At 63.9% G+C, this 54,851-nt stretch carries 48 protein-coding genes and 1 pseudogene (1 of these 49 running past the window's edge); 28 read left to right on the top strand and 21 right to left on the bottom strand.

Annotated features, from left to right (window positions below; all coding sequences use genetic code 11):
- The 3 genes from X728_RS140500 to X728_RS140490 all read left to right on the top strand — a co-directional run.
- Window positions 1-459, top strand: partial view of a pitrilysin family protein gene (locus tag X728_RS140500; RefSeq protein ID WP_031195979.1) — the final stretch only. The gene continues 897 nt to the left of window position 1, outside the view; only the last 459 of its 1,356 coding nucleotides appear in the window; its start codon lies beyond the left edge, outside the window; it ends in the stop codon at window positions 457-459.
- A 188-nt stretch (window positions 460-647) separates the two neighbouring features.
- On the top strand, window positions 648-2,024 hold the full coding sequence (locus X728_RS140495; protein WP_023832845.1) for a pitrilysin family protein: 1,377 nt from the start codon (window positions 648-650) through the stop codon (window positions 2,022-2,024).
- Entirely contained in the window at window positions 2,021-2,881 is an 861-nt protein-coding gene (locus tag X728_RS140490) for a patatin-like phospholipase family protein (RefSeq protein ID WP_023832846.1), read from the top strand. The genes X728_RS140495 and X728_RS140490 overlap by 4 nt, the downstream gene beginning before the upstream one ends.
- Window positions 2,882-3,188: 307 nt before the next feature.
- Here the strand turns inward: X728_RS140490 and X728_RS140485 are convergent, their stop codons facing one another.
- From X728_RS140485 to X728_RS140445, 9 genes are all read right to left on the bottom strand, one after another.
- Window positions 3,189-3,857 (bottom strand): 4'-phosphopantetheinyl transferase superfamily protein, encoded by a 669-nt coding sequence (locus tag X728_RS140485; RefSeq protein WP_023832847.1) that lies wholly within the window; start codon window positions 3,855-3,857, stop codon window positions 3,189-3,191.
- Complete coding sequence (locus tag X728_RS140480) at window positions 3,854-4,312, bottom strand: GNAT family N-acetyltransferase (protein ID WP_023832848.1); 459 nt, start codon at window positions 4,310-4,312, stop codon at window positions 3,854-3,856. Before X728_RS140480 ends, X728_RS140485 begins: the two co-directional genes overlap by 4 nt.
- On the bottom strand, window positions 4,312-8,400 hold the full coding sequence (locus tag X728_RS140475; protein WP_023832849.1) for a Pls/PosA family non-ribosomal peptide synthetase: 4,089 nt from the start codon (window positions 8,398-8,400) through the stop codon (window positions 4,312-4,314). The genes X728_RS140480 and X728_RS140475 overlap by 1 nt, the downstream gene beginning before the upstream one ends.
- 308 nt (window positions 8,401-8,708) lie before the next feature.
- Window positions 8,709-9,899, bottom strand: a complete 1,191-nt coding sequence (locus tag X728_RS140470; protein WP_155924034.1) for an arabinose transporter — start codon at window positions 9,897-9,899, stop codon at window positions 8,709-8,711.
- A gap of 20 nt (window positions 9,900-9,919) precedes the next feature.
- Complete coding sequence (locus X728_RS140465) at window positions 9,920-10,354, bottom strand: lipocalin-like domain-containing protein (RefSeq protein WP_245266214.1); 435 nt, start codon at window positions 10,352-10,354, stop codon at window positions 9,920-9,922.
- A gap of 57 nt (window positions 10,355-10,411) precedes the next feature.
- Complete coding sequence (locus X728_RS140460) at window positions 10,412-11,428, bottom strand: zinc-dependent alcohol dehydrogenase family protein (RefSeq protein WP_023682961.1); 1,017 nt, start codon at window positions 11,426-11,428, stop codon at window positions 10,412-10,414.
- Between the two features lie 24 nt (window positions 11,429-11,452).
- Window positions 11,453-11,848: a cupin domain-containing protein gene (locus X728_RS140455; RefSeq protein WP_023697679.1), complete on the bottom strand. Its 396-nt coding sequence runs from the start codon at window positions 11,846-11,848 to the stop codon at window positions 11,453-11,455.
- A gap of 19 nt (window positions 11,849-11,867) precedes the next feature.
- On the bottom strand, window positions 11,868-12,338 hold the full coding sequence (locus X728_RS140450) for a cyclophilin-like fold protein (protein ID WP_023697678.1): 471 nt from the start codon (window positions 12,336-12,338) through the stop codon (window positions 11,868-11,870).
- The gene (locus X728_RS140445) at window positions 12,335-13,525 is read right to left on the bottom strand and encodes an MFS transporter (RefSeq protein WP_031195983.1); all 1,191 of its coding nucleotides are present in this window, start codon (window positions 13,523-13,525) and stop codon (window positions 12,335-12,337) included. Before X728_RS140445 ends, X728_RS140450 begins: the two co-directional genes overlap by 4 nt.
- A 148-nt stretch (window positions 13,526-13,673) precedes the next feature.
- On the opposite strand from X728_RS140445, the gene X728_RS140440 reads away from it, so the two are divergent.
- Complete coding sequence (locus X728_RS140440) at window positions 13,674-14,567, top strand: LysR family transcriptional regulator (protein ID WP_023700616.1); 894 nt, start codon at window positions 13,674-13,676, stop codon at window positions 14,565-14,567.
- 234 nt (window positions 14,568-14,801) lie between these two features.
- Here X728_RS140440 and X728_RS140435 read toward each other — a convergent pair whose 3' ends face one another.
- Entirely contained in the window at window positions 14,802-16,727 is a 1,926-nt protein-coding gene (locus X728_RS140435) for an adenylate/guanylate cyclase domain-containing protein (RefSeq protein ID WP_023832851.1), read from the bottom strand.
- 412 nt (window positions 16,728-17,139) lie between these two features.
- Between X728_RS140435 and X728_RS140430 the strand changes: the two genes are divergently transcribed.
- The 5 genes from X728_RS140430 (at window position 17,140) to X728_RS140410 (ending at window position 23,461) form a co-directional block, all read left to right on the top strand.
- On the top strand, window positions 17,140-18,198 hold the full coding sequence (locus X728_RS140430; RefSeq protein WP_023832852.1) for a LacI family DNA-binding transcriptional regulator: 1,059 nt from the start codon (window positions 17,140-17,142) through the stop codon (window positions 18,196-18,198).
- A gap of 117 nt (window positions 18,199-18,315) precedes the next feature.
- Window positions 18,316-19,557: a sugar ABC transporter substrate-binding protein gene (locus X728_RS140425; protein ID WP_023724832.1), complete on the top strand. Its 1,242-nt coding sequence runs from the start codon at window positions 18,316-18,318 to the stop codon at window positions 19,555-19,557.
- Between the two features lie 121 nt (window positions 19,558-19,678).
- Window positions 19,679-20,599 (top strand): sugar ABC transporter permease, encoded by a 921-nt coding sequence (locus tag X728_RS140420; protein ID WP_023832853.1) that lies wholly within the window; start codon window positions 19,679-19,681, stop codon window positions 20,597-20,599.
- On the top strand, window positions 20,599-21,456 hold the full coding sequence (locus X728_RS140415; protein ID WP_023832854.1) for a carbohydrate ABC transporter permease: 858 nt from the start codon (window positions 20,599-20,601) through the stop codon (window positions 21,454-21,456). Before X728_RS140420 ends, X728_RS140415 begins: the two co-directional genes overlap by 1 nt.
- A 37-nt stretch (window positions 21,457-21,493) precedes the next feature.
- Complete coding sequence (locus tag X728_RS140410; RefSeq protein WP_023832855.1) at window positions 21,494-23,461, top strand: glycoside hydrolase family 127 protein; 1,968 nt, start codon at window positions 21,494-21,496, stop codon at window positions 23,459-23,461.
- A gap of 1 nt (window position 23,462) precedes the next feature.
- Here X728_RS140410 and X728_RS140405 read toward each other — a convergent pair whose 3' ends face one another.
- From X728_RS140405 to efp, 3 genes are all read right to left on the bottom strand, one after another.
- On the bottom strand, window positions 23,463-24,263 hold the full coding sequence (locus X728_RS140405; RefSeq protein WP_023671569.1) for an endonuclease/exonuclease/phosphatase family protein: 801 nt from the start codon (window positions 24,261-24,263) through the stop codon (window positions 23,463-23,465).
- Between the two features lie 81 nt (window positions 24,264-24,344).
- Window positions 24,345-25,805 (bottom strand): phospholipase D-like domain-containing protein, encoded by a 1,461-nt coding sequence (locus tag X728_RS140400; RefSeq protein WP_023832856.1) that lies wholly within the window; start codon window positions 25,803-25,805, stop codon window positions 24,345-24,347.
- A 71-nt stretch (window positions 25,806-25,876) separates the two neighbouring features.
- Window positions 25,877-26,446 carry an elongation factor P gene (efp, locus tag X728_RS140395; protein ID WP_023682947.1) on the bottom strand — a complete coding sequence of 190 codons (570 nt, stop codon included), beginning with the start codon at window positions 26,444-26,446 and terminating at the stop codon, window positions 25,877-25,879.
- A 129-nt stretch (window positions 26,447-26,575) separates the two neighbouring features.
- Between efp and epmA the strand changes: the two genes are divergently transcribed.
- The 8 genes from epmA to X728_RS140355 all read left to right on the top strand — a co-directional run bounded on the left by epmA (window position 26,576) and on the right by X728_RS140355 (window position 33,974).
- Window positions 26,576-27,622 (top strand): EF-P lysine aminoacylase EpmA, encoded by a 1,047-nt coding sequence (gene epmA / locus X728_RS140390; RefSeq protein WP_023832857.1) that lies wholly within the window; start codon window positions 26,576-26,578, stop codon window positions 27,620-27,622.
- A 198-nt stretch (window positions 27,623-27,820) separates the two neighbouring features.
- On the top strand, window positions 27,821-29,164 hold the full coding sequence (locus tag X728_RS140385; RefSeq protein ID WP_023709712.1) for a TldD/PmbA family protein: 1,344 nt from the start codon (window positions 27,821-27,823) through the stop codon (window positions 29,162-29,164).
- Window positions 29,151-29,957, top strand: coding sequence for a 3'(2'),5'-bisphosphate nucleotidase CysQ (locus tag X728_RS140380; RefSeq protein WP_023832858.1), 807 nt, complete (start codon window positions 29,151-29,153; stop codon window positions 29,955-29,957). The genes X728_RS140385 and X728_RS140380 overlap by 14 nt, the downstream gene beginning before the upstream one ends.
- 68 nt (window positions 29,958-30,025) lie before the next feature.
- Window positions 30,026-30,271, top strand: coding sequence for a DUF4170 domain-containing protein (locus X728_RS140375; RefSeq protein ID WP_023671575.1), 246 nt, complete (start codon window positions 30,026-30,028; stop codon window positions 30,269-30,271).
- Between the two features lie 5 nt (window positions 30,272-30,276).
- Entirely contained in the window at window positions 30,277-31,065 is a 789-nt protein-coding gene (locus X728_RS140370) for a lysophospholipid acyltransferase family protein (RefSeq protein WP_023671576.1), read from the top strand.
- Window positions 31,062-32,378 (top strand): lipid IV(A) 3-deoxy-D-manno-octulosonic acid transferase, encoded by a 1,317-nt coding sequence (gene waaA / locus X728_RS140365; RefSeq protein WP_023689593.1) that lies wholly within the window; start codon window positions 31,062-31,064, stop codon window positions 32,376-32,378. Before X728_RS140370 ends, waaA begins: the two co-directional genes overlap by 4 nt.
- Window positions 32,379-33,407, top strand: coding sequence for a tetraacyldisaccharide 4'-kinase (lpxK, locus tag X728_RS140360; RefSeq protein ID WP_023832859.1), 1,029 nt, complete (start codon window positions 32,379-32,381; stop codon window positions 33,405-33,407).
- Window positions 33,408-33,491: 84 nt separating this feature from the next.
- Window positions 33,492-33,974, top strand: coding sequence for a hypothetical protein (locus X728_RS140355; protein ID WP_155922435.1), 483 nt, complete (start codon window positions 33,492-33,494; stop codon window positions 33,972-33,974).
- A 60-nt stretch (window positions 33,975-34,034) separates the two neighbouring features.
- On the opposite strand, the gene X728_RS140350 is transcribed toward X728_RS140355, so the two are convergent.
- Window positions 34,035-34,268 carry a DUF2093 domain-containing protein gene (locus tag X728_RS140350; RefSeq protein ID WP_023694434.1) on the bottom strand — a complete coding sequence of 78 codons (234 nt, stop codon included), beginning with the start codon at window positions 34,266-34,268 and terminating at the stop codon, window positions 34,035-34,037.
- Window positions 34,269-34,380: 112 nt separating this feature from the next.
- Here X728_RS140350 and X728_RS140345 point away from each other — a divergent pair, with 112 nt between their 5' ends.
- Window positions 34,381-34,986: a hypothetical protein gene (locus tag X728_RS140345; protein WP_023832860.1), complete on the top strand. Its 606-nt coding sequence runs from the start codon at window positions 34,381-34,383 to the stop codon at window positions 34,984-34,986.
- A gap of 17 nt (window positions 34,987-35,003) precedes the next feature.
- On the opposite strand, the gene X728_RS140340 is transcribed toward X728_RS140345, so the two are convergent.
- A complete protein-coding gene (locus tag X728_RS140340) occupies window positions 35,004-35,930 on the bottom strand; it encodes a LysR family transcriptional regulator (protein ID WP_023724839.1) in 927 nt (308 codons plus the stop codon).
- Window positions 35,931-36,020: 90 nt separating this feature from the next.
- Between X728_RS140340 and X728_RS140335 the strand changes: the two genes are divergently transcribed.
- Window positions 36,021-36,914: a DMT family transporter gene (locus X728_RS140335; protein ID WP_023724840.1), complete on the top strand. Its 894-nt coding sequence runs from the start codon at window positions 36,021-36,023 to the stop codon at window positions 36,912-36,914.
- A gap of 80 nt (window positions 36,915-36,994) precedes the next feature.
- Complete coding sequence (locus X728_RS0136185; protein ID WP_155924035.1) at window positions 36,995-37,786, top strand: hypothetical protein; 792 nt, start codon at window positions 36,995-36,997, stop codon at window positions 37,784-37,786.
- A gap of 25 nt (window positions 37,787-37,811) precedes the next feature.
- Here X728_RS0136185 and mutL read toward each other — a convergent pair whose 3' ends face one another.
- Both mutL and X728_RS140325 read right to left on the bottom strand, forming a co-directional pair.
- Window positions 37,812-39,662: a DNA mismatch repair endonuclease MutL gene (mutL, locus tag X728_RS140330; RefSeq protein WP_023832862.1), complete on the bottom strand. Its 1,851-nt coding sequence runs from the start codon at window positions 39,660-39,662 to the stop codon at window positions 37,812-37,814.
- Window positions 39,663-39,936: 274 nt separating this feature from the next.
- Complete coding sequence (locus X728_RS140325) at window positions 39,937-40,839, bottom strand: LysR substrate-binding domain-containing protein (protein WP_023832863.1); 903 nt, start codon at window positions 40,837-40,839, stop codon at window positions 39,937-39,939.
- Window positions 40,840-40,928: 89 nt separating this feature from the next.
- Here X728_RS140325 and X728_RS140320 point away from each other — a divergent pair, with 89 nt between their 5' ends.
- The 4 genes from X728_RS140320 to X728_RS140305 all read left to right on the top strand — a co-directional run bounded on the left by X728_RS140320 (window position 40,929) and on the right by X728_RS140305 (window position 45,378).
- The gene (locus X728_RS140320; RefSeq protein ID WP_023832864.1) at window positions 40,929-42,479 is read left to right on the top strand and encodes a trimethylamine methyltransferase family protein; all 1,551 of its coding nucleotides are present in this window, start codon (window positions 40,929-40,931) and stop codon (window positions 42,477-42,479) included.
- 61 nt (window positions 42,480-42,540) lie between these two features.
- A complete protein-coding gene (locus X728_RS140315; protein ID WP_023682934.1) occupies window positions 42,541-44,190 on the top strand; it encodes an ABC transporter substrate-binding protein in 1,650 nt (549 codons plus the stop codon).
- A gap of 92 nt (window positions 44,191-44,282) precedes the next feature.
- Window positions 44,283-44,762: a DUF3828 domain-containing protein gene (locus X728_RS140310; protein WP_023832865.1), complete on the top strand. Its 480-nt coding sequence runs from the start codon at window positions 44,283-44,285 to the stop codon at window positions 44,760-44,762.
- Window positions 44,763-44,766: 4 nt separating this feature from the next.
- Entirely contained in the window at window positions 44,767-45,378 is a 612-nt protein-coding gene (locus X728_RS140305; RefSeq protein WP_023682932.1) for a hypothetical protein, read from the top strand.
- A gap of 219 nt (window positions 45,379-45,597) precedes the next feature.
- Here the strand turns inward: X728_RS140305 and queF are convergent, their stop codons facing one another.
- Entirely contained in the window at window positions 45,598-46,059 is a 462-nt protein-coding gene (gene queF, locus X728_RS140300; RefSeq protein ID WP_023832866.1) for a preQ(1) synthase, read from the bottom strand.
- Between the two features lie 140 nt (window positions 46,060-46,199).
- On the opposite strand from queF, the gene X728_RS140295 reads away from it, so the two are divergent.
- A complete protein-coding gene (locus X728_RS140295; RefSeq protein ID WP_031195988.1) occupies window positions 46,200-48,245 on the top strand; it encodes an NADH:flavin oxidoreductase in 2,046 nt (681 codons plus the stop codon).
- A gap of 220 nt (window positions 48,246-48,465) precedes the next feature.
- Here X728_RS140295 and X728_RS140290 read toward each other — a convergent pair whose 3' ends face one another.
- Window positions 48,466-48,873, bottom strand: a complete 408-nt coding sequence (locus X728_RS140290; RefSeq protein WP_023682929.1) for a hypothetical protein — start codon at window positions 48,871-48,873, stop codon at window positions 48,466-48,468.
- 162 nt (window positions 48,874-49,035) lie between these two features.
- Between X728_RS140290 and X728_RS140285 the strand changes: the two genes are divergently transcribed.
- Complete coding sequence (locus tag X728_RS140285; protein ID WP_023682928.1) at window positions 49,036-49,470, top strand: MarR family winged helix-turn-helix transcriptional regulator; 435 nt, start codon at window positions 49,036-49,038, stop codon at window positions 49,468-49,470.
- 21 nt (window positions 49,471-49,491) lie between these two features.
- Here X728_RS140285 and X728_RS140280 read toward each other — a convergent pair whose 3' ends face one another.
- A complete protein-coding gene (locus X728_RS140280; RefSeq protein ID WP_023724848.1) occupies window positions 49,492-51,558 on the bottom strand; it encodes an EAL domain-containing protein in 2,067 nt (688 codons plus the stop codon).
- Window positions 51,559-51,868: 310 nt separating this feature from the next.
- Between X728_RS140280 and X728_RS140275 the strand changes: the two genes are divergently transcribed.
- Together X728_RS140275 and tdh are read left to right on the top strand one after the other, a co-directional pair.
- Window positions 51,869-53,056, top strand: a complete 1,188-nt coding sequence (locus tag X728_RS140275) for a glycine C-acetyltransferase (RefSeq protein ID WP_023832868.1) — start codon at window positions 51,869-51,871, stop codon at window positions 53,054-53,056.
- Between the two features lie 44 nt (window positions 53,057-53,100).
- Window positions 53,101-54,135 (top strand): L-threonine 3-dehydrogenase, encoded by a 1,035-nt coding sequence (tdh, locus tag X728_RS140270; protein WP_023832869.1) that lies wholly within the window; start codon window positions 53,101-53,103, stop codon window positions 54,133-54,135.
- Window positions 54,136-54,244: 109 nt separating this feature from the next.
- Here the strand turns inward: tdh and X728_RS01000000167225 are convergent.
- Window positions 54,245-54,851, bottom strand: a pseudogene (locus tag X728_RS01000000167225) (transposase); the annotation flags it as partial.

The following is a 54,851-nucleotide window of genomic DNA, read 5'->3' on the forward strand; positions in this document are numbered from 1 at the left end:
CTTGGCGGCGGCAGCCGCAGCCGGCTCTACCAGCAGCTCGTGGTCAAGCAAGGCATCGCATCGGCGACCGGCGCCTTCTTCCAGGGTACGATGCTCGACGCCACCAATTTCACCGTCTATGGCGCGCCGCGCGGCGACGCCAAGCTGAGCGACGTCGAGGCGGCCGTCGAGGCCGAGATCGCCCGCATCGTCAAGGACGGCGTCACCGCGGACGAGCTGGAGAAGGCCAAGGCCCGCTATATCAGGGCCATGATCTTCGCCCGCGACAAGCAGGACGAGATGGCCAATCTCTACGGCGCCGAGCTCGCCACCGGCGGCAACGTCAGGGATATCGAGGAATGGCCGGACCGCATTCGCAAGGTCACCGCCGATGAGATCAAGGCGGTCGCCGCACGCTATCTGCTGCTCGACCGTACGACGACCGGCTATCTCTTGCCGCAGCAACAGGCGGGGAATTGATGATGACAAGATTGAGCGTTGGCGCTGCCCCTCACCTGCCTGCCGGCATCCTCTCTCCGTATAGTGACGGGGAGAGGGGCGCTGTCATCGCCGATTTCGCCAACCATCAGCATCGTAAGAAGAGCGCCAGCGTCGCGGCGAGCCCCCTTCTCCCCGTCACTATACGGGGAGAAGTGCCCGGCAGGGCGATGAGGGGCGGCACTGACCTTGGCGATCAATGGCCTGATGCGATTACTCATAGGCGCATCGCGGTTCTCCACGCCTTCGCCACACTGTTCCTCGGCATCTTCTTCCTCATCCTGCCGGCGCTTGCCGCGCACGCGATGGACATTCAGCCGGTGACCTCGTCAAAGGGCGTCAATGCCTGGCTGGTCGAGGACCACTCCATTCCGATCATCGCCATCCGCTTCGTCTTCGATGGCGGCTCGACGCAGGATCCGGCGGGGCGGGAAGGCTTGGTCAATCTGATGACCGGCCTGTTCGACGAGGGCGCCGGCGACCTCGACAGCGAGGCCTTCCAGATCAAGCTTGACGATGCCGGCGCAGAGATGGGCTTCGAAGCGGCGCGCGACGGCACCTATGGCGCGATGCGGATGCTGGCCGAGCAGAAGGATGCGGCCTTAGACCTGCTCAGGCTGGCGGTCACCAGCCCGCGCTTCGACCAGGCGCCGATCGACCGCATCCGCGCCCAGATCCTGTCCGGCATCATCGCCAATGAGCGTGACCCCAACACCGTCGCGCAAACCAAATGGCTGCGCGCCATCTATGGCGAACATCCGTATTCCAGGCCCGACCAGGGCACCAAGGACAGCATCGCCACCATCACGGCAGCGGATCTGGCTGCCTTCCACAAGGCCAATTTCGCCCGCAGCGGCCTGCATGTTGCGGTGGTCGGCGACATAGATGCCGCGACGCTGAAACGGAAGCTCGATGAGGTCTTCGGCGATCTGCCGGAAAAGCAGGTGCTGCAACCGGTTGCCGATACCGAGCTGAAGCTCGGCCAGCAGCTCGAGGTCGACTACGACCTGCCGCAGACCTCGCTGCAGTTTGCCTATCCCGGTGTGAAGCGCGATGCGCCGGATTTCTTCCCTGCGGTGCTGATGAACCAGATTCTCGGCGGCGGCACCTTCACCTCGCGCCTCTATGACGAGGTGCGGGAAAAGCGCGGCTTGGCCTACTCCGTCGATTCCAACCTGGTCGACCACCAGCATTCCAATGCGCTGATCATCACCACCGCAACGCGTTCCGATCGCGCCGCCGAGACGCTCGGCATCGTCAAGGAGGTGGTCAAGAAGATGGCCGAGGAGGGGCCGACGGAGGCCGAACTGGACGCCACCAAGAAATACATGGTCGGCTCCTATGCTATCAGCAATCTGGATTCTTCCAGCGCCATTGCCGCGACCCTGGTGGAATTGCAGCTCGACAATCTCGGCATCGACTACGTGCAGCGCCGCGCGGCGCTCATCAACGGCGTGACGCTCGATCAGGTCAAGGCAGCGGCGAAGAAGCTGCTGACGCCGGCGCCCGCGATCATGAGCATCGGGCCGAAGCTGGAGGCCAAATGACAGGTCCGACTTTCGGTATCGCCTTTGGCGGCGGCGGCGCGCGCGGCCTCGCCCATATCCACATCGTCGAGGCGCTGGACGAGCTCGGCATCAAGCCCGTGGCCATCGCCGGCTCCTCGATCGGCGCCATCATGGGCGCCGGCATGGCCTCGGGCATGAGCGGCAAGGACATCGAGGACTACGCCCGCTCGATCCTCGGCCGCCGCGCCGAGGTGGCGGCGCGCATGTGGCGCTCGCGTCCCGGCACCATCGCCGAGGCGATGCAGGGCGGCATCCGAGTCAGCCAGTTCAACATAGAGCGCATCTTGAAGGCGTTCCTGCCGGAAGCCATCCCGGAAACCTTCGCCGAGCTGAAAATCCCGCTGAAGGTGACGGCGACGGACTATTTCGGTCACAAGCTGGCCGTCTTCGACGAGGGCGACCTGCATTCGGCGCTCGCCGCCTCGGCTGCCATTCCCGCCGTGTTCCGCCCGGTGACGCGCGACGACCGCGTGCTGATCGACGGCGGCATCTACAATCCGGTGCCGTTCGACCTCATCGAAAACGACGCCGACATCATCATCGCCATCGACGTCGTCGGCGCGCCGAGCGAGGCCGAGCGCAAGCACCCGACCACGGTCGACCTGATGTATGGCGCCACGCAATTGATGATGCAGTCGATCATCGCCCACAAGCTGAACCAGCGCCCCCCCGACATACTGATCCGCCCGCCAGTGTCGAAATACCGCGTGCTCGATTTCATGAAGATCGACACGCTGCTTGCCGAGACGCAGGAGGTCAAGGACGAACTGAAGCGCGAGGTGGAAAGAGTGGTCGAGGCGCGTGCCAAGGGCAAGCGGGGGAAGAAAGCAGGGTGAGCTGCCGATCTCCCCCCTCGAGGGGGAGATGGCCGGCGGGCCAGAGGGGGTCGTCTCGCGTGAAGCTCGACCTCCTGCGGTCGGTAGGAGGTGCGTCAGGACGGACCGACCCCCTCTGTCGCCTTCGGCGACATTCTCCCCCTCAAGGGGGGAGATTACCCCGACCAGCGTCTCACACCTTCCCAGCCGCATATTCCAGCGCCACCACGCCATTGCTGAACTGTACGGTCGAGACAGGCTCCTTGCGACCGCTCTGCGAACAAAATGCGCTTTGTTGAGCAGCTGTCGGGCGCTGGCCCATTCGCGCTTAAAGGGGGGCGCTTCGGACACCATCGACAAACGCCAGAACGACCACACACGGAGCAACGCAGTAAACCAGTCTCGCTCTGCGGCCCGTCTTCGTCACAGCGTCGCTTGCGTCGAGATCGACGGTGATGTCCTCATAGCCCAGCACTTCGCCATCAAGCGGGTAGGCGGCCTTGTAGACAGCTTCCTTGGCGGCAAAAAGGATGCGACCGGCAAGATACGGGTCGGTTGCGTCGATCCGGTCAGCGGGGGCTGCAACCAGCGCGAAGATGTCGTCGGGCAGGGGCAAAGCGGGCTCGATATCGATGCCGAGCGAGGCGACGTGGGAGAGCGGCGCGACGGCCGCCACGGCCATCTCGTCGTCGTGAGCCAGCGACCCCGTTACTCCATGAGGCCATACCGGTGCGCCGGAGGAGCCGCGGAGGATAGCGACGTCGTTCAAGCCCATATCCGCCAGCAACTCGTGCGCGATCCACCGCGCCGCGCCACTCGCCCGCCGCATCAGCGGCAGGCGTGACGGGATGGAGTGTGCTTCCTGCGGCAGCAAATGGTTCTCATCGCCTTCGCGGATCGTGCGGCATCCGATCCGAACGCCGGCGGGTGCCATGGCGGCCATCGCCGCCAGCAACTGCGCCGACAGGCTGGCGCCGGCATCGAGCGGGCGCGTCATGGCTGTTCGCCCCGCAGAGCGAGGTCGGCGATCATTTCCCCGTCCTCGTCGGGCCCTTCTTCGACGAAACCGGCAGCGCGATAGAGGCGGCGTGCCGCTTCATTCCCAGGTTCGTAGCAGATCGAAACGTGGCTGATGTGGCCGAGCCGCATGATTTCATCCAGCACTTCGCGCAAAGCGGCCTTGCCGTAGCCTTGGCCCTGATGGACGCGATCGATCATGAAGCGGTAGATTCGCGCCTCGTCGTCGTCCTGCGGCGCCTCGTACATCAGGAAACCGACGACGCGATCCCCTGCCATGACGACGCGCGGCCGAGCGTCCCCGTCGGTTTCGGCTTCGTCCAGCGACTCCGCATTGCTGGCGACGAAATCCATCTGATCCGCAGCCAGTTCCAGAGCCGCGACCAGGGCCCGGTTGGCCGCAGCCAGCGAAACGAGACGGACGTCTGCGCCCATCAAGCCGTTGCCTTGACGCTATCCTCCGGCAGCGGCTCGACGAAGCGATGCAGCTTGGCCGGGTTGCCCCGCCAGATCGAGTTGGGCTCCAGCTCTTCGCCCTTCATCACGAAGGAGTCCGCGTCGACCATCGAGCCTTTGCCCATCACCACGCCGTAGTGGACAAAGGCGGAAGGCCCGAGCGTGCAGCCATCGCAGATGCGGATGAAATCGGACTTGAACGCGCCTTCTTCCAGCGAATGGGCCTGGATCACGCAGCCCTCGTTGAGCGTGACGTCGTCGCCGATCTCGACCAGCGAACGCTCGGTCAAATTGCTGCCGCCGTCATAGACCCGGCTGCCGACCTTGACGCCGAGCAGGCGCAGGATCATCGGCCGGAACGGCGTGCCGGCGAACAGGCGCACGATGGGCGAATCCGCCAGCTTCCAGTGGCGCTCGTGGCGCCAGAAGGCGACGTCGTAGATGGTCGTCATCTGCGGCTTCAAGCCGCGGAAACCAAGACTTGCCCGCTCGACCAGAATGTAGAACGGAATGGTGATCGCCGAGGTCAAGATGACGGCGGCGAACAGCGCCACCTCCGCCCATTCCGTATAGTAGTTCAGCGCCCGGTCCCAGATCGCCAGCGTGACGAACAGCATGACCCATTGCGTTGCCAGGAACAGAAGAATGGTCACCAGGTTGTGGCGGTTCTTGAACGGGATGCGCCGGCGCCGGTCTGCCTCGTCGACGCCCGCGATAAGCTCCTTGTCGCGGTTCACCATGCGCGGGATTTCAAAGGCGGGCGAACCGAGAAGGCCGACATTCTCGCGCAACGGCCCGTCGATGGGGATCATCACCTTGGTGCCGAGCAGGACGTTGTCGCCCGTGCGCCCGTCCGGCGGATAATAGATGTTGTTGCCGAGATAGTTGCGCTCGCCGATGCGCGTCGGCTCGAGCCTGAAGGCCGAGGCGGACTTGTGCATGTTGATCATGAACAGCCCGTCCGACACCATGGTCTCGGTGCCGATCTCGCACAGAAGCGGGTTTTCGTGCTGCTGGTTGGAGCCGAAATTGGAACCGGTCTGCACCACTCTGTTGAGGTTCCAGCCGATGGCGCGCATGTAGTGCACGATCGCCGAGCTGTCGCCGGCCAGGAGCCCGAGCACGCGGGAATTGCTGGCGAATTCGGCGACGGTCTGCAGCCAGTAGCGGAAACCGTAAAGCGTGTAGGTGCGGCCCGGCTTCAAGATCAGGCTCGTCAGGCGCGGCACCAGCGTCGCTGCCAGGAAAGCCGCCGCGATATAGCCGAAAAGCGTGACCGTGGTGCCGATTGCGACAAGGCCGATCGTCTCCTGATAGTCGTCGCCGACATATTCCCAGTAGCTGTGGAACAGGAGCGGCAGCGGGGTGACGAGGCCAAACAGGCCGACCAGCTGCAGCGCTTCATAGAGGAAGCGCCGGACCTGGTAAGGATTGACATTGCGCACCTTGCAATAGTCCGCCGTGGTCGGCACCGCCGGCGATCCATGCCAGTGCTCGCCGTCGGGAATGCTTTGCCCGCGATGCAGCGAGGACGAATGGCCGAGCTGGGCGCCGTTGCCGATCCTGGTGTCGATGTCGAGCGTGGAGCCGACGCCGACGAAGGCATCGCGGCCGATGGTCAGCGGCCCGGTGTGGATATAACCGGACTGGGCCCTGAAGCCGAGGATCATCGATTCCTTGCGCAGGATGGTGTTGGCGCCGATGGAAATAAGATCCGTGCAGACGGGCACGGACTTCGATTCGATGACGGCGTTTTTCCCGAGTTTGGTGCCGAGCAGCTGCAGATAGAGGCTGTAGAGCGGGCTGCCGCGGAACAGCACGACGGGTGCGGTGCGGATCAACGTCTTGACCACCCAGAAGCGGAAGTAGCGCACGCCCCAGATCGGAAACGCCTCGGCCTTCCAGCGGCCGATGAGCACCCATTTCGCCAGGACTGCAAAGCCCGACATGCCGAAGAACACGGCGGCCGAGAGCGCCACGCACCGGATATAGAGCTGCAGCGGATCGTCGAGCGCGTCATACATCCAGTTGAGGCCGTCATTGATCGCCCAGAGGGCCACGTAGCTGTAGAGGCCGTAGAACGAAAGCTGCGCCGCGCCGCAGGTCCAGTAGGCGAAATTCGAGGCCCGGCGGGTGAGGACCGGCTCGTTGGTTGCCGTCGTCATCTCCTCCGCTACCCCCAGATGCAGCGCCAGGCGCGCCACTGTGGGATAGAGATAGATGTCGCGCATCGACGTCGTCGCCCATTCCTTCCTGGTGCGCACGCGCGCGCAGAAATGCGCCATCAGCAAGGAGTTGGCGCCGAGATCGTCGAAGAAGTGATCCTCGACCGACACCGCGCCGAATTTCAGCACCGTGGCCAGCGCTTCCGCCAGGAAACGCTCGTCCTCATTGGCGGGCGGCACCATCGTGCGATCGGCCGAAAGCCGGATGCTCGTCGGCTTCGGCAGCTGGCGCAGGTCTACCTTGTTGGAGACGGTCATCGGGATGGCAGGCAGTTCCTCCAGATAGGCGGGCACCATGTAGTCGGGCAGCCGCCGCTTCATCGTCTGGGCGAGATCCGCACGGGAAACCGCCGCTACGCCGGTTTTAAGCGCGTAATAGGCAACGAGTTCGACGCGGCCGGGCTCGATCTCCCAGGTGGTCACGGCGGCCTGGGCGATCTCGGGCTGGTCGAGCAGCACCGCCTCGATCTCGCCGAGTTCGATGCGATATCCGCGAATCTTCACCTGCGTGTCGATGCGCCCGGCATACTCGATCTCGCCGCTATCGTTGATCCGGCCAAGATCGCCGGTGCGGTAGATGCGCTGCGACGGGTTGTTCGGCAGGCCGACGAAATCGGCGATGAATTTCTGGTCGGTCAGGTCCGGCCGGTTCAGATAACCGACGGCGAGCCCGATGCCGGCAATGCCGATCTCGCCCAGTTCACCGGGCTCGGCAAGTTGCGGCAGCGAAGCGTCGAGAATGACGATCGAGTAAGTCGGCAACGGCGCGCCGATTGTGACGGGACGGTCCGGCGTCAGCGCCCCCATCGTTGCGGTGACGGTCGCCTCGGTCGGCCCGTAGGTGTTGAGGATCTGCCGGCCCGGCTTCGACCAGCGCACCACCAGATTGTGCGGGCAGGCCTCGCCGCCCACCAAAAGCGTGCGCAGGCTGGGAACGTCCGATGTCATCGATGACAACAATGTCGGGCTGCAGGCCATGCAGGTGATGTCATGGAGGCGCAGGAAATCCGCCAGTTCCTCGCCCACCAGCGGCATCTGGCCAGGTGCCGGCACCACCGTCGCGCCGGCGACGAACGGCACCCAGATCTCTTCGGAGGAAAAGTCGAAGGCAATGGTCATGCCCTGATACGCCCGGTCGCCCGGCCGGTAGCCGTAGGAGGCGGCCGCGACGTGTATGAAATTGACGAAGCTCTGGTGCGTGATGACCACGCCCTTGGGCTTGCCAGTGGTGCCCGAGGTATAGAGGATGTAGCAAATGTCGTCGGCCGCCTGCGGCTTCAGCGGCGCGGGCGACTGCGCGGAAATCTCGGCGGCGGCGCTGTCGATCAGCACATGCGGAACGGGCAGTTGACCGGCGCGCGACGCATAGGCGGCGATGGTGACGATCATGCTGACGGCGGCGTCTTCGATGATCAGCGCCATCCGCTCCTGCGGAAACGCGGTGGCCAGCGGCACGAAGGCAGCCCCCGCCTTCATCACCGCCAGCAACGCGACATAGGTTTCCGCCGATCGGTCGAGAATGAGCCCGACCCGGTGGCCCGGCCGCACGCCGTGCTTGATCAGCATGCGGGCGAACTGGTTGGCGCGGCTGTTCAGCTCCTGATAGGTCCACACGCGCCCTTCGGAGATCACCGCCGGCAGTGCGGCAAACGTTACGGCGAGCTGCTCGAACACCGTATCGAGCCGCTCACCCGGCTGCCGGGCAAAGTCGGCGCCCGTCAGGACCTGGCCGTTCCTTGTCGGGCCGCGAGCGATCCGTGCCAGCGCATCGATGCCTGGCAGGCCGCCGATCGGTGTTGCCGCGTCGCTGTCCAGTTCGGCGATATCGTAGTCCATGTCCATACTTTCTCGTCCTCGCCGGGCATCGCCCGGCTGTTCGTGCCGCCGCTGGAGGAGGCACTGCGCCGCCGCTGCGATTTTGTTGGTGGAGGGCTTCCAAAAAGGAAGTGCCCGGAATCCCGACGGGGAAGCTTATGCCACCCGATCTTTTCGCCGGTTTTTCCGAACTGTTGAATTTTGTTTCTGGAGTGTGTCTGGGCGGGGAGCTTGGCCGGCCGCTCGCTGCACCTTGCGGGGGAGGGCTTCAGCGTTGGTGGCAACCCGGAAACAGAATATGAGCGAACCTCATGCGGACGACGCCGGCGAGCTGTCTATCTTGGAGCGCTACGGCGACCCAGCAGCAGAGCGATGCCCAACGCCGGAAGCGTCGCCGCCGCGACGGCCAAGAAGACGAATTGCAGCCCGGTCGACGCGGCGACCAGGCCGAGCGCCGGACTGCCGAAGCCGAGCGCCACGTCGAGGAAGACGGTGTAGAGTCCCATGGCCAGGCCGCGGCTGCGCGACGGAAGACGGCTTACGGCCTCGGCGCCGAGACCGGGATAGACCAGCGAGTAGCCGAGGCCAGTCAGACCCGCTCCGATTGCGGCGACAACAGGCCCGGTCGCAAGCCAGATCAGCATCAGCCCTGCCGCCTCGACCACAACGAAGATCACAGCGACGCGTGCGCCTCCAAGCCTGTCGGGCAGGTGGCCGAAGCACAGCCTTGCCACAATCAGAGACGCAGCATAGGCCGTGAAAGGAAGCCATACCGGCTGCCAGCCCCGCTCGGCGAAGAGCAGGGCGCCGAAGCCCAGAATAGCACCATAGCCGAGGCTGCTGAAAGCAGCTCCGACGCCAGGAAGCCAGACCGCTTTCGCCACGCTCCTCCATGACTGCGGCACGCTGCCCGAGGCGGCGCTGGTGCCGCGCATCGGCAGGATGGCAAGCAGCGTCGCCAGCGGCAGGATGATCGTCGCGAGCGCGATCGCGGTTAAACCGCTCGCCGCATAAAGCGCAGATCCGACCGGCGCCCCCAGCGCGAGCGCCGCAAACATCGCCGTGCCCACCCAGGCTATGACTTTTCCGGAGTTCTGTCCGCCCGCAACGGAGAGGCCCCAGGCGACGCCGCCGGTGATGATGAAGCTCTCGGACGCGCCCAGTACCGCCCGGCCGGCAAACAGCGCCGATGCGGACGCTACCGGGCGGTCGAGCAATGCCAGCGAGCCGAGGTAAAATAACCCGGCCAGGGCAGCGGCAATGAGGCCGACGACGACGGCCCGCTTGCCGCCGCGCCCATCTGCATAGTTGCCAGCGCCGATGCGCGACAGCATCGAGGCGACGAACTGGCTGCCCGTCACCAGTCCCACTGCGAAGGGGCCGAAGCCAAGCTGCTGGTGAAGATGCAGCGGCAAGACGGGTAGCGCCAGGCCGATCAGCAGGAAGCCGGCGAAGACAGCCGCCATGATCGGCACCAGTTCCGCCATGACGCCATTTCGGTCTGACATCCGCGCCATCCTGGTCATCGGCAGCCCAACTGTTCGGATCAGTAGCGTTCGTAGGTTACGCGCCAGCCTTCGGCCGGGTTGTCAGGCGTGAGGACGAGTTTGTTGTCCGAGACCTCGAATTTGCGTTTCATGCTCTTGCCGACAAGGTTGCGGACCAGGGAGGACTCGATGGTGATGACGAAGGTCTTGTCCTGGTCGTTGATGGCGACCGGCCCGTAATAGGCTTCGTAGCCATTCGCCGTGTAAGGCGTGTCCGGCGCCTTGGGATCGGGGTTCTGCGCCTGCACCGAGAGGGTGCCGGCCTCGGTGAAGATGACCTGGCCGGAATAGGACACGGGCTTCAGGTTTCCCTCGGCGCCGGCCTCGAGCGAAATCATGCGCCATGCGCCGATGATCGCGGATTCTTGCGAGAGAGCCGGCGTGGCGACCGAAAGGGCAAGCGCAAGGGCGGCAATCTTTAATCTCATAGTCATATGTCGTTGTTCCTTTTCTGAGTTGTGGGTGCGCACAGGCCGTCCGCCCGATCTTGCTCACACCGAAAGCATGACCTTGATGGCGCGACGCTCGTCCATGGCGCGATAGCCTTCAGCGACCTCGGCCAACGGCAGCTTGAGGTCGAAGACCTTGCCGGGCATGATCCGACCTTGCAGCACACGGTCCATCAGGTCGGGCAGGAAGCGGCGCACCGGCGCCGGGCCGCCCAGCATGCGTTTCTGGCCGAAGAATAGTTTTTGGCCGTCGAAGTTCACGCCGTGCGGCACGCCGACATAGCCGATGGTGCCGCCGGGGCGGGAGCAGGCCAGCGCCTGGTCGAAGGATTCTCCCGTGCCGACGCATTCCAGCACGGAGTCCGCGCCGACGCCCTTGGTGAGTTCCTTGATGAGGGCCACGCCTTCCTCGCCGCGCTCAGCGACGATGTCGGTGGCGCCGAACTCGCGGGCGAGCTTTTGGCGGCTGGCGTGCCGGCTCATGGCGATGATGCGCTCGGCGCCCATCTCCTTGGCCGCAAGCACGCCCATCAGGCCGACCGCACCGTCGCCGACCACCACCACCGTCGATCCTTCGCGGACCTCGGCTGCGTCGGCCGCATACCAGCCGGTGCCGAGCACATCGGACACCGCCAGCAGGTCAGGGATGAGGTCGGCCGGCGGCACCTCGGCGGTGGCGACCAGTGTGCCATCGGCCAAGGGTACGCGAGCGTAAGGCGCCTGCGCGCCCGACATGAACTCGCGCTGCACGCAAGACGACTGGAAGCCGAAGCGGCAATGCGGGCAGGTATTGTCCGAGAGGCAGAATGACCCGACGACGAACTGGCCGGGGCGGACCGTGCGCACCTCTGCGCCGACCTCGACGACGATGCCGCAATATTCGTGGCCCATATGCATCGGCCCCGCGACCGGCTGCAGCCCGCGATAGGGCCACAGGTCCGAGCCGCAGATGCAGCTTGCCGACAGCTTGATGATGGCGTCCGTCGGCCGCATGATTTTCGGATCGGCGATTTCCTCGCAGCGGATGTCGCCCGGTTTGTGAAGAACGGTTGCAAGCATGTTGGTTCCTTTCGAGGGGAGAGATCAGGCGCCGTAGTCGGCGTCGCTGACATGTTCCAGCCAGTCCACGACCTTGCCGTCCTTGACCTCCTGGAGGGCAATGTGGGTCATGGCGGTCCGAGGTGACGCGCCGTGCCAGTGCTTTTCGCCGGGCGCGAACCAGACGACGTCGCCCGGACGGATTTCCTCGACCGGGCCACCCTCGCGCTGAACTCGGCCGAGGCCGGAGACGACGATCAGCGTCTGGCCGAGCGGATGCGTGTGCCAGGCGGTGCGGGCGCCGGGCTCGAAGGTCACCTGTGCGCCTTGAACCCGCTCGGCGTCGAAGGGATTGAAGAGCGGATCGATCCGCACCGTTCCGGTGAACCAGTCAGGCGGTCCCTTGCCGGAAGGCCTGGTGCCGGCGCGAAGAATGTCCATGGTGATCTCCTTTGCGTCCTCAAATGCGCTCGATGCGAAGCGGGAATTTGCCGCGAATGTGCAGGGCCTGCTCGCCCTCGTCGAAGCGGCCAAGCCTGATAAGCCCGGGATGGCGGTAGTCGGCGTAGAACATGGCCAGGTTGCCCCAGGGCATGAAATAGCACAGGTCGTAGGGCTGCTCGTCGGCGAACGGACCGCTTCCCTCCTCGGTCAGCTTGCGCGGCAGATAGGCGATCTTCTCGTTATGGGCGTAATCCTCGATCTCGAGGTCGAGCGGCAGCATGGAGAAGAAGTCGCGCGCCGAGGGATTGTCGTAGAGCGTGGCGGTCATGGTGCGGCCGTTGAAAACCATCCTGATCTTCATGTCGGTGGGCTCCTGGCTGACGGGAGATTGGCCTTCCTGGCTGGCGGCTGTGCGAGGCAGTGCCGCCGCCGCGAGCGCGACGCCGAGCAATGTCCGGCGGCTGAGCGGCGCATGTTCGATCGTCATGGCAAAGACCTCCGGGCCATATGCGCTGCGGCAAGGGCGGCGAGCGCCGATCCGCAGAGCAGCACCGCGCCCAGAGTGAACGGTCCCCACCAGCCGACCGTATCGAAGAGCGTGCCGCCGATCGCGGCGCCCCCGGTGATGGCGAGCTGGATGACGGCTACCTGCAACCCGCCGCCGGCCTCCGCGTCGTTCGGCAACGTTCGGCTGAGCCACGTGCCCCAACCAACCGGCGCGGCCATGCCGAAGAAGCCCCAGGCAACGAGCAGCAGCGCTGTGGGACCCGGGAGTGCACCGAGGGCGATGAGCGCGGCGGCCAGCGCAGCCATGACCAGCGGGATGACGATGAGGATGCTGAACAGACGCGTGCGCAAAAGCCGGCCGACGCACCATGTGCCGAGCACCCCGGCCAGCCCCATCGCCAGCAGGACCGCCGAGAGGGCGGCGATGTCGAGCCGGGTGACGTTCTCGAGGAAGGGCCGCAGATAGGTGAAGAGCGCGAACTGACCCATGAACAGCATCATGATCGACGCCATGCCGGTGGCGACGGGAAGACGGCCGAGCAGCGCCAGCGGATTGCCGGCACGCTTCCGCCGGCGCGGCGGCAGCGCCGGCAGGCTTGTCCACTGCCAGGCCAGCGCCAGGAGGCCAAACGGCACGACGAGGAAGAAAGCGCCGCGCCAGCCGAGATAGGCGCCAAGGAAACTGCCCAGCGGCGCCGCGATGGTGGCCGCAATGGCATTGCCGGCGTTCAGCATGGCGAGACCCTTCGGAACCATGTCTTGCGGCACGAGGCGCATGACGATCGCGGTCGACATCGACCAGAACCCGCCGATCGCGATGCCGAGCAGCGCCCGGCCGACCATGAGCAACGCGTAGTTCGGGGCGAAGGTGACAGCCAGACCGGACACGATGAGGAGGAGGGTGAAGCCGGTCACGACCAGTCGGCGGTCGATGTGGCGCGTGAGGCCGGCGACCAGCAGGCTGGTCACGACGGCGAAAGCGCCCGAAATCGAGATCGCCTGTCCCGCGCGGCCCTCGGTGATGCCGAGATCGGCCGCTAGGGGCGACAGCAGGCTGACCGGCATGAATTCCGATGCGATGAGCACGAAAACACACAGCGCCATCGACAACACCGCGCCCCATGCGGCGCGGTTTTCAACAAGCCTTGTGTCGTATGTGGTTTCCATGATTGGCATCCTGGCAAAGCGACCGGACGGATCAGCCGCCAATCCCCATCGCTGCCAGAAGATATTGCAGGGGAACCCATTTAAGTAGACTAAGCAATCCGCATGGACTTATCTGCTCATGATATGAATGTCCGATGGGAGGTGCCCTATGCAGCGCGATGGCATGAAGGATCTGCTCTGGTTCGTGGCGGTCGCCCGGGAGCGCAGTTTCACCAGGGCGGCGGCAAAGCTCGGAACCTCGCAGTCGACCCTGAGTTCGACAATCAAGGAGCTCGAAGCTCGTCTTGGCGTCCGCCTGCTGACGCGTACGACGCGGAGCGTCTCTCCGACCGAGGCCGGCGAGCGACTTTTCCAATCTCTCGTTCCCCGCTTCGAGGAAATTGAATCCGACCTTGCAAGCCTGGTGGCCTTTCGCGACAAGCCCTCCGGAACGGTCCGCATCACCCTGTCCGACCATGCGCTCCAGACGACCGTCTGGCCGAAGCTCCAGCCCTTGCTCAACGACAATCCCGACGTGCGCGTCGAGCTCTACAGCGACAACGGCATGAAGAACATTGTGGAGGAGCGCTTCGACGCAGGCGTGCGGCTTGGCGAGAGCATCGACCGGGATATGATCGCGGTGCGCATCGGGCCGGATTGGAGGCTCGTGGCCGTGGCTTCGCCGGACTACTTTTCCCGCCATCCGGTTCCGACCGCGCCCCAGGACCTGGTCGATCACGACTGCATCAATATGCGGCAGGCGACGTTCGGCGGACTGTACGCCTGGGAATTCGCCAGGGATGGCCGCGACCTTCGTGTGCGGGTGGAAGGCCAACTCACCTTCAACTCGTCCATTCCCATGATCGAGGCTGCGACAAGCGGTTTCGGGATCGCCTATGTCCCGGAAAACCTCGTCAGCCACCACATCGCCGAGGGACGCCTCAGGCTCGTGCTTGACGACTGGAGTCCGCCATTTGCCGGCTATCACCTCTACTATCCGAGCAGGCGACAGCTCTCCCCTGCGATGGCGGTGATCATCGACGCGCTCCGCCATCGCATCTGACCGCAGGGACTGTTTGGATCATGTAGCTGAGCTTGGTAAATGGCGGGTTCTGCCCTCCAAGGCTCTTCGACTTCGACGCTGCGGAAGGCTGCTTTGCGCCCCATGTCGGCCGTTAAAGTTGACTTGTGCCACCACCTGACGGCGGACATTACCGGCGACCGCGCTTGAGGGCGTAGTTGCGCCTGGAACGGACCTGCCCTCAACCAACTCATTTTCTGGGCATCATATTCAGGGTCAATGCTTCACTCCCTCGTGGCCTGCTGATATTCGAGCCCCAGTCGCGGTTATTTGGGCCACCATCCGATTGACAAGCGCGATATAACGGGGATGAGCGCGGAGCGAGTCGAGGTCGCTATCTTGACGCATCCAAGGCACGCGCAAAACGAGGTAAGCATGTGATGCAGTTAGCTGACGTTCAAGGCAATCGATAGCCTGCTCCGTCTTGCCCAGCTTCGCATAAAAACAGCCTAAGTTGTACTGAACCGGAATGTTGTCTCCGGCGAACATTTCCCCACGAGAGGCCCACGACAGCGCGCGTTCAATCTCGCCAATTTCTGCCAGCATTGCGGCACCGTAACATAGCGCGGTGGCATTGTCGGGATGCGCTTTGACTTCCTTTTCCACTCGCAGCACACCTTGCCTTGCTGCTTCCTTGGCGTCGTCGCTGCGGCCGAGTGAAACATTGACCATCCCTAGATTGGTCCAGACCCGATAGTCATCGGGTGACAACGATACAGCACGCTGGTACAGACCGGCAGCTTTCTCGTATTGACCTTGAATGAAACAATTCCGGCCGTAAGCGAAATAGGTATCGGAAGAGCTAGCGTCTAATTCTAAAGCTCGCTCGAACTCGACTTCCGCCTCGGCATACCGGCCATTTACGAACAAGGCCCCGCCACGTGATGCATGGGCGTCGGCGAGACCTGGCTCAAGTTCCAGCGCCCGTGAGCTGTTGGAAAGGACTGCCTCGAAGCTGGCGTCGGGATCGTTGCAAGTTAACAGAAGCCACTCACAATCAGCCAAAGCGGCATAAGCGCGCGCATAATTTGGGTCAATTTCAACAGCTCTAGCAAACAGTCGCTGCGCTGTTTTGATAAACTTCGTCTCGACTCCCCTGTTGAGGAACGACCTGCCCATCAACAGCGTCTCGTAAGCCTCTGGGTTGTCGGTCGAGCGGTTTGTAATAGTCTCCAGTTCTTCGGGCAACAGCTTCACTTTGAGGACATCGACTATGGTCTTGGAAATCTCGTCCTGCAGTTTGAAGATATCGTCCAGCGTCCGGTCATATCGCTCGGCCCAGGTATGGTCACCGCCAAGACCATTGATTAGCTGAGCCGTGATGCGCACCCGTCCTCCAGCCTTGCGTACGCTTCCCTCCAGGACGTAGGCAACATTCAGCTTCTTCGCCACTTCCTCGATTAATACCGCCTTGCCCTTGAAGGTAAAGACGGTATTACGCGCGACCACGGAGAGCCCGGACACCTTCGAAAGGTCGGTGATAATGTCCTCGGTGATGCCGTCGGAAAAGTACTCCTGCTCAGGATCGCCGCTCATGTTGACAAAGGGCAGAACCGCGATCGATGGTTTATCCGGGAGTTGATGCACCGGTTGCACCGCGTGTTTGCCGGTCCCGCCTGTTCCGGCGCGGTAAACCTGCACCGGCTTTGCGATATTCTTGAGCGCGTGCTCGCCGAGATCGTCGAACGCCAATGTCAGCTTACCGGTGACATGATCGTGCACGGTGGCGGAGACGTAGATGCCCCCGGGCTCAGCCAGACCCTCCAGCCGGGCTGCTACGTTGACACCGTCGCCATAGAGATCGCTGCCCTCTACGATGACGTCGCCCAGATTGATGCCGATACGCAGGACGATGCGGTAGGCCTCGGCCACGCTCTCGTTGGCCCCGGTAAAACCCTTCTGCAGTTCGACGGCGCATTGGACGGCATCAACCGCACTGCCAAATTCCACCAGCACACCGTCGCCCATCACCTTGACCACGCGGCCGTGGTACTGGGCAACCAATGGAACCAGAACATCGCGCCGCCGCGCTTTGAGAGCGGCCAGTGTGCCAGCCTCGTCGTGCTCCATGAGGCGCGAAAAGCCAACGACATCAGCAGCTAGAATCGCGGCAAGGCGGCGTTGGGCTCGAATCTCGGCCATGTGGGTTGAATACTTTCAGAAACCCGGCATCTGGGATTGTATTGGTCATCTGGCCTGGAGTCTATCCGGCCGACTTCCGAGATGGGTCAGAGGGCGTCGATGCATGGCGGCGCCTGAACGTCCGCTTCTCACATTCCAAGCCTCCAAGCCGCAAGTCCGCTTCCGGCCCCAAAAGGCGACATCAGAATATCTGCTCAACAATCACCCTTCTGCGCGACGCGGTCATGAAGAAGAACCTCGTCGATCGCGCGTCTCCACTCCCCACACCCACTTGCCATACCCAAATTCTCATCCTAATCTCCCTCTGAGAAAACCTTTTCCCAAACCCCGCCGCAACCGCCGATGTCCACCTCGACAGGTAACGAGCCGTAAGAGAAAACCTTTTCCCCAATCCGAGACTTATTCCCGACCAATGCCCTCCGACGCTTCGCCACCACCCGCCAAACAACCCATCACCCTGCGTGAAGTCGCGGCGATGGCTGGTGTCAGTGTGGCCACGGCGTCGAAGGCGCTGAACGGGCAGGGGCGGATGACGGCCGAGACGCGGCAGCGCATTCGCGAAACGGCGCAGCGGCTCGGCTTTCGCCCCAACAGCCTGGCGCAGAGCCTGCTGCGGCGCCGCTCCTTTACCGTCGGGCTGTTGACCAACGATACCTATGGCCGCTTTTCGCTGCCGGTCATGTCGGGCATTTCGGATGCGCTGGTCGATGCCGGCGTGTCGGTGTTCATGTGCAATGTCGAGGACGATCCGCGGCTGGCGCAACTGCATGTCGAAGCGATGCTGGACAAGCGCATCGACGGCATCATCGCCAGCGGCAAGCGCATCGACCGCCATTTGCCGGTCGACCTCGCCAATCTCGGCGTGCCAGTGATCTACGCCTTCAGCCAGCCCGATCCCGATGCCGTCGCCTTCGTCTCCGACGATGCCGGCGGGGCGCGGCTGGCGGTCGAGCATTTTTGCCGGCTCGGGCGTCGGCGCATCGCCCATGTCAGCGGTCCCGCCAGTTTTGCCGTGGTGAATGAGCGGGCACAGGCTTTTCGCGATGTGCTGGCCGCCCACGGCCTGCCTGTGAGCGAGCCCTTGCTCGGTTCGTGGTCGGAAGCCTGGGGGCATGAAGCCGTCGGAAAGCTGTTCGACGGCCCAACGCTCTTCAACAAGAAGGGAGAGAAACCCGACGCCGTGTTCTGCGGCAACGACCAGATCGCGCGCGGCGTCATCGATGCGCTGCGCGAGCGCGGCTTAGGCGTGCCTGGCGACGTCGGCGTCATCGGCTTCGACAATTGGGAGATCGTGGCCGAGGCAACCCGCCCGCCGCTGACCTCGGTCGACATGAACCTGGCGGCGCTCGGCCGCGAGGCCGGCCTCACACTGCTTTCGCTCGTCGGCGGCCAACCCGCCGCGCCGGGCATTCGAAAACTGCCGTGCCGGCTGGTGGTGCGTCAGTCATGCGGCCGTCCGCCGGGCGGCTGAGACCAATGCCTGTCGCCCAAAAGTGCGCAGCGGTTTGGGACAACGACATGCATCAAGCAAAGGCCGCGCGGGGAGCGCGGTTACAGGGAGGAGAACTGAACCATGAGGAGGAGAACCATGAAGACCATGATCGCCGGGCTCGCCTTTGCGAGCATTCTGGGCACGCTGGCAACAGCTTTTGCCGCCGACACCGCCAACATCTGGGTTCGCGCCGACGGCTCGAACTTCATGCCCCGCATCGTCGATGCCTTCAACAAGGGCCATGAGAACCAGGTCAAGCTGGACATCATTCCCAATGCCGAGATCATCCCGAAATATGGCGCCGCCGCCGCCGGCGGCACGGCGCCCGACGCGCTGTCGCTCGACCTGATCTACACGCCGTCCTTTGCCGCCGCCGGCCAGCTCGAAGACATTACCGACTGGGCGAAGTCGCTGCCCTATTTCGCCAGCCTGTCGCCGGCGCACGTCAAGACCGGCACCTACAAGGACCACATTTATGGGCTGCCGTTCTCGGCCGACGCCTCGGTGCTGATCTGGAACAAGAAATTGTTCAAGCAGGCGGGGCTCGATCCGGACAAGGGGCCGGCCAACTGGGCCGAGATCGAGGCCGATGCCGAAAAGGTCAACGCGCTCGGCGGCGACATCAAGGGCTTTTATTTCTCCGGCAATTGCGGCGGCTGCAATATCTTCACCTTCACGCCGCTGATCTGGGCCTCGGGCGGCGACATCCTCTCCGAGGACGGCTCGAAGGCGACGCTGGACAGCCCGCAGCTGCGCGGCGCCATCGACCTCTACCGCTCGATGGTCAAGAAGGATCTGGTGCCGGCCGGCGCGCAGACCGACACCGGCGCCAACTTCTTTGCCGCCTTCGCCACCGGCAATATCGGCATTTCGCCGTCCGGCGCCTTCGCCATCGGCGCGCTCAACACCCAGTATCCGGATATCGACTATGGCGTCACCTTCCTGCCGGGCAAGGACAGCGGCTGGTCTTCGTTTGCCGGCGGCGACAATTTCGTCGTCACCAAGGGCACCAAGAAGCTCGCCGTGGTGAAGGAGTTTCTCGACTTCGCCTATTCGCTAGAAGGCCAGACCATCCTGGCCAAATACGGCAGCCTGCCGGTGCGCGGCGACATCGCCAAGGAGGCGCTGAAGGATCTCGATCCGCGCTACCAGATCGCCGCCGAAGCCATGGCCAAGGGCCGCACGCCCTATTCCGTGGTGTTCAACGATTTGATCAACTCGGCCAACGGTCCGTGGACGCAGATGATCAACGAGGTCGTCTTCGGCGACGACGTCGATGGCGCCATCGCCAATGCACAAGAGACCATGCAGTCGATCATCGACCAGGCGCAGAAATAAGGACTGGCCGGCGGCGAGGGCGCATGACGCCCCTGCCGTCGCAGGTCCTGATCCGGCCGCCCGATCGTCTCCCTGGACGGGCGGCCGGCGCTCCTTACCCTCCCACTTGTGGGGAGGGTAAATGACCGCCATCACCACCACCCCGCCACGCGCCAGAAAACTCGTCGGCGCCGGCCGCCGGCAGTGGATCGGCCTGCTCTATGTCGCGCCGGCCGTGGCGCTGGTCGTCGTGTTCTTCATCATTCCGCTCGGCATGACCGCCTGGATGTCGCTGCACAACTGGCCGCTGATGGGCGAGCATTTTTACATCGGTTTCGACAATTACCGGGCGATCCTGCGCGACAACCGTTTTTGGAACGCGCTGAGCTTCACCGCCTACTACACCGTGATCGTCACCATCGTGATCTTCGCCGTCGCCTTTCCGCTGGCGCTGTTCATCGAAAAGCCCAGGCGGCTGACCGGCTTTTACCGGACATCCTTCTTCATGCCGGCGGTCGTCGGCTTCGCCTCGGCCAGCCTGCTGTGGTCGTGGCTGCTCAATGTCGATTCCGGCCTGTTCAGCCCTGCCGCCTACGACCTCGGCCTGACCGCGAAGAAGTTCAACCTGCTGGCGACCTTCCAGCCGGCCTTCTGGTCGATCATCGCCATGGTCGTCTGGAAGGTGGCGGGCTTCACCATGATCATCCTGATGACCGGCCTGCAGTCGATCCCGACCGATCTGCAGGAAGCCGCGATGATCGACGGGGCAGGGCCGTTCGCGCGCTTTCGCGCCATCACCCTGCCGCTGATGCGCCGCACGCTGGCGCTGGCGCTGATCCTGTCGATCGCCGGCTCGATCCTCGCCTTCGACCAGTTCTACATCATCCTGCGCGGCGGCCCGCGCAACCAGACGCTGACCGCCGTCTACTGGATCTTCAACCAGTCCTTCGTCTCGTTCAAGCTCGGCTATGGCGCCGCTTTGTCGATGATCCTGCTGGCCATATTGGTGGCGCTCAGCCTGGTTCAGCTGTGGCTGCTGCGCAAGCCGGAGGGCATCGACTGATGGCGCAGGCAAGAAGCCGCAGCAGCCGCCTCTGGCTCAGGATCGCCGAGCATTCGACCGGCATGATCGCCTCAGTGCTGTTCATCGCGCCGATCGTCTGGGCCGTGCTGTCGACCTTCAAGCCGGCGCAGGAGGCGCGCCAGCCGCCGCTGCCGCCATGGCCGACGACAGGCTTCTCGGTCGAGAACTACCGCACGCTCGACACCTTTGGCGACGGCCTCTGGCTGCCGGCGCAAAACAGCCTCTACGTCGCCTCCATGACGGTGGTCCTGTCGGTGATCGTCAGCGTGCTCGCCGGCTACGGCTTTTCGCGCTTCCGCTTTCCCATGAAGGATGTGCTCTTCATCGTCATCCTGTCGACGATCATGATCCCGTTCCAGTCGATCCTGACGCCGATCTTCCTGGTGCTGACCAAGGTCGGCCTGCACAACACGCTGACCGGGCTGGTCCTGGTCTACGTCACGCTGCAATTGCCGTTCTCGATCTTCATGATGCGCAACGCCTTCGACGCGGTGCCGCGCGAGATCGAGGAGGCCGCGCGCATGGACGGCGCCAACAACGTCACCATGCTGCTCAAGGTGATGCTGCCGCTGGTCTGGCCGGGCATCGTCACCATCGCGCTGTTTGCCTTCCTCGGCGCCTGGAACGAATTCCTGGCCGCCCTGGTGCTGATGACCGACCAGTCCAAATTCACGCTGCCGATCATGATGACCGCACTTCAGTCGGGCCGCTTCGGCGCCATCGACTGGGGCGCCGTGCAGGCGGGCGTCACAGTGATGATGGTGCCGTGCCTGGTGCTCTTCCTGTTGCTGCAGCGCTTCTACATCCGCGGCCTGATGGCCGGCGCGGTGAAATGACCCGCCGTGAATGACCAATATCCAACGGAGTGACACGATGACCGTTCAACCATCCGCCAAGCCCGGCAAACTCGCCTTCCGCCCACTGCCGGTGCCGCAGGTCGATGTCCGCGGCTTCTGGGGCAACCGTGTCGATGCCGTGGCGTCGCGCACCGCCGACATCCTCTACGAGCGCTGCGTCGAGGCGCGCATGCTGGAGCAGATCGACCCGGACCGGCCCTCGCCGGGCGTCGTCATTCCGTTCCATTCGCCGTCGCCCGACGAGGCTGCCAGCCCCGGCTTCACCGGCTCGACGGTGACGACGCAGATGTTCTGGGACTCCGATTGGGGCAAGACCATCGAGACCGCGGCCTATTCGCTCTACCGGCGCAAGAACGCGGCGCTCGAGACGAAGATCGATGCCGTCATCGACCTCTACGGCAGACTGCAGCAGGAAGACGGTTATCTCTCCAGCTGGTACCAGCGCATCCAGCCCGGCAAGCGCTGGACCAATCTGCGCGATTGCCACGAGCTCTATTGCGCCGGCCATCTGATCGAAGGCGCGGTCGCCTACTACCAGGCCACCGGCAAGCGCAAGCTGCTGGATATCATGTGCCGCTACGTCGACCATATCGCCGACACCTTCGGTCCGGAGCCGGGCAAGAAGAAGGGCTATTGCGGCCATGAGGAGATCGAGCTGGCGCTGGTCAAGCTGGCGCGGGCGACCGGCGAGCAGAAATACATGGACCTGGCCAGGTATTTCATCGACCAGCGCGGGCAACAGCCGCATTATTTCGACGAGGAGGCGCGTGCGCGCGGCGCCGACCCGAAGGCCTATCATTTCAAGACTTATGAGTACAACCAGTCGCACAAGCCGGTGCGCGAGCAGGACAAGGTCGTCGGCCATGCGGTCAGGGCGATGTACCTCTATTCCGGCATGGCCGACATCGCCACCGAATATGGCGACGACACGCTCAGGGTAGCGCTCGACCGTCTGTGGAACGATCTCACCACCAAGAACCTCTATGTCACCGGCGGCCTCGGGCCATCGGCGCACAATGAGGGCTTTACCAGCGACTACGACCTGCCCAACGAAACCGCCTATGCCGAGACCTGTGCCTCGGTCGGCCTCGTGTTCTGGGCCAGTCGCATGCTCGGCATGGGTCCCAACGCCCGCTACGCCGACATGATGGAGCGGGCACTCTACAACGGCTCGATCTCCGGCCTGTCGCTCGACGGCTCGCTGTTCTTCTACGAGAACCCGCTGGAGAGCCGGGGCAGGCACAATCGCTGGAAATGGCATCGCTGCCCCTGTTGCCCGCCGAATATCGGCCGCATGGTCGCCTCCATCGGCAGCTATTTCTACAGCCTGTCGGACGACGCGCTGGCCGTTCATCTCTACGGCGACAGCACCGCGCGCTTCGACATATCGAACCGGGCGGTCAGTCTGATTCAGACCAGCAATTATCCCTGGGATGGCGCGGTCTCGATCCGGATCGAAGCCGACGCTCCGGTGGAATTCACCTTGCACCTGCGCGTCCCGTCCTGGTGCGGCAAGGCGGCGCTCAAGATCAACGGCGCCGCCGTCGATCTGGACGGCATCACCAGCGACGGCTATGCCGCGATCCGGCGCGAGTGGCGCCAGGGCGACCGGGTCGAACTCGATCTCGAAATGTCGATCGCCCGTCTGTTCGCCAATCCGGAGGTGCGTCAGGACATCGGCCGCGTCGCACTTGCGCGCGGTCCGCTGATCTATTGCGTCGAGGAGACCGACAATGCCGGCCAGTTGCATCGGATCGCTCTGCCGCGAACGGCAACAATCGAGGCGCATGCCGAGCCGAACCTGCTCGGCGGCATCGTCACGCTTTCGGCACTTGCCAGCAAGGAAGCCCAGGAAAACTGGGAAACCGGGCTCTATCGCACCGATCCGCCGACGGTGAGCGAAACGAAAATCACCGCCGTCCCGTACTTTGCCTGGGACAACCGTGAACCCGGTGAGATGCTGGTCTGGCTGCGGGACGGATGAGTTACAGGCTGACGAACGCCGTCAGCGGCAAATGATCCGACGCAACCCGCGACAGCGGCGTATCATGAGCTTCCACCGACGAGACCATGCCGTGCCGGTTGGCCATGATCCGGTCGAGCGCCAGCACCGGCAGGCCTGAGGGAAAAGTCGGCACCGCCGCCGGCGTGAAACCAAAGGTGGCGTGCAGCGTCTTGAGCGCCGAGCGGTTGCCCAGCCGCCATTCGTTGAGGTCGCCGAGCAGCAAGGTCGGCCTTTCATCCTGGTTGCTCATGATGTCGAGCACGACGCGGGCCTGCTCCGAACGCGAGCGGCGCAACAGGCCGAGATGCGCGGCGATGACGCGCAGAGTGCGCGTTTCGTCGAGGTCGATCTCGGCAACCAGCGCGCCGCGGGGCTCCAGTCCCGGAAGCTTGATCTGATGGACGTCGCGCACCGTGCCGCGCTTGAACAAAAGCACATTGCCGCGCCAGCCATGGCCCTTGCCGCTTCCGGAAACCGGCACCGGCACAAGCCCGGTTTCGTGTTCGATCCGGGCAAGATCGAGCAGCCCGGCGCGATCGCCGAAGCGGTTGTCGGCCTCCTGCAGCGCGATGACGTCGGGGCCGATCTCGCGGATGACGCGGGCGGTGCGTTCGGGGTCGAACCTGCGGTCGGTGCCGATGCATTTGTGGACGTTGTAAGAGGCGACCACCATCTGGGCGCCTTCAATGTGCTTGCGCGGCGTCGCGTTCGCCTTGCGCGCTTTCCTGCCGCGGATCGACAGGAGCACTGTTTCAGGAAGGCTGCGTCCGTTTATGTCCATAGGCCTGCTATTCGATGTCCTGATTCTTTGTTCTATGCATATCGTTCTCTCACAACCGGGACCACTTCGAGGCGGTATGCATTAGAGATAGGGCGATCCCAGCCATAACAACCGGTCAAAAACCCGGATGAGAAATGGCCGCGCTTTCAAGGTTGCGAGTGTGACGGGTTTGGCGGAAGCGATTGCCGCTCCGATGCGCCCTTCGATCTCGGCGGCAAAGCCGGTATCCAGCACCTCCAGGTCGATTTCGAAATTCAGCCGCAGCGACCGGGCGTCGAGGTTGGAAGAGCCGACATAGGCCCAGACGCCATCGACCGACAACAGCTTCGAATGGTCGAATGACCCTTCATGACGCCAGACGCGGCAATAGTGCTTCAGCACCTGGTCGTACTGCGCCGTCATGGCGCGGCCGACCAGGAAGAGATTGTTGACCGCGGGCACGACGATGTCGATCTCGACGCCGCGCCGGGCAGCCGTGACCAGCGCGCTGACAAATTCCCGGTCCGGCAGGAAATAGGGCGACATGATGCGGATCGATTTGCGGGCGACGGAAAATGCCCCCGTCAGCAATTTGTGGTTGGTTTCGATGCTGGCGTCCGGCCCCGACGCCACCGCCCGCATCAGGATCGGCTGACCGGGAGGCGGCGAGGGCTTTGCCACGTGCCAGACCTCGTCCTTGAGGGCCTCGTTGCCGGCAAAACGCCAGTCCTCGGCGGCAACCGCGAACAGGTCGGCCACGACCGGCCCCGTGACCTGGAAATGCGTATCCGCCGAGCTGGCAGTGCCAGCGAATTCAGCCGAGAACCCCTTGCGGATGTTCATGCCTCCGGTGAATGCCACCGCGCCGTCGACGATCAGGATTTTCCTGTGCGTCCTCAAATTCGCATAGGGAAGTCTCAGGCCCATGACGATGTTGCCGTTGAACAGATCGACGGTGACGCCGGCTTCCCGGAGTGTCCCAAGAATGCTGGGCACGGAATAGCGCACGCCCACCGCATCGATCAGCACGCGAACCGTCACACCGCGCCGGACCGCTCCGGCCAGCGATCCGACAAAACGTCGTCCGATCTCGTCATTGTCGAAGATGTAGGTCTCGAGCAGAATGCTGCGCTGTGCACTGTCTATCGCCCGGCACATTGCTGCGTAAGCTTCGTCGCCGGTCCTGAGGATCGTGATCGCGTTTGCCGACGTCAGTGCGCGCCGCGCCACCCTGTCGCCTAGCGTCTTCAGGCCGGCAAAGCGCTGGCCGAATTCGGCTGAAATGAGTGCTTCGAGCGCAATGTCGTGGTCGTGTTTGGCTGTCTCGGCTTCACCGGCGACGGGCCGCATGGCGCTGATGGTGGCGCGGCGGATGCGGTTGATGCCGGCAATGGCATAGATGATCGCGCCAAGGAACGGCGACAAGATCATCACGCCGACCCAGCCGGTGGCGGCGCGCACGTCTTCCTTGGTCATGATTGCGTGGACGATGCCGATGGCGGCCATCAGCATCGGAATGATCACAAGGATCAGAGGCCAGTAGGTCACAAAGGTCTGCCACATCGGCAGGACTATCGAGCCAGCGGCCGCAGAAGGCAATGCAACGGATCAACCAGGACGGAGGCGCTCGCGCGTCAGTCCTTCGCCCGCTCCACATAAGCGCCATCGGCCGTCATCACCACCACGCGGGTACCCGGCGCGATGTGCGGCGGCACCAGCGTGCGCACGCCGTTGGAAAGCACGGCCGGCTTGTATGACGAGGACGCCGTCTGGCCTTTGGTCGTCGGCTCCGTCTCGACCACTTCGAAAGTAGCGCGCTGCGGCAGCACCAGGGCTATGGCGATGCCGTTGAACTGCGAGATCTGCACCGCCATGCCTTCGAGCAGGTAGGGCGCCATGTCGCCGACCACGCTTTCCGGCACCGCGACCTGGTCGTAGCTTTCCGGGTTCATGAAGTGATACCCCTCGGCGTCGGCGTAGAGGAAGGTGTGCTCGCGCTCCTCGACATAGGCGCGCTCGACCTGCTCGGTGGTGCGGTAGCGCTCCGAAACCTTCACCCCGTCGGAGATGCGGCGCATGTCGAGCTGGGTGACCGGCGTACCCTTGCCAGGGTGGATGTTTTCGGCAAAGAGGATCACGTAAAGCTTGCCGTCCTTGTCGACGACATTGCCTTTACGGAGCGAACTGGCGATGACCTTCACCACGGTTTTCAATCCTAGACTTCGTTGGCCTGAAACGATCGTTCGGCGCAAATCGGCTGCGAGAGCCGTCGCCGTAGCGCATCTTGGCCCGAACCGCCAGCCCTGTCAGCAATTCCGTTGCCCGGCAAACCCATGACTGGCGCTTCGCCCTGGTGGACGCCGGATGTTCACGCCGACCGCCGGCCGCGGCTGATGGCGCGCAACGCCATAGCTGCCGCCATGCGCGGCTGGTTTGGCGAGCGCGACTTCATCGAGGTCGAGACGGCGGCGCTGCAGATATCACCGGGCAATGAGACGCATCTCTCAGCCTTCGCCACCGAGGCGATCGGCGCCGACGGCGCGCCCCGGCCGCTTTACCTCCACACCTCACCGGAATTCGCCTGCAAGAAGCTGCTTGCCGCCGGCGAACGGCGCATCTTCAGCCTGGGCGCCGTCTGGCGCAACCGCGAGCGCGGTCCTTTGCATCACCCGGAGTTCACCATGCTCGAATGGTATCGGGTCGGCGAAACCTATGAGAGCCTGATGGCTGATTGCGCCGAACTGCTGAAGCTCGCGGCTGAGCGGGCCGGCGCCAAAACCTTCCGCTTTCGCGGCCGCGAGGCCGATCCGTTTGCCGAGCCGGAACGCGTGAGCGTGGCGGAAGCTTTTGCGCGTTACGCCGGCATCGATCTTCTTGCCACCGTTTCTGCCGATGGCGGCACAGACCGCGCCGCACTCCATGATGCTCTGGTCAAGGCCGGCCTGCGCACGGCCGACGATGACAACTGGGCCGATTTGTTCAGCCGCGTGATGGTGGAAAAGGTCGAACCGATGCTGGGGCAGGGGCGGGCCACAATCCTCTATGGCTATCCGATCTCCGAGGCCGCCTTGGCCCGGCCGAGCGCGGAGGACCAGCGCGTGGCCGAGCGCTTCGAGCTCTATTGCTGCGGCGTCGAGCTCGCCAATGCTTTTGGCGAACTGACCGATCCGGCCGAGCAGCGCCGGCGCTTTGCCGCCGAGATGGACGAGAAGGAGCGCGTCTATGGCGAGCGCTATCCGCTGGATGAGGATTTTCTCGCCGCCCTCGCCATCATGCCGCAAGCCAGCGGCTCGGCGCTTGGCTTCGACCGGCTGGTGATGCTGGCAACGGGCGCGACGAGGATCGATGACGTGATCTGGACGCCGGTCGCCACTCCTTGATGGAAATCGGCCTCGGTTAAACTCACAAACCGGTCAAGCCGCGCGTCTGTGGCGCCGCCGCGGATGGGCTTTGCGGGCCGCTTGGGCGCTATGCCGCAGCGGGACAATTGCCCGTGCGCCATTGCACAAGCCGCATTGGGACAATAGATGGTGCAGCAGCCGCTACCGCCCGGCGCGGCTTCAGCCAGGACCACGCGCATGACCGATACATCAGAGGCAGCGAAATTGACCGACCGCGTCGCGGCACTGGTCGAGGCTGCCAAGCGGGCCGGCGCCGACGCCGCCGACGCGGTTGCCGTGCGCGGCCGCTCGATCGGCGTGTCGGTGCGGCTGGGAAAGGTCGAGAACACCGAAGCGTCCGAGGGCGACGATGTCTCGCTGCGCGTCTTCGTCGGCAACCGGGTGGCGAGCGTCTCGGCGACGGCGGCATCGGACCCCAAGGCGCTGGCTGAACGCGCCGTGGCCATGGCCAAAGTCTCGCCCGAGGACCCCTATCAGGGTCTCGCCGATCCGGCTTTGCTGGTCGGCAAGGTGCGCGACCTCGATCTGTTCGACGCCACCGAGGTTTCGGCCGATCAGTTGAAGGAAGCGGCCCTTGCCGCCGAGGAAGCGGCCCTTGCAGTCAAGGGCGTCACCAATTCGGCCGGCAGCGGCGCCAGCGCCGGTCTTGGCGGGCTGGTGCTGGCCACGTCGAACGGCTTCGTCGGCCACTATGTCGCATCGCGCTTTTCGCGTTCGGCCAGCGTTATTGCGGGCGAAGGCACCGGCATGGAGCGCGACTACGAATACTCCTCGAACCAGCATTTTTCCGATCTCGACGCGCCGGAGCTGATCGGCCGCAAGGCCGGCGAGCGCGCCGTGCGCCGCCTCGGCGCCCGCAAGGCGGCGACCGGTCCGGTCAACGTTGTGTTCGATCCGCGCGTCGCGCGCGGCATTGCCGGCCATCTCGCCGGCGCCATCAACGGCGCTTCGGTGGCGCGCAAGACCAGTTTCTTGCGCGAGATGATGGGCAAGCAGGTTGCGTCGGCTGCCATCACCGTCACCGACGAGCCGCTACGGCGTCGCGGCCAGGCCTCGCGCCCGTTCGACGGCGAAGGCGTCGAGGGCGAAAAGCTGTTGATGGTCGAGAACGGCGTGCTGAAGCACTGGTTCCTGTCGACGTCCGCCGCGCGGGAATTGGGGCTGACCACCAACGGACGCGGCGCGCGCAGCGGCTCGTCGGTATCGCCGTCTTCGACCAATCTCGCCATCGAGCCGGGCGACAGGACGCCGGAAGACCTGATCAGGTCGCTGAAATCCGGCTTTTATGTCACCGAAGTGTTCGGCCAGGGCGTCGACATGGTGACCGGCGAATACAGCCGTGGCGCATCCGGCTTCTGGATCGACAATGGTGAGCTTGCCTATCCGGTGGCCGAGGTGACCATCGCCTCCAATTTGAAGACGATGTTCCTCAACATGGTGCCGGCGAGCGATCTTGACCGCGATTTCGGCACCGCCGCACCGACGCTGCTGATCGAAGGAATGACCCTTGCCGGAGCGTGACCCGGTCATATCGGCCGGGGCCTCGGACGACCTCGATCTGCTGCGCGACGCCGCCCGCGAGGCGGGCGCGATCGCCATGCGCTATTTCGGCAAGAACCCGCAAGTGTGGATGAAGGGCGGCACCTCGCCGGTCAGCGAAGCCGACCACGCGGCGGACGCCTATTTGCGCGAGACCCTGCTTGCGGCGCGGCCGGACTATGGCTGGCTATCAGAGGAAACGACTGACGATCCGGCGCGGCTTCTGGCGCGGCGCACCTTTGTCGTCGACCCCATAGACGGCACCCGCGGCTTCCTCGAAGGTCTGCGCTCGTGGTGCGTCAGCGTCGCGGTGGTCGAGAATGGCCGCACGCTCACCGGTGTGCTCGAATGTCCGGCCAAGGGCGAAACCTATTGGGCGCTGCCTGGCCATGGAGCTTTCCGCAACGGCAAGCCGATTGCCGTGCGCGGCCTGGGTAAGACGGTCGAGATCGGCGGGCTGAAGCAGTTGATCGACCTGATGCCGGCGCAATGGCAAAGCCGGGTGCGGCGCGCGGCGCACATTCCCTCGCTCGCCTACCGGCTGGCCATGGTCGCCAACGGCACGCTCGACGCAACCTTCGTCAAGCCCAACGCGCATGACTGGGATATCGCCGCCGCCGATCTCATCTTGCGCGAGGCTGGCGGCGCCGTGCTCGACGGCCATGGCCGCGCGCCGCTTTATGCCGGGGAGATCATCCGTCACGGCGCGCTGGTCGCCGGCAGCGGGCAGCTGCTGACCGTGCTTGCCGGCGTCATTGCCGATACGGAAGCGTGATCGAAGGTTCCAAAGTCGCCAGCTTTGGGCTAGACCTGTCGCAAACTCACAATATGTGAAGGACCGAAATGGCCGCGGAAGACGGAAAGAAACAGCTTTTGCACCTGGTGTTCGGCGGCGAGCTGAAGCAGCTGGGAGGCACCGAGTTCCGCGATCTCGACGCGCTCGACATCGTTGGCGTCTATCCGGACTATCAAACCGCGCACACCGCGTGGAAGGCCAAGGCGCAAGCCAGCGTGGACAATGCCCATATGCGCTATTTCGTCGTCCATCTGCACCGGCTGCTCGACCCTGAAAGCAAGGCCGCCGGTTGACAGCGATGGAGCATGAAGCGGTGAAAGGGCAGCCCACCGGCGCCGCGGTCCGAAGAAGACGCGGCGGCAGTTCGAAGACGTTCTGGCGCAAGATCCGCGAGCCGTTGGCGCAGTCGCGAATCGTCAAGAGCATCATCGTCAGCCTGCTCGCCCAGTTCGTCCGCCTGGTGCGCCTGACCAACCGCGTGGTCGAAGGCTCGGCTAAATTTTCAGGCGGCGACTACGCCGAATTCGAACCCGGCATCATCGCGCTCTGGCATGGCCAGCATCTGCTGACCCCAGCCTATTATCCCAAGGGACGGCCGCTGGTCGCCATGGTCTCGCGCAGCGCCGACGCCGAACTCAACGCGCTGATGATCGAAAAATTCGGCATCGAGGCGGTGCGCGGCTCCGGCGGGCGTGAAAGCACGAAGCATCTCGACAAGGGCGGGGCCAAGGCGCTCATCGCCCTGAAAAAGTCACTCGTGGCCGGCAAGAACGTCGCCATGATCGCCGACATTCCCCACGGCACGCCGCGCGACGCGGGGCTTGGTATCGTTCTGCTGGCACGCCTTTCCGGCCGGCCGATCATGCCTGCCGCCATCGCCACCAGCCGCCGCAAGGTGCTGGAAAGGAGCTGGGACAAGACCACCATCAACCTGCCGTTCGGCCGCTCCTCGATCGTCATCGGAACGCCGGTTTTCGTGCCGGCCAATGCCGACGAGGCCGAAATGGAGCGCAAGCGCCAGGAAGTCACGGCCGCGCTCAATGCCGCAACCGCCGAGGCCTATCGGCTCGTGGACGGCAGGCCATGAGCGTCGGCTGGGCGCGCGCCTTCCTGGCGGCCTACCGCCTTGCCGGTGCAGCCGCCTATCCGCTGATGGGTCCCTATGTCGCCTGGCGCACATCGCAGGGCAAGGAAGACCGCAGCCGCAGCCGTGAGCGCTACGGCGTTGCCGGGCGGCCGCGCCCCGAAGGGCCGGTGATCTGGATCCATGCGGCAAGCGTCGGCGAGACCCTTGCGGTCGTGCCGCTGGTGCAAAGCATCCTCGACTACGGTGTCAACATCGTGCTGACGACGGGAACAGTGACCTCGGCGCAGGTTGCCGACGAACGGCTGGGCGACCGCATCATCCACCAATATGTTCCGCTCGACCTGAAGCCGGCCGTCAGCCGCTTTCTCGATCACTGGCGGCCGGACCTGGCTATCATCGCCGAATCCGAGATATGGCCGATGACGATCCTCGAGCTCGGCGCCCGACACGTGCCGCAGGTGCTGGTCAACGGCCGGCTGTCCGACCGTTCGTTCAAATCCTGGAAGAAGCGCGCCAACATCGCCGAGGCGCTGTTCGAGAACCTCGCACACGTCGTTGCCCAGTCGGATGTCGACGGCGAACGGTTTCGCGCGCTTGGCGCCCGGCCGGTCACCGTGTCCGGCAACCTCAAGGTCGACACCTTGCCGCCGCCCGTCGACGAACGGGCGCTGGCGACGCTGAAGCGCCAGATCGCCGGCCGCCCGACCTGGGCGGCAATTTCGACCCATGACGGCGAGGAGGTGGTCGCGGCGGAAGTCCACGCCACGCTCTACAAGCGCCACCATGGCCTACTGACGATCATCGTCCCGCGCCATCCCGACCGCGCCGAAGCGCTGGCTGCACAGATTTCCGGCATGGGCCTGAAGCTGGCGCGGCGCAGCAAGGGCGACCGGATCACCGCCGACAGCGATATCCTGCTCGGCGATACGATCGGCGAGATGGGGCTTTATCTCCGGCTGACGGAAATCGCCTTTGTCGGCCGCTCGCTGACCTCGGAAGGCGGCCAGAATCCGTTGGAGCCGGCCATGCTCGACACCGCTGTGCTGGCCGGCCGCAACGTCCAAAATTTTCGCGAGGCCTATCAGCGCCTGCTCGACAGCGGCGGCGCCAAGCTGGTGCGCGACCGCGACATGCTGGCCGGCGCCGTCAATTTCCTGCTGAGCAATGAAGTTGCGCGCCATGAGATGATGGCGGCCGGTGCCGCCACAGTCGACCAGATGCGCGGTGCGCTGGCGCACACGCTGAAGTCGCTCGAGCCTTATATCCAGCCATTGATCGTCAAGTCGCGCCTGAAGGGCGCCGACGGGCGATAGGTGGCGTCGGAAGCACCACCTTTCTGGTGGGAAGCGCCGGACTGGCGGGTCTTTGCGCTGTCGCCGCTATCAGCCGTCTATGGCATCGTCGCCGGCCGCCGCATGCATCGGGCGGTACGTGAAAAGATCGACGCGCCAGTGCTTTGCGTCGGCAACTTCACCGTCGGCGGCAGCGGCAAGACGCCGATCGCCATCGCGCTGGCCAAGCAGGCCCGGCGCATGCAGCTCAATCCCGGATTCCTGTCGCGCGGCCATGGCGGCTCGTTCGCGCAGCCGCATGTCGTCGATGCCAGTCACGACGCTGCAAAGCATGTCGGCGACGAGCCGCTGCTTTTGGCCGAGCACGCGCCGGTTGCGGTGAGCCCCAACCGCGCTGCCGGCGCCAAGCTGCTCATGGAAGCCCATGGCTGCGATTTCCTGATCATGGATGACGGTTTTCAGAGCGCACGCATCCATATCGATTATGCGCTGGTCGTCGTCGACGCCCGTTACGGCATCGGCAACGGCCGGGTCATTCCGGGCGGTCCGCTGAGAGCCAACATCGTCGACCAACTGGTGTTCACCGACGGGCTGTTGAAGATGGGCGAGGGCGCTGCCGCCGACCAGGTCGTGCGCCAAGCGGCGCGCGCCGGCCGGCCGATCTTCGAGGCGCATGCCGAGCCCGCGGCCAAGGAGCGGTTCGCCGGCCGGCGGTTCCTCGCCTTTGCCGGCATCGGCCACCCCGAAAAATTCTTCGACACGCTGCGCGGCAGTGGTGCGGAAGTGGCGCTGAGCCGGTCGTTTCCGGACCATCACTTCTATGCCCCTGATGAACTCGCGGAACTGGCGGCAACCGCGCGCCGCGATGGACTGGGCCTCGTCACCACCGCCAAGGACGCCGCCCGGCTGCGCCACGGCGCTGCCCCGGCCGATTTCCTCGCTGAACTCGCCGTGCTGGAGATCGACGCCACGTTCGAACTCGACACTGTGCCGGAGCGCATCATCGACGAGACGCTGGATGCCTGGAGACAGCGCCGGCTGCGAGGGTAGGGCGCTCCCGCGTTGACACAGGATATTTCTCGCCGCTTATCACTATTATAAGTCAGACCGGCTTCAGCGCGGGGGGTGGATAGGTTGCGGGCACTCTTTGTGGGCTTTGTTCTTGTGGCGATGGCGAACCCATCTTCGGCGCAGGCACCCACCGCGACCGACAGCGAATTTCTGGTCTCGGTCACCGAAGCGGACGGTGCTACCCACGTTCGGCCCTCAAACATTGTACCGCTTATCCCCGATAGCGCCTGCTTTGAATGGCGCGTACGTCTGGCGCAAGGCGACAGACTGGTATCGGTCACCGAGGTGTTCGCGCTTCCCGCGGAGCCCAGGCAGTGGGGTGGTATCGACGGAAACGAATACAGCTTGAGCAAGCTATCGGGCGATCGAAGGGTCTCCGAGACCACCATGTTCTACAAACCGCAGGACGGATGGATCTCGCATGGCTGGTGCATGGCCGAGGGTGATCCGATCGGGCCGTATTCCATCAAAGTGCTTGTCGGAGATCGGCTTGTTCATAAATTCGACTTTTCGGTCGAAAACGCGCCGGCATCCTCAAAGCCATAGTCCTGCAGGCGTTCCAGGAAAATCAGATCGACGGTGAGCCTTGCTTTCCGGTGTGCCGATCTAACCCCGGCTGCGCAGGTCCGGATGCATCTCGATCTCGCGGCGCAGCGAGGCGGCGGCGCTGACATAGGGCTCCTGCCTGGCGACGCTCCAATATTTGAGCTCGTCCAGCGGAATGCTCTCGCCGGTCACCGCGCAGCGCACGAAGGCGCCGGGGCTGGTGACCTGGAAGTCGCCGTCGAGATAGCGGATACGGGCTTCCTTGCCGCCGGGGCCTTCGAAGCGGTTCATCATGGAGTGGTGCCAAGGTTCATGCTGATTTCATCGCCATAAATTGCCGGCAAGGTCAAGCTTGACGCAATGCTGAGGCGCTATTGTCGCTCCAAACCATTCTTATGGGACCGGCATGGACATTTCATCCGCCCGCCTGACCGCGCTGCTGCGTGAGGCCATGATGTTGGCAGCGTTGCCGTCGGCGAAGGCCGATCCGGCGAAAGCAGCACTTATAAAGGCGCTGGTGCAGCCGCCGACGCCGTCCGGCGCGCCTTTGCAGCCGGCAGCGGCGCCGGCGCTGCAGGCGCTGTTGTCCGCAGCCACCGCAAAGGGGCAGCAGACGGGTTCTGCCGAGATCCTGCAGGCCTATCTGGCGCTTGCCGAACCGGGTGACGCGGCGCCCGACGATTTCGGGCCGACAACGGCTGCGACAGGCAAGGCGACGCCAGCCAACGACGATGCACAGCGCGGTCTGCCGGTGCCGCCGGCCAGGGCCGATGATGGCGCTGCCGCAAAGCCGGCAGGACTGCCCTGGTTTGCGCTTCTCGCACCGGGGGTTTCGCCGCCGCGCCGCGCCTCCGCCACCGACGCGGCGGCGAAGCGGGGGCAGGCGATGTCTGGGTCGAATGACACGGTCCAGCCCGAAGGCCGGCAGCAGATGCGTGTCGGCCTGATGGCGCTGGCAGCCGGGTTTCTGGCCGTCGCCATTGTCGGGCTCGCCTTGCTGGTGCTTGGCTGAGCACCGAACGATCGCCGCTATCGCTCGGCTTCGAGGAAAGCTTCCATCTTGTCCATCGCCAGCCCCGCCTCGACAGCGATACGGCGTGAAAGTTCGGCGGCAGCCGTACGCGGCCGCCCCAGCGGCCGGTCCAGCCAGTACGACACCGGGTTCAGCGCCCTGCGCTCGTCGACGGCGACGATGCGGCCTGCCTCCAACTGGTGTCCGGTCAGCGGTGGCCGCGCCAGCGCGATGCCGAGCCCGTAAGCTGCGGCGTCGAGCACGAGATTGTAGTCCTCGAAGCGGCGATCCTGCGGGCGCGGGCGGTAGTCCATCCCTTGCGCGGCAAACCAGGCACGCCAGCCGGAGGCGTCGGAATCGTTGATCAGTGGAAACCTCAGCAGCCGGGCCGGGTCGCCGCGGCCGATCTCGCGGGCAAGGCCGGGCGCGGCGACGGGAAAGACATGTTCCTCGAACAGCTTCACCGAGATGCGGCCCGGAATGCCGCCGCGGCCGCAGCGGACCGACAGGTCGATGCCTTCATCGGCAAGGTCGGCCTGGCGGATGTCGACGTCGAGGACGATGCGCAGCTTGGTGGGATTGTTCTCCAGCGCCGCCATGCGTGGCATCAGCCACAGCCCGCTGACGGAGGGTATCGAGGTCAGCCGCACCACGGCGGTGCCGCGCGGCTCGACCCAGCGGTCGGAATGGCTGGAGATCAGCGCAAAGGCTTCCGCCGTGCGCAGATGCAGGCGGTTGCCCTCGATGGTCAGCGAGACGCCGCGCGCGCCGCGGTCGAACACTTTCAAGCCCAGCCAGTCCTCCAGCTTGGCGATCTGCCGGCTGACGGCGCCGTGGGTGATGTTGAGCTTCTCGGCCGCGGCCGAAAAGCTCCCCGTTCGCGCCGCCGCATCGAAGGCGCGCAGGGTCTCGAGCGGCACCATTGTGTCTGAGCTGTGATCCATAGTCACAGGTGATCCTCGATTTGATCGTTTGTCAACGGCGCCGAAAAGGCGCTTTCTGCCTTTCAACTCTGGGAACCCGAGGACAGGCAGATGAGCGCAACGACTAGCACGTCGAATCCGACACAGCGGATGGACACCACGGCGGCCATCGCCGTGGCGTTGACGGTGGTCGGCTGGGCCTCGGCCTTTCCGGCGATCCGTGCCGGCCTCGCCGCTTTCGGGCCGCTGGAACTCGGTGCGCTGCGCTTTGCCATTGCCGCGGTGCCGGCGGCGATCTTTCTTGCCGTCAAGCGCCCGGCGCTGCCGAGGCTCGACGAAGTGTGGCGCCTGGTCTTTGGCGGCGCCATCTTCGTCGCGCTCTACACTGTCATGCTCAATTTCGGCGAACTGACCGTGTCGGCGGGTGCCGCCGGTTTCATCATCAATGTCAGTCCGGTCTTCACCGCCATCATGGCAATGGCATTGCTGGGCGAGCGCTTCTCAAGCTGGGCCTGGTTCGGCACGGCGATTTCTTTCGCCGGCATCGGCATCATCGCCGTGGCCGACGGCAATGGCTTGAGTTTCGACACCGGCGCGCTGCTGGTTCTTGGCTCCGCGCTGTGCTCGGCCGTCAACACGATCGTCCAGAAGCCGCTCTTTGCCCGCCATCACCCGCTGACCATTTCGGCCTCCAACATGATCCTTGGCGCGCTTTGCCTGGCACCCTTTCTGCCAAGCGGCTTTGCGCAGGCCGCGGCCGCCAACACGGCCGGTATCGGCGCCGTGATCTTTCTTGGCATCGTGCCCAGCCTGATCGCCTATGCCGCATGGGCAACCGCACTGTCGCGCCTCCCGGCAGCGCGCGCGTCGAACTTCCTCTATCTGGTCTCGCCCATGTCGGCCCTGATCGGCTTCTTCTGGCTGGGCGAAGTGCCGACGCTACTTGGTATCCTCGGCGGCGCACTGGCGCTGGGCGGCGTGATCGTGGTGAATTTAAAGCGTTAAAACAAATGATTTGAGCTGTTTTCGGACTCAAACCGAGAACCGCTTCCATCAGAATGCAGACACCCAGAGGAAGGACAGCTATGGTACGCTGCCTTCACTGGGGGACGGAATGGCAAGACTGTTCATATCGGCAATTTTTTTGCGTTTTGCTGCTGACCGGGAAAGCCGCCGCGGGCTGGTATCAGGTCGAAAACTACGAAGGCTCCATCGGACCTAACCCCGTCCACCTATCGCTGCAGAGATATGACAGTTTCGGCAGCGGGATTACGGTCGAGGGGAGCTATTTCCACGACGCGAAGCAAAGCCCGATAGCGGTGTACGGCAAGATCAGTGGCACCAGCGTCTTCCTTTGCGAGATTGCGGACGACAGGGAGTTCGACCGGGTGCTGGTCATGGGATCGAAAACGCCCGTTGGCACCGCCGGATGTCCGTTTTCTCTCGACCTTGGCGAAAGCGGCGCAACAGGGACTTGGAGCAAGGGCTCGGACAAGTTCCCGATCACGCTGAAGAAGGTCGCAAGCCTCGATGATACCGGTGAGGCGAAGGTTGACGGCACCGTCGAGATTCCCTTCTGGGCGCAGACAGCCACCCACAGATTTGCCGGGGTCTACGAGAAAGCGGGCTTTCTCGTCTGCATGAATAAGCTGCGGGTCATCGATAAGAAGAAAAAGAAGGTCGTTCAGGAGATCGCTTTCGATGACGACGATTGCGATGCCGGCATGCTGATGACTCCCATCTACATGAATGTTCAAAAACAGGTTGGGAGAAGCTTCGAGATAATCTCCGTGAATTTTCGCGGCGGTAGCGCCGGTTACTCAAGGGATTACGTTTTCTCTCATAGGTTCAAGGATTATCGCCTGTTGGTGAATTGAGCGTGTGCCCTGACCTGGCTTGTGCTCACCGCCCAAACAGCCGCTCTATATCGGCGAGCTTGAGTTCGATATAGGTCGGGCGGCCGTGGTTGCAGGTGCCGGAGCCCGGCGTTGCTTCCATCTGGCGCAGCAGCGCGTTCATCTCCTCAGGCTTGAGCAGGCGGCCGGAGCGGACCGAGCCGTGGCAGGCCATAGTCGCGGCGATCTTGTCCAGTCGTTCCTTCAGCGTCTCGATCGTGTCGTTGTCGGCGATCTCGTCGGCAAGATCACGCACCAATTGCTGGACATTGGTTTCGCCGAGCATCGACGGCGTCTCGCGCACCGCCACCGCGCCGGGACCGAAACGCTCAATGCCGAGGCCGAACCGGGCCAGCGTTTCGGAATGCATGGCCAGCCGCTCGGCGTCCTCCTCCGGCAGGTCGACGATCTCCGGCAGAAGCAGCATCTGCGAGGGCACCGCGCGCGAGTGCAGGGCATTCTTCAGCGCCTCGTAGACCAGCCGCTCATGCGCCGCGTGCTGGTCGACGATGACAAGCGAATCCCTGGTCTGGGCGACGATGTAGTTCTCGTGGACCTGCGCGCGTGCGGCGCCCAGCGCGGTGCCGAGCAGCGTCTCGGCCGGCTCGGCTAAGCCGGCACGCGCATCGGCGCTGGCGAGCGGACCGGCGTCGAATGCAGCCTGGTCGTTTTCGCGGAAGCCGACGCCGTTAAATCCCATATCCAGCGGCCGCTGTGGCGAGCGGTCAAAGCCCGAAAAGCCCGAGGCCCGGTAGGCCGCGTCATAACTGCGATGACCGTTGGCAGGACCCGCATGGGCGTAGGAGGCGGCTCCCGGCCGGAACGCCGCCACCATCCCGGCGGCCCCTCTGGTGGCGGCGCGGATGCCGGCATTGGCCAGCGCCTCGCGAATGGCGCCGACGATCAGCCCGCGCACCAGGCCGGGGTCGCGAAAGCGCACATCGGCCTTGGCTGGGTGGACGTTGACGTCGACGGTCGCCGGATCGAGCGTCAGGAACAGCACGGTCACCGCGTGCCGGTCGCGCGGCAGCACATCGGCGAAAGCGCCGCGAATGGCGCCGGCGATCAGCTTGTCGCGCACCGGACGGCCGTTGACATAGGCATATTGCTGCAGCGCGTTGGCGCGGGTGAAGGACGGGATCGAGACGTGGCCGGTCAGGTGCACGCCGTCCCGGCTGGCGTCGATAGCGATGGAATTGTCGGGAAACTCGGCGCCCATCACCTGAGCGACGCGGCGCAGGCTGCCCTCGGTACTGTCATCGGTCGCCGGCAATTCCAGCGTCGAGCGGTCCGAGCCGGCCAGCGTGAAGCGCACGGCGGGGAAGGCGATGGCGATGCGCTTGACCACGTCGCTGGTGGCCGAGCTTTCGGCCCGCTCGCCCTTCATGAATTTGAGCCGCGCCGGCGTGGCAAAGAACAGGTCGCGCACCTCGACCGTTGTGCCGCGATTGGCCGCCGCCGGCTTGACCGCCGAAACGCGGCCGCCTTCGATGGCGATCTCGGCGGCAGCGTCGCCTGCGGTCGTGCGCGAACGGATCGACAGCCGCGCCACCGAACCGATCGACGGCAGCGCCTCGCCACGGAAGCCGAGCGAGCGGATATCATGAATGTTGTCGGCAAGTTTCGAGGTGCAGTGGCGCGCAATGGCCAGCGCCAGTTCCTGTTCGGGGATACCGGAGCCGTCATCGGTGACGCGGATCAGGTTCAGCCCGCCGCCGGCAGTGACGACCTCGACGCGGGAGGCGCCGGCGTCGAGCGCGTTTTCGACCAGTTCCTTCACCACGCTCGCCGGACGCTCGATGACTTCGCCGGCGGCGATCTGGTTGATCATCGTTTCGGAAAGCTGGCGAATGGGCATGGGGGTATTATAGGCGGATTCGAAGGGTGTGCGGAAGGCTTCAATGAATGCCGGACATTGGAGACGCCAGCGGGACAGCACCCCCCTCTGGCCTGCCGGCCATCTCCCCCGCAAGGAGGGAGATCAGATGTCACGACGGCTTTCGCCAATCTTCAATGCTTGAAGGGTGACGCGACATATGAACTGCCAATCTCCCCCCTTGCGGGGGAGATGTCCGGCAGGACAGAGGGGGGTGTGAAGGAACTCCGCGATAGTGACTACGCTGCAACCGATTTCAAGCCTGCGCCGCCAGCCAGTCCCTGACTTTCCGCGCATTCTCGCTCAACTCCCGGTTCTTCGGCCAAACCACATAGAACGCCTTGCCGGTTTTCAGCACATGGTCGGTCACCGGCACCAGCAGCCCCGACGCCAGGAGCCGTTCGGCCAGATGCCGCCAGCCGAGCGCGATGCCCTGGCCCTCCATGACGCCCTGGATCACGAGGCCGTAATCGTTGATGCGCAGGCCGCGCGCGGTGTTGTCGAGCCTGCCGCCCGCAGACTGGAACCATTCGTCCCAGCTAGCCGCCTCGCGGTAGGGCTCCTCGAGGTGGATCAGGCGATGCGTCGCCAGCTCCGCGACGCTCCTTGGCATGCCGAATTTCGCGAGATAGCTGGCGCCAACCACCGGAAAAATCTCCTCGTCGGCCAGCGGCAGCGAATGATAATCGGCCCAGTCCCGCGGTTCGCCGCCGCGAACGGCGAGCGGGATGCCCTCGGCGATGATGTCGAGATCGCGGTCGGCGGTCTGGATGCGCAAGTCGATGCCCGGCAGTTCGTCGCGGAACTGCTGCAGGCGCGGCATCATCCAGAACGAGCCGAAGGCGGTCGACGCCGCCAGCGTGACATGGCCGCCGCTCGCCTGCAGGCGCAGATCCTCGGCCGATTTGCGGATATGCGACAGACCGAGCGAGACGTCGGCATGGAAGCGTTCGCCCGCTTCTGTCAGGACGACCTGGCGGTGGCGGCGCTGGAACAGCTGCGCGCTAAGCTGTTCCTCCAACCCGCGCACCGCATAGGAGACGGCGGCCTGCGTCATGCCGAGCTCGCGCCCGGCAGCGGTGAAGCTCGACAGCCGGCCCGCCGCCTCGAAGACGATCAGGCTGCCGGCCGAGGGCAGGAGGTGGCGCAGGCTTCGCATAAGCTGAGCTTATACAAGAGATCAGGATTTTCCAGCGTCACATCCATATTTCCTCTCGCTAACTTGGTTGGACGGAATGAGGAGGCTCCATGAACGCACCGGCCGCTGAACTGACCGAGCAAACCCACCGCCGCGGCGGTGGTCGCCTCGGACGCAAGGCGCTGAGGAGCGCCCCCGTCACCTCGTTCCCAACGCTGGTCCGCGAGATTCCCACCTACCAGATGGTCCCGGACGAGGCGGTGGAACTGATCCACCAGGAGTCACTCGCCATCCTCGAAGAGGTCGGTTGCGAGTTCCGCGACGACGAGGCGATCGCCATGTGGAAGGCGGCGGGCGCCGACGTGTCCGAGACACGCGTCCGCATCGACCGCGGCCTGCTGATGGAACTGGTCGCGAAGGTTCCGTCCGAGTTCACCCTCAATGCGCGCAATCCCGAGCGCACCGTGAGCGTCGGCGGCAAGAACTCCATCTTCGCGCCGATGTATGGCGCGCCTTACGTGCGCGACCTCGACAACAACCGGCGTTATGGCACGCTTGAAGACCTCAACAATTTCCACAAGCTCGCCTACATGGCCCCGGCGCTGCATTCGTCGAGTTCGATCATCTGCGAGCCGATGGAGATCGCGGTGCCGAAACGGCATCTCCACATCATCCATTCGGCGCTGAAGCATTCCGACAAGCCGTTCATGGGCATCGTTACTTCCAAAGACCGCGCCGAAGACACGATGGCGATGGCGGGCATCGTCTTTGGCGAAGATTTCGTTCGCGACAACCCGGTGCTGGTGTCGATTACCAACTGCAACTCGCCGCTGGTGTGGGACGCCACCATGCTGGACGCGATGAAGGTCTATGCGCGCAGCAATCAGCCGCTGATCCTGGCTCCCTTTGCGCTGTGCGGCGCATCGACTTCGGCCTCGGCCGTCGGCGCGGTGGCGCAGGTCAATGCCGAAGCACTGGCCGGCGTCGCTTTCACCCAACTGCTGCGCCCGGGTTCGCCGCAAATCTACGGCCAGTTCATGGTGACGGTCGACATGAAGACCGGCGCGCCGATGGGCGGCACGCCGGAAGCCGCCCAGATGATGTATCTGATGGGCGCGCTGGCGCGGAAATACAAACTGCCCTGGCGAACCTCCGGCTTCCATGTCGGCTCCAAGCTCAACGACGCCCAGGCCGGCTATGAATCCAACATGCTGATGCATGCCGCCATCCTCGCCGGCGCCAATTATATCTGGCACTCCGCCGGCTGGTTGGAGGCCGGGCTGACATGCGGCTATTCGAAATTCGCCACCGACTGCGAGCAGCTTGTCGGCTGGTATAAATATGCCGGCGGCCTGCCGTTCGACGATTTCAAGGAGGCCATGGCGGCGATCCGCGAAGTCGGGCCGCAGGGCCATTTCCTCGGCACCCAGCACACGCTCGATCATTACGAGTCGGCATTCTTCATGCCCACCATCATGGATTTCAACTCCTACGAACAATGGAAGGCCGGAGGGGCGAAGGACCACGACACGCGCGGCCGCGAGAAAGCCCGCAACATGCTGGCCGACTATGAAGAGCCGAAACTCGATGAGGGCATTGCCGAGGGCCTCAGGGACTTTATCGCGCAGCGCGAAGAGAGGCTGCCCGACAGCGTTAGCTAAGAGAACGACGAATGAGTTGATAACGGGCGAAGACCCGATGGGAACCGCAAGGGAGAAAGACATGACACTTTTCAAAAGCAATGGCGATCGCGTGCCGACGGCCATCGAGGCGATGGCGCAAGAGACGCGTGCTGGCCGTATGGACCGGCGCGAGTTTCTTGCATTGGCAAGTGCGTTCGGCGCATCGACGGCGCTGGCCTACGGCATGATCGGCCTTGCCGCGCCGGGACAGGCTTTTGCCGAGGAGCCGAAGAAGGGCGGCACGCTGCACATATCGATGTCGGTCAAGGCACAAAAAGATCCGCGCACCTATGACTGGGTGGAACTGGCCAACATCTCGCGCTGCTGGCTGGAGCCGCTGGTCCGCTACACCAGGGAATTCACCTTCGAGCCAGTGCTGCTCGAAAGCTGGGACATCAATGACGACGCCACGGAATACACGTTGCATGTGCGCAAGGGCATCACCTGGAACAATGGCGATGCCTTCAACGCCGATGACGTGGTCTTCAATGTTACCCGCTGGTGCGAGAAGAAGGTCGCCGGCAACTCCATGGCCGCTCGCGTCGGCGGGCTGATCGACGAAAAGTCGGGCAAGGCCAGGGAAGGCGCGATCGCCAAGGTCGACGACAATACGGTCAAGCTGACGCTCAGCGCGCCCGACATTTCGCTGATCCCGAACCTCACCGATTATCCCGCGCTCGTCGTCCACCGCAATTTCGACGCCGAAGGCGCCGACCCGGTCAAGAAGCCGATCGGCACGGGCCCGTTCGAACTGGTCTCCTACGATGTTGGCCAGAAGGCGGTGGTCAAGCGTCGTGAAAACGGCAAGTGGTGGGGTGGTGAAGCGCCGCTCGACAGCGTCGAGTTCATCGACTACGGCACCGACTTCAACGCTTCGATCAACGCCTTCGAATCCGGCGAGATAGACCTCAATTTCGAGACGCCGGCCGACTTCATCGACATCCTGGATAAGATGGGGCTGGAGAAGTCCGAGGTTGCGACGGCAACCACGCTGGTTGCCCGCACGAACGTTACCCACAAGCCCTATGACGACCAGCGGGTGCGCAACGCGCTGCAGATGGCGGTCGACAACAATGCGGTGCTGGAACTCGGCTATGCCGGGCGAGGGACGGTCGGTGAAAACCACCATGTCAGCCCTATCCATCCTGAATATTTCGCGCTGCCCAAGAAGACGCGCGACGCGGCCGGCGCCAAGAAACTGATGGCCGACGCTGGGCAGGCCGATTTCGAGCACGAGCTGATCACCGTCGAGGACGATTGGCAGAAGAACACCGGCGACGCGATTGCCGGCCAACTGCGCGACGCCGGCATCAAGGTCAAGCGCACGGTGCTGCCGGGCTCGACCTTCTGGAACGACTGGACGAAATATCCCTATTCGATGACCATCTGGTACATGCGCCCGCTTGGCGTCCAGGTCCTGGCGCTTGGTTATCGCACCGGCGAGGCCTGGAATGAATCGGCCTATTCCAACCCGGACTTCGACGCCAAGCTGAAGCAGGCGCTGTCGCTGATCGATGTGGAGAAGCGGCGTGAGGTGATGAAGGATGTCGAGCAGATCCTGCAGGATTCCGGCGTCATCATTCAACCCTTCTGGCAGAAGCTCTACAGCCACATGAACAAGAAGGTGAAGAACTACGGCGTCCACCAGACCTTCGAGATGGACCTGCAGAACGTCTGGCTTGATGGCTGAGACGGTGCAGCCGGGGCTTCATGAGCCGCAAAAAAACCGATATGCAGGATGTCTGGTATTGCACCTTGCCGCCAAACGTCCGGAGATCCTGCATGAAACCGATAGTGCTTGCCGCTGTCTTTTCGATTGCCTTGCCTGCGACGGTGCTGGCCGGGCCGGCTTCCAACGCCGTCAAGTTCTTTTATGTGCCTGAAGTGAAATTCGAGGGAGATGCAAAGTACCGCGACCGCTTCACCGAGCCGGTGACCAAGCTGTTCGATCTCAACGATCTGGCAACGAAGAACAAGCCCGACGAAGTCGCCTGCCTCGACTTCGATCCCGGCCTTGACGCCCAGGATTTCGACCAGAAGTCGATTGCCAAGACATTGAAGCTGGCCGAGACCGTCAATGGCGATACGGCCGAAGTCACCGCCACCTTCAGCCTTTTTGCGGAAGGCGATGATTCCAAACGCGAAATGCTGTGGTCGCTGAAGAAAATCGACGGCAAATGGAAGGTCGCCGACATTACCTCCAAGACCAGCAACTGGACGCTGAGCGCGCTGGAATGCATGCCCGACAAAGCGCCGGAGTGATCCCGTGCTCCGCCGTCTTGCCTTGGCGCTGTCGCCCATGTGCGTGCTGTCGGTGGGTATGAGCGCAGCCGCAGCACAAGGCCTGTTGGGCCCGCCGCCAGCCAATGCGCCGGCCGTGACGGCACCGGCCGGCGCAGCACCGCCCGCAAATCCACCCGGGACAGCGGTGGAACCGGCGACACCGCCGGTTGGGTGGCCGCCGGCCGACGCCCCACCGGCCGCACCCATTCTGCCGGGATCCCCGACGGCGGTGGTGCGGCCATTTTACGATCAGGTGGGACTGGAGATCGATCCGGCGCAGCGCAGCCACTTCATCGACCCGGCAAAAACCGTTCTCGACAAGAGCGACGCGTTGCGCACATCCGGGCAGGGAGAATGTCTCGACCCCAACATGGCGCTCGACAATGCCGACTATGACAAGACCGAGATCGATAAGAGCCTGAAGACACTCGAAGCGATCAATGGCGACCAGGCCAAGGTCATTGTCGCCTTCGTCGTCGCCGGCAACCCGCATCGCCTTGAATGGAAATTCAGGAAAGTCGACGGCGACTGGAAGATATCCGATCTGCTTTCGGTGACCGGTGAATGGGCGCTCAGCCAGTACCAGTGCGAATAATGTTGATTGAGGATCAGCGCCTGCGATCCTTCGCGCCCCCCTCTGTCCTGCCGGACATCTCCCCCACACGGGGGGAGATCAGCAGTTCCAGCGTCTCGCCCGCTCCGCATCATTTGAGATTAGCTAAAGCCTATGTGGCGGCCAATCTCCCCCCGTGTGGGGGAGATGTCCGGCAGGACAGAGGGGGGCGCTGTCCCGCTAAAGTTCCGCAAAATAGCTTCAGCCCCTTCCGCGATAGGGGGCAACGCCGGTGTCGGGCAACCAGGCGCCTTCGGGCGGAGCGCCGGTCTGCCAGAAGACATCGATCGGAATGCCGCCGCGCGGATACCAATAGCCGCCTATGCGCAACCACAGCGGCTTCGTTGCCGCCACAATGCGGCGGCCGATCATCACCGTGCAGTCTTCATGGAAAGCGCCATGGTTGCGAAACGAGGTCATGAACAGTTTGAGCGACTTCGATTCCACGAGCGTGGCATCGGGTGCGTAGTCGATGACGATATGAGCGAAATCCGGCTGTCCGGTTACCGGGCAGAGCGAGGTGAATTCCGGGCAGGTGAAGCGCACGATCGCCGGCGGTCCGTCGCCGCGCTGGAACGGCACGGTCTCCAGGACCGCGGTCTCCGGGCTCTGTGGCGTCTCGACGTGGGCGCCGAGCTGGGTGAGGGTTTTGGCATCGATCATCGCGGTTTTCCTGGGGATTTTCCGCGCTCATTAGCACCGGACCGAAAAGTGTGCAGCGATTTTCGAATAAATTCGATGCTTAAGACAAGAACTGGAGCAGCACGCGCTGCTCCGACACAAATTGGAATCGCAGGAAGATGATGACCAGCAACGACCCGCTTCTCCAGCCTTACCAGCTCAAACACCTGACGCTGAAGAACAGGGTGATGTCGACCAGCCACGAGCCGGCCTATTCCGAGGACGGCATGCCGAAACAGCGCTACCGGCTCTACCACGCCGAAAAGGCCAAGGGCGGCATGGCGCTGACCATGACGGCGGGCTCGGCGATCGTCTCGCGCGACAGTCCGGCCGCCTTTGGCAATCTGCATGTCTATGACGACCGCATCGTGCCGTGGCTGGCCGAACTGGCGGACGCCTGCCACGAGCATGACTGCAAGGTGATGATCCAGATCACCCATCTTGGTCGCCGCACCGGCTGGAACAAGGCCGACTGGCTGCCGGTGCTGTCGGCTTCGCCGGTGCGTGAGCCGGCACACCGCGCGTTCCCCAAAACCATCGAGGACTGGGACATCGAGCGTATCGTCGCCGACTATGCGTCCGCTGCGCAGCGCTGCCAGGCCGCCGGCCTCGACGGCATCGAGTTCGAATCCTACGGCCATCTGATGGACGGCTTCTGGTCGCCGGCCACCAACCATCGCGACGACGAGTTCGGCGGTTCGCTCGACAACCGGCTGCGCTTCACCGACATGGTGCTGGATGCCGTGCGGGCGGCGGTCGGCGAAAAATTCGTCGTCGGCATCCGTATGGTCGCCGATGAGGATTTTGACAAAGGCCTGTCGAAGGAGGAGGGCGTTGAGATCGCCCGGCGATTGGCCGGTTCCGGCAAGGTCGATTTCCTCAACATCATTCGCGGCTCGATCGAGAGCGATGCGGCACTAACCAAGGTCATCCCGGTCGCCGGCATGCGCTCTTCGCCGCATCTCGATTTTGCCGGCGAGGTGAGGGCGGCGACGAAGTTCCCGACCTTCCATGCGGCGCGGATTTCCGATGTCGCCACGGCGCGCCATGCCATCGCCACCGGCAAGCTCGATATGGTCGGCATGACCCGCGCCCATATCGCCGATCCGCACATCATCAAGAAGGTCATGGAAGGCCGCGAGCACGAGATCCGGCCTTGCGTCGGCGCCACCTATTGCCTCGATCGTATCTATGAAGGCGGCGAGGCGCTGTGCGTCCACAATGCCGCGACCGGCCGCGAGGCCGAGATTCCGCATATCATCCTGAAGACCGAAGGGCCCAGGCGGAACGTCGTTGTCGTTGGCGCTGGCGCTGGCGGGCTCGAGGCAGCTCGCGTGATGGCCGAACGCGGCCATCATGTCACGGTGCTTGAAGCCTCCGGTCAGGCCGGCGGCCAGGTTCGGCTGGCGACGCAGAACCCGCGCCGCAAGGAGTTGATCGGCATCATCGACTGGCGGCTGGCCGAACTCGACCGGCTCGGCGTCGGGATCCGCTACGACACCTGGGCCGAGCAGGACGAAGTGCTGGCGCTGTCGCCCGACGTGGTGGTGATCGCCACCGGCGGCCTGCCACAGAACCCGCCGCTGACATCAGGCGACAATCTCGTCACGTCGAGTTGGGACATCATGGCCGGCAGCATCAAGCCGGCGGAGAACGTGCTGCTCTTCGACGACAATGGTGGCCACCAGGGCATGGGCGCGGCGGAGCTGATCGCCAATGCAGGGTCAAAACTGGAACTGGTTTCGCCGGAGCGCTTCTTCGCCCCCGAAATGGGCGGCATGAACCACGTGCCCTATATGCGCGCCTTCCAGGAGAAGGGCGTCACCATCACCATCAACACCAGGCTGCGCTCGGTACGGCGCGAGGGCAACCAGCTGGTCGCCGAACTCGCCTCCGACTTTGCCGATGGCTGGCGTGGCGAAAGGCGGGTCGACCAGGTGGTGGTCGAGCACGGCACGACGCCGCTCGACGATCTCTATCTCCAGCTGAAACCGCTGTCGAAGAATAGTGGCGCGGTCGATTACGAGCGGCTGGTCGGCGGCGGCGATATTTTTCCTTCACGCAACCCCGAAGGCGGCTTCGTGCTGTTGCGCATCGGCGATGCGGTCGCCTCGCGCAACATCCACGCCGCCATCTATGATGGCATCAGGTTCGGCTTGCGGGTTTGAGCCTACAAGCCGGCCTACGGCTTGTTCCAAAGCTCGATCTCACCCTTCCGGCGGGCGCATCTCGATCGATCAAAGTGATGGGTGGCGCGCAGCCAAACCTCTGTGCGGAGAGCCACCTTGCACATCCATCCGAACTGCGCGCCGCGTACGCCACCAGCCGAGAGCCAGGCGACGCACGATGCGGAATGGTCTTCAACCGGGAGGCGACGTGCGGCAGGGCTCAAATCATCCTGGCGGTCGCCATGCAAAGCACAGTGAGCACCAGCAGCCAGGCGGCGATGCGCTCGCCGCGGGCCATTTTGGTGCGCAGCGCCGCTTCCGTTGCGACGTCCGCGCCGGCAAGCTGCCGGCTGGTCTTGCGGACGACGACGCTGAGAACGCCGGCAGCGGCGAAGGCGGCCAGGATGCCTAGCGCCAGCACCATTTCCATCGAGCCGAAATAGGCGCCGTGGAAGAAATACCAGAGCAGGGCGCCGGTCACGAACACCATGCCGGCCGAGCCCATTTGCGGTCCGATAAAGCGCTCCGCCCTGATCTCGGGGTCGCGGGCAAGCGTGATGGTGGTGCCGGCCCAGAACACACCGGCCATGACGTGAAGGCCGATAACGACGATGTAGACATATTGCATGACCGCTTCCTCCTTGCCCGCCGCCCGTCCTCGGATCCCTGTCGAATGCAGGATGATACGAACTCGGTAGATCGACACGCATGATAGTTAGATATCAAATGGTTCGATGTCAATGTATAATGCCGCGTTCCATCGCTCGGCGCCTTGTTCTACTGTCGGCGCATGACTCCCTTTGACCGTCCGCCAATCGGCATGAATCTCGCGCGCACCTCCAAGCTGGTGGCGCAGGCCTTTGACGCCGCTTTGGTCGAGGCCGGCGGCACGCTGCCGGTGTGGCTGACCTTGCTTTCGGTCAAGTCGAGCGAGCTTGCCAACCAGCGCGAACTTGCCGGCATGATCGGCATCCAGGGCGCCACGCTCACCCACCATCTCAACGCCATGGAGGCGCAAGGCTTGCTGACGCGCCGCCGCGATCCGGACAACCGCCGGGTTCATCTGGTCGAGCTGACGCAGGCGGGCGAAACGATGTTCCTGAAGCTGCGGGCGGCGGCTCTCATCTTCGACAAGCGGCTGCGCGCGGGATTGCCGGACGACAGGCTGGCGGAGTTCGCCGAGGTGCTGGCGGCATTGCGGGCGAATGTCGCGCCGGCCAAATGACCGGCACCGGTGGGCAATAGTCTAGGCTAAATTGCCCTGAAGCACCTTCAGCTTGGCTTTCTTCGGGCTGCGCGCCAGCAGCCATTCGCGCGCTTTGTCCTGCGGCATCGGGAAGGCGATGGAATAGCCCTGCACCTGGTCGCAGCCGATTGCCATCAGCGAATCGAGCTCGGCTTCGGTTTCCGCGCCCTCGGCGACGATCGAAATGCCGAGACCGCGCGCCAGCTCGGTGATGGCGCGCACGATCTTGGTGTTGTCGCCATTCTCGTTGATGTTCTGGACGAAGCGGCGGTCGATCTTCAGCCGGTCGATCTCGTTGGGATTGACGTGGCTGAGCGAGGCATAGCCGGTGCCGAAATCGTCGAGCTCAAGATGGACGCCAGCAGCGCGGATGTGGCGCAGCTTCGCCGCGATGCCCGTCTTCTCGTCGTCGAGAATGACGGATTCGACGATTTCAAGCGACAGTTTCTGCGGCGCCAGGCCCGCCTTTTCCAGCGTCGCGAACAGGAAGCGGTCGAAGTCGGGTTCGCGCAGCTCGGTGCCGGACACGTTGACGGCAAGCCGGCCGAAGGCAATGCCGGCGCGATCCCATTCGGCTGCTTGCTCGATCGCCTTGGTAAAGACGATGCGGCCGATCTCGGGCATGAAGCCGCATTTTTCGGCGACCGGAATGAACTCGCCCGGCGCAATCATGCCGCGCTCGGCATGCTTCCAGCGCACCAGCGCCTCGATGCCGCTGATGGCGCCGTTGCTCAGCGACACCTGCGGCTGGAAATAGACCTGGAAGGCGTTCTCCGAAATCGCGACCTTGATGTCGTGCTCGAGCTGCTTGCGGTAGTCTAGCTCGCGCCTGAGTTCCTCGGAGAAGAACGAGAAGCTGCCGCCGCCGAGCTTTTTGGCGGAATAGAGCGCGAGGTCGGCGTGGACGAGCAGATCCTCGGCATTGTCGGCGTCGATGGGATAGACGGCAATGCCGGCGCTGGCCCCTGGAAGGATGGTCGTGCCCTGGAAGGTAATCGGCTCGTTGATCTCCTCCAGGATGCGCCGGGCCAGCATGTTGATGTCCTCGGGGCCGCCGGCGCCATTGAGGATCATCACGAATTCGTCGCCGCCAAGGCGCGCGCAGAGATCCGACGCACGGCAGGAATCGCGCATGCGCTGCGCGGTGACGACCAGCACATAGTCGCCGGCGGCGTGGCCGAGTGTGTCGTTGATCTGCTTGAACCGGTCGAGGTCGAGCTGGATCACCGCCAGCCTCTCGCGCCGGCGATGCGCGCCCTTGATCAGCGTTTCGAAGTGGTCGGTCAGGAAGGTGCGGTTGTGCAGGCCGGTCAGCCCGTCATGTACGGCGATGAAGGCCATCGAGTTGCGGGCATCGACAAGCTCGTGCGTCTTGCGCAGGATCGCCTTCGACATCGGCCGGAAGATGAAAAGCGCCACCAGGACGATGACGCCGATGGTGGCGTAGAACAAGGTGCGATGGAGATCGAGGAGCTTTTCCGACCGCTCGTCTGCGAATGCGGCGATGCGTTGGCCGAGCGCGGCATAACCCGACAGCGTCGCATTGGCGACGGAAGCATCGAGATTGACGCGCTCGCCGCCGCCCTTGTAGGCGGCATTGCCGGAGAGCTGGGATTCGAAGGACGAGATCAGCCTTTCGCCATTGGCGACCAGCCCGACCGAGAAATAGTCGAGGTGGAACGGCTTGCCGTAGAGCACGCTCTCGATCGACCTTGGGTCGGACAATGCCGGCGACAGCGGGTCGGCTCCCGTCTGTTTGAGGAGCAGGTCGTAGTTCGTCTCGAACTCGGCGGTCGCCTGTTTCAGCGCGGCAACTAGGGCCGGCTGCTTGTCACGCGCGGCGGAGCCGGTTGCGCTGGTCAAAAAGACGATGCGCTGCGACAGCGCCTTCTGGGTGCTGACGATGTCGAGCAGAGTATGGTTGTGCTGTTGCGCCGCCATCATCTGCTGCAGCAGGATGAAGGAGGCCATCACCATGGCGGCGATGATCAGCAGCGCCAGCCAATAGCCGCTCTTGATCAGCAGGATGAGTTTGCCCGAGACGGTTTGCGCCGGCTGCTGCGACATATTCTAGGTGACCCCTCGGTCGAACTGATTCTGCCACCGATTCGTGGCGAGAAGACCATTGGCTTGAAAGGGTTAACAGGTCTGGAAGCCGGCGGAACTGTTGCTTCGGCAGTAAACGAAAGCTGCCGAGATGGTTATCATGTTCTTTCGCGGCATAGCCGTATTCGCGTGCCTGCTACTCCAGCATGCGGGCCATGCGATCGGGTCGCGCCAGGGTTGAGCCCGCCGTGCCACCGAAACGGTCGCTTTTGCGATGGATTTTTAGTGCGCGTAGCGCGACAGTCGCGCCAATCTCAACAGGACCTGATCCATGAGCGCGGCATTCCTCTCCCATATCGACAACGAACTGCAAGGGCTGAAATCCGCCGGGCTCTACAAATCCGAGCGGGTGATCACCTCGACCCAGTCGGCTGAGATCGAAGTCGGCGGCGACAAGGTGCTGAATTTCTGCGCCAACAACTATCTCGGCCTCGCCGACAGCTCAGAATTGCGCGATGCAGCCAAAGGCGCGCTGGACCGCTACGGTTACGGCATGGCCTCGGTGCGCTTCATCTGCGGCACGCAGGAAGAGCACAAGCAGCTTGAATCAACGATTTCATCATTCCTCGGCATGGACGACACCATCCTCTACGGCTCCTGCTTCGACGCCAATGGCGGCCTGTTCGAGACACTGCTCGGCGAGGAGGATGCGATCATTTCCGATGCGCTGAACCATGCCTCGATCATCGACGGCGTGCGGCTGTCGAAGGCCAAGCGTTTCCGCTATGCCAACAACGACATGGCCGACCTCGAAGCGCGGCTGAAAGAGGCGAAAGACTGCCGCTTCCGCCTGATCGCCACCGACGGCGTGTTCTCCATGGACGGCATCATCGCCAATCTTAAAGGCGTCTGCGACCTCGCGGAAAAATACGACGCCATGGTCATGGTCGACGACAGCCATGCCGTCGGCTTCGTCGGCAAGAACGGCCGCGGCTCGGCCGAGCATTGCGGCGTCGAGGGCAGGGTGGACATCATCACCGGCACGCTCGGCAAGGCGCTGGGCGGCGCCTCGGGCGGCTACACCTCGGGCAAAGGTCAGGTGGTCGACTGGCTGCGCCAGCGCTCGCGGCCCTATCTCTTCTCCAACACGCTGATGCCGGCGATCGCCGGCGCCTCGATCAAGGTGTTCGAGCTGATCCGAAATGGCGACGCCCTGCGCGAACGCCTCTATGCCAATGCGGCGCGCTTTCGCTCCGAAATGGGCAAGCTCGGCTTCACGCTGGCCGGCGCCGATCATCCGATCATTCCGGTGATGCTGGGCGATGCCAGCCTGGCGCAGGAAATGGCGGCGCGCATGCTGAAGCGCGGCATCTATGTCATCGGCTTTTCCTTCCCGGTGGTGCCGAAAGGCCAGGCGCGCATCCGCACGCAGATGTCGGCGGCGCATTCCAGCGCCGACATCGACCGCGCCGTGGCAGCGTTCGCGGCGGTGGGAAAAGAGTTGGGCGTCATTTCCTGATCGCCAAAAGCGATTCCGGATCAAGGGATTCAAGGGACAAAAGCATGTCGAACATGATGAAGGCGCTGGTGAAGGCCAAGGCCGAACCGGGCATCTGGATGGAAGAGGTACCGGTGCCGGAGATCGGCCCCAACGACGTGCTGATCAAGGTCAAGAAGACGGCGATCTGCGGCACCGACGTCCACATCTACAATTGGGACCAGTGGGCGCAGAAGACCGTGCCGGTGCCGATGGTGACCGGCCATGAATTCGTCGGCACGGTGGCCGATTTCGGCGCTGCGGTCACCGAATACAAGGTCGGCCAGCGCGTCTCCGGCGAAGGCCACATCGTTTGCGGCCATTGCCGCAATTGCCGCGCCGGCAGGGGCCATCTCTGCCGTAACACGCTCGGCGTCGGCGTCAACCGCCCCGGCGCCTTCGGCGAGTATCTGGCGATCCCGCAGCACAATGTCGTCTCTATCCCCGACGATGTGCCCGACGAGATCGCGGCGATTTTCGATCCCTTGGGCAATGCGGTCCACACCGCTCTGTCCTTCGATCTGGTCGGCGAGGACGTGCTGGTCACCGGCGCCGGTCCGATCGGCATCATGGGCGCGCTGGTGGCGCAATGTGTGGGCGCGCGAAAAGTCGTCATCACCGACATCAACCCGGTGCGGCTGGCGCTGGCCAAAAAGCTCGGCGTCCAGCATGTCGTCGACGCCTCGAAGGAAAAGCTTAGGGATGTCATGCCGGCGCTCGGCATGACCGAAGGTTTTGATGTCGGCCTGGAAATGTCGGGCGCCGCGCCCGCCTTTCGCGACATGATCGACACCATGAACAATGGCGGCAAGATCGCCATTCTGGGCATCGCGCCGACCGGCTTTGAGATCGACTGGAACAAGGTCATCTTCAAGATGCTGCACTTGAAGGGCATTTACGGCCGCGAGATGTTCGAGACTTGGTACAAGATGATCGCCCTGGTGCAGGGGCCGCTGGATGTCAGCGGCCTGATCACGCATCGAATCGGTATCGATGATTTTCAGGCGGGGTTCGATGCGATGAGGAGCGGCAGTTCGGGTAAGGTGGTGATGGATTGGTAGGCGCAGAGGCACGTTCTAGCTGGAGAAGCCGGCGGGACAGCACCCCCCTCTGGCCTGCCGGCCAGGTTGTGTGCGTCAAGTTCTGCAAAATGGGCGATCATGATGCTGGTCATGCGGCTTGGCGCAGAGCGAGCTTCTTGTGCTCGCGCAGNATGTTGATATAGCGGTTGGCCTCCATCCAGTTTTCGTTGGTTTCGACGGCCAGCGCCCTGACCAGGCGCAGGCAGCTTTCGGCGTTCGGGAAGATGCGCACGACATAGGTGCGCCGGCGGATTTCCTCGTTGAGCCGTTCAAGCATGTTGGTGGACTTGAGGTGCTTGTGATGCTGACGCGGCAGCCGGAAGAAAGTCAGCGTCTGTTCTATGGCTTCTTCCGCCCAGGTGGTCAGCCGCGGGTAGCGGGCGGACCATTTGGACAGCCACGCGGCGAGATCGGCCTTGGCCTCGGCGAGATCGCGTAGAGCCAGCGCAGTTCTTGCAGACAATCGTCGCCGTGCTTCCTGGGCAGGTGATCGAGCGCGTTCCTGAGGAAGTGGACGTAGCAGCGCTGCCATGCTGCTTCCGGGATCACCTCGCCGATCGCCGCGACCAGGCCGGCATGGTCGTCGGACACGGCCAGTTCGACGCCTTTGAGACCGCGTCGTTTCAAGCCGACGAGGAAGTCCTTCCAGGCCGAGCGGCTCTCGCGATTGGCCATCTCCACGGCCAGGATCTGCC

Source organism: Mesorhizobium sp. L103C119B0 (assembly GCF_000502235.1).
In the GTDB taxonomy this organism is placed as follows: Bacteria; Pseudomonadota; Alphaproteobacteria; order Rhizobiales; family Rhizobiaceae; genus Mesorhizobium.

Bases quoted from the DNA above. Each gene is read 5' to 3' on its own strand.
- X728_RS140495 (WP_023832845.1), top strand. From the start codon at position 648: ATGAGGGGCGGCACTGACCTTGGCGATCAATGGCCTGATGCGATTACT.
- X728_RS140490 (WP_023832846.1), top strand. From the start codon at position 2,021: ATGACAGGTCCGACTTTCGGTATCGCCTTTGGCGGCGGCGGCGCGCGC.
- X728_RS140485 (WP_023832847.1), bottom strand. From the start codon at position 3,857: ATGACGCGCCCGCTCGATGCCGGCGCCAGCCTGTCGGCGCAGTTGCTG.
- X728_RS140480 (WP_023832848.1), bottom strand. From the start codon at position 4,312: ATGGGCGCAGACGTCCGTCTCGTTTCGCTGGCTGCGGCCAACCGGGCC.
- X728_RS140475 (WP_023832849.1), bottom strand. From the start codon at position 8,400: ATGGACATGGACTACGATATCGCCGAACTGGACAGCGACGCGGCAACA.
- X728_RS140470 (WP_155924034.1), bottom strand. From the start codon at position 9,899: ATGACCAGGATGGCGCGGATGTCAGACCGAAATGGCGTCATGGCGGAA.
- X728_RS140465 (WP_245266214.1), bottom strand. From the start codon at position 10,354: ATGACTATGAGATTAAAGATTGCCGCCCTTGCGCTTGCCCTTTCGGTC.
- X728_RS140460 (WP_023682961.1), bottom strand. From the start codon at position 11,428: ATGCTTGCAACCGTTCTTCACAAACCGGGCGACATCCGCTGCGAGGAA.
- X728_RS140455 (WP_023697679.1), bottom strand. From the start codon at position 11,848: ATGGACATTCTTCGCGCCGGCACCAGGCCTTCCGGCAAGGGACCGCCT.
- X728_RS140450 (WP_023697678.1), bottom strand. From the start codon at position 12,338: ATGACGATCGAACATGCGCCGCTCAGCCGCCGGACATTGCTCGGCGTC.
- X728_RS140445 (WP_031195983.1), bottom strand. From the start codon at position 13,525: ATGGAAACCACATACGACACAAGGCTTGTTGAAAACCGCGCCGCATGG.
- X728_RS140440 (WP_023700616.1), top strand. From the start codon at position 13,674: ATGCAGCGCGATGGCATGAAGGATCTGCTCTGGTTCGTGGCGGTCGCC.
- X728_RS140435 (WP_023832851.1), bottom strand. From the start codon at position 16,727: ATGGCCGAGATTCGAGCCCAACGCCGCCTTGCCGCGATTCTAGCTGCT.
- X728_RS140430 (WP_023832852.1), top strand. From the start codon at position 17,140: ATGCCCTCCGACGCTTCGCCACCACCCGCCAAACAACCCATCACCCTG.
- X728_RS140425 (WP_023724832.1), top strand. From the start codon at position 18,316: ATGAAGACCATGATCGCCGGGCTCGCCTTTGCGAGCATTCTGGGCACG.
- X728_RS140420 (WP_023832853.1), top strand. From the start codon at position 19,679: ATGACCGCCATCACCACCACCCCGCCACGCGCCAGAAAACTCGTCGGC.
- X728_RS140415 (WP_023832854.1), top strand. From the start codon at position 20,599: ATGGCGCAGGCAAGAAGCCGCAGCAGCCGCCTCTGGCTCAGGATCGCC.
- X728_RS140410 (WP_023832855.1), top strand. From the start codon at position 21,494: ATGACCGTTCAACCATCCGCCAAGCCCGGCAAACTCGCCTTCCGCCCA.
- X728_RS140405 (WP_023671569.1), bottom strand. From the start codon at position 24,263: ATGGACATAAACGGACGCAGCCTTCCTGAAACAGTGCTCCTGTCGATC.
- X728_RS140400 (WP_023832856.1), bottom strand. From the start codon at position 25,805: ATGTGGCAGACCTTTGTGACCTACTGGCCTCTGATCCTTGTGATCATT.
- epmA (WP_023832857.1), top strand. From the start codon at position 26,576: ATGACTGGCGCTTCGCCCTGGTGGACGCCGGATGTTCACGCCGACCGC.
- X728_RS140385 (WP_023709712.1), top strand. From the start codon at position 27,821: ATGACCGATACATCAGAGGCAGCGAAATTGACCGACCGCGTCGCGGCA.
- X728_RS140375 (WP_023671575.1), top strand. From the start codon at position 30,026: ATGGCCGCGGAAGACGGAAAGAAACAGCTTTTGCACCTGGTGTTCGGC.
- X728_RS140370 (WP_023671576.1), top strand. From the start codon at position 30,277: ATGGAGCATGAAGCGGTGAAAGGGCAGCCCACCGGCGCCGCGGTCCGA.
- waaA (WP_023689593.1), top strand. From the start codon at position 31,062: ATGAGCGTCGGCTGGGCGCGCGCCTTCCTGGCGGCCTACCGCCTTGCC.
- X728_RS140350 (WP_023694434.1), bottom strand. From the start codon at position 34,268: ATGATGAACCGCTTCGAAGGCCCCGGCGGCAAGGAAGCCCGTATCCGC.
- X728_RS140345 (WP_023832860.1), top strand. From the start codon at position 34,381: ATGGACATTTCATCCGCCCGCCTGACCGCGCTGCTGCGTGAGGCCATG.
- X728_RS140340 (WP_023724839.1), bottom strand. From the start codon at position 35,930: ATGGATCACAGCTCAGACACAATGGTGCCGCTCGAGACCCTGCGCGCC.
- X728_RS140335 (WP_023724840.1), top strand. From the start codon at position 36,021: ATGAGCGCAACGACTAGCACGTCGAATCCGACACAGCGGATGGACACC.
- X728_RS0136185 (WP_155924035.1), top strand. From the start codon at position 36,995: ATGGTACGCTGCCTTCACTGGGGGACGGAATGGCAAGACTGTTCATAT.
- mutL (WP_023832862.1), bottom strand. From the start codon at position 39,662: ATGCCCATTCGCCAGCTTTCCGAAACGATGATCAACCAGATCGCCGCC.
- X728_RS140325 (WP_023832863.1), bottom strand. From the start codon at position 40,839: ATGCGAAGCCTGCGCCACCTCCTGCCCTCGGCCGGCAGCCTGATCGTC.
- X728_RS140320 (WP_023832864.1), top strand. From the start codon at position 40,929: ATGAACGCACCGGCCGCTGAACTGACCGAGCAAACCCACCGCCGCGGC.
- X728_RS140315 (WP_023682934.1), top strand. From the start codon at position 42,541: ATGACACTTTTCAAAAGCAATGGCGATCGCGTGCCGACGGCCATCGAG.
- X728_RS140310 (WP_023832865.1), top strand. From the start codon at position 44,283: ATGAAACCGATAGTGCTTGCCGCTGTCTTTTCGATTGCCTTGCCTGCG.
- queF (WP_023832866.1), bottom strand. From the start codon at position 46,059: ATGATCGATGCCAAAACCCTCACCCAGCTCGGCGCCCACGTCGAGACG.
- X728_RS140295 (WP_031195988.1), top strand. From the start codon at position 46,200: ATGACCAGCAACGACCCGCTTCTCCAGCCTTACCAGCTCAAACACCTG.
- X728_RS140290 (WP_023682929.1), bottom strand. From the start codon at position 48,873: ATGCAATATGTCTACATCGTCGTTATCGGCCTTCACGTCATGGCCGGT.
- X728_RS140285 (WP_023682928.1), top strand. From the start codon at position 49,036: ATGACTCCCTTTGACCGTCCGCCAATCGGCATGAATCTCGCGCGCACC.
- X728_RS140280 (WP_023724848.1), bottom strand. From the start codon at position 51,558: ATGTCGCAGCAGCCGGCGCAAACCGTCTCGGGCAAACTCATCCTGCTG.
- X728_RS140275 (WP_023832868.1), top strand. From the start codon at position 51,869: ATGAGCGCGGCATTCCTCTCCCATATCGACAACGAACTGCAAGGGCTG.
- tdh (WP_023832869.1), top strand. From the start codon at position 53,101: ATGTCGAACATGATGAAGGCGCTGGTGAAGGCCAAGGCCGAACCGGGC.